Source organism: Sorangium sp. So ce836 (assembly GCF_028553905.1).
GTDB lineage: Bacteria > Myxococcota_A > Polyangia > Polyangiales > Polyangiaceae > Sorangium > Sorangium cellulosum_D.
The window spans coordinates 7,013,187-7,070,857 of record NZ_CP102233.1 but is presented as its reverse complement, the minus strand read 5'-3'; the positions used below and the strand labels follow the sequence as shown (position 1 = coordinate 7,070,857).

Here is a 57,671-nt window from a genome sequence, read left to right as displayed (position 1 = left end):
AATACGCACGCCGACTGCTCGAGTTCCTGACGCGACGCGAGGAGTCCGGCGAGCAGCAGCCGTCGCTGGGAGACATCGCGTACACCTACCAGGTCGGTCGGGACTCGATGGAGTTCCGCTTGGCGCTGGCGGTGAGCTCTCGGCGCGAGCTCATCGACAAGCTGAGGCATCTGGTCGTGGATGCGCAGCGAGAGAGCGGCGTCTACCTCGGCGGTGGGCGTGGCGGCGACAAGCCGGCGAACCGTGGCTCGATGGACGGGTCGACGCTCCGGGAGCTGGTCGGGAGCGGCGAGCTGGCACGCGTGGCCGAGCTCTGGGCGCAGGGGCTGGACGTCGATTGGCGCCTGCTCTTCCCGGGCAGGCGCCGGACCCGGGTGCCCCTCCCAGGCAACCCGTTCATGGGACGGCGGCATTGGTACTCGGCGACGAGCGCGTCGACGGAAGCTGCTGGGGGAGGCCTGGAGCGTGGCTGGACGCGCGAGGAGGCCGCTCCTGGCACAGGCAAGGTCGTGCTCTCCAGACCATCGGAGGCGGCGCTCCAGCTCGCCGCGGGCCAGCTCCAGGCTCGGAGATCGCCGGCCGTCGATTCCATGGCGCTGCTCGGCGATGTCGCCTCGGCGTGGAGGGAGCTCGACGCGCGAGGCGAGCTCAAGCGGATACGCAACGTCACCTGGTGGACCCCGCGCGATGCCGCCGAGGTGGACAAGGAGCTGATCGAGATCGAGATGTCTGCGTCGGGCGCGATCTGCACCCTCTGTACGGAGCGCGGCGGGAAGTCCGCCGTCCATCTGACGGCCGAGCTGCTCCACGGGCACGGAGGCGAGGGCGACACACCCTACGTCGACGTCTCGCTCGCCGAGGCCCGCTGCGTTCGGCGGCTGAGCGGCGACGATATCTACGCTGGGCTGCGAGCCGCGCTGGAGCATGGAGCTCGGCCTCGCTTGCTGCAGCAGATCTTCGCGGGCGAGGACGAGGCTGTTGGAACGCTCGCCGTGCCGACGCAACAGGGATCTACCGCAGGCCTGAGCGCCCTGCAGGCGGTGCTCCATGCCGCCCAGGCGGCGTGGCTCGGCGAGGAGGGGACGTTCCTTCCTCGAGAGCTCGCCGAGCTGGAGATCTTGAGCGATGAGGGGCGAGCCTGCTACGTGTATCTGCTCCGGAAAGCGAGCGAGGGGGCCGATGACGCCGGGTACAACTTCGCCATCATGGACGAGTCCGGCGGCGTGATGCTGAAGGGGATCGGGCTGCGGGTCGGGCGGGCGCGCGGGGAGGCGTCGCTGGGACCGGAGCGCGGCGCGACGAGCGGCCCATGGACCTATCCCGTGACCGCGAGCCCAGCGGTGCGCGTCGCGTCGAAGGGCGGCGCCGCTGCGCGCGCTGCACGCGGGCCGCTCCAGGTCGAGCAGGACTGAGCGGAGAGCACGCCGCGATCGAGTTCACCGGGGATCAGCAGCACAGGGCCGAAGAGCAGCGAATGAGCATCCAGCGGACACTCATCACGTCGGTCTCAAGCGGCTCCGGCGCCTCGATGCTGGAGATTTTGACGCAGTCGCCCGAGCCGCCGGAGCGGAGGCCTCCGCTGCTCTTCGTACACGGGTCGTTTCACGGGGCGTGGTGCTGGTCCGAGCGCTTCATGCCGTATTTCGCGGAGCGGGGGTACAGGACGTTCGCCGTCAGCCTGCGCGGCCATGGCGGGAGCGAAGGGAGCGGCGACCTCGACGCCTATGCCCTCGAGGACTATGTCGACGATGTCGGTGCAGCGGCAGCGAGCCTCGAGGAGCCCCCCGTCCTCGTGGGGCACTCGCTGGGGGGCGCGATCGTGCAGAAGTACATGACCAGATCGGATCGGCGCTGTCGGGGCGCTGTCCTCATGGCCTCCCCGCCGCCGCAGGGCGCCTCGACCGCCGCCGTGCTCTGCGCGCTGGCCCATCCGCTCGTCTACGGCAGGCTGGTCGCCTTCAATGCAGGGTGGAGCGCCCGCGCTCCGAGGGATCTCTTCTTCTCGAAGCGCATGGATCGCGCGAAGGCAGACGCCTGCATCGGGCGCTTCCGGCGCCAGTCACGCCGCGTCTTTGCAGATTTCAAATATTTTCATATCGACGCCCCCGGCGAGCCCAGCCTGCCCATGTTGGTCGTGTGCGCCAGAGGAGACAAGTTCCTGCGCCTGACGAGCGCGCACGAGACGGCTCGTTTCTACGGGGGAGCCATCAGGGTGATCTCCGGGCCCGCGCACGACATGATGCTCGATGACGGGTGGCAGCTTGCGGCGGGGGAGATAGCAAGCTGGTTGAGCGCCGTCGAGGAGCGCGGAGGCTTCGACCCCGGGCCGCGGCGCGCGGACGGGGGACAGCCGGGCTAGACGGCAGGCGAGAGGGGGCATGCCTGTAGACCGCTGTGAGAAACGAGAGAGCACTTACCTATGACACTGTCGGGTTCATACCAGGTCAACCAGGTTTCGGTCCATGTCGACGTGGAGCTTCAGCGCTTGCGCGCGCAGGTCGACCTATTCTGGGCGAAGGAGCTTCAGCGTTACATCGCGCACGGGCTCCGGGATGGAATGTCCATCGTCGATGCCGGGAGCGGCCCCGGCTATTTCACCTCGAAGCTGCTGCACCGGTTCCCGGGATCTCACGTGACGGCGATCGAGCAGGACCCGGTGATGACCGAGCGGGCGACGGCGTACTGGAAGGAGCAGGGCCTGGCGCGCGCCGTGATGGTCGAGCGATCGATCCTGGACACCGGGCTCCCGGAGAGCTCGTTCGATTTCTCGATTGCGCGGTTGCTCCTCGAGCACCTGGAGAGCCCGGCGATGGGCGCCAGGGAAGTCCTTAGAATACTAAAGCCTGGTGGGAAGGCGATATTTGTCGATAATGACTTCGATCTATACACAAGGACCTACCCGCCGGTGAAGTCGCTGAAGACGCTCTTTGAGGCCTACTGTGCGTGCCGCGAGTCGCAGGGCGGACATCCGAGGCTGGGTCGCAGGCTGCCGGTCGTCTTGAAGGAGGCTGGGTACCGTAACGTGGATCTGGATGTCGTGGTGGCCCACAACACGCTGATGGGCGACAAGGCATTCCTGGAATCCGAAGGGATGAGCATCCCGCTGAGGCTGGTCAAAGAGGGATTCCTGTCGAGCAACGACCTGGCCGAGCTGGTGAAGGAGTGGCGAAGCTTTCTGCAGAACGAGGAGCACGTGATCGTCCGGCAGCTGTTCGTGTGCGCGGGCGAGAAGTAGCCCGTTCGAGTCTCTTGCCGCAGTCCAGGTCGTCATGACGAAGACCGCCGAGTGAGGGCCGCCTGGCACTGCCCGTCGAGCTCGCACCGGAGGGCCGCGCCCTGCGGGAAGTCAGGGATGCGGGTCGGTGCATGGGCGTGTCTACTCGTAGCGGGAGGCCGGAGAATTTAACGCCAAGGCGCCAAGGTGCAAAATAACAAGAGAGAGGAAGGTCATTCTTGCAGTCCATTGACGACGCGATGGATGCCCTGCCTCACCTTCACTTCGCCGAAGTTGATAACAATCGCGAGCTTGAGATCGGACAGCCGCAGCTAGGTGAGGGACTGCGCCTCGAACACTCTGTTGTACGCGGCCGCCGCCTTGCGCTCAAAGCGTATGGGTTTCGGACCTACGAACACGCGGAGATCGCCCTCTACCACGCGCTCGGGAACCTGCCGGAGCCCGAATGGCTCACCCACAAATTTTTTCTGAGGAGGCTGCTTTTTCTCCGGTTCTCCGGTTCTCCGGCAACTTCACCGGAGAGACCGTGGCCTATCCGGACGAGAGCGATAGCTGCACCACGCTGCCGTTTACGGCCCACGCTGTCTTCAACGCCACCGACAAGGGGATCGACCTTTACACAGACGCGGACTGCAACGACTTCATCCTGCACGAGCCGGCGAACAACTTCCACAGCTTTTTGACGCGGGACGTTCGTAGCTACCGCGCGTCGACCGGCGACTGACCCCTCGCGCGGCGCCCAGCCCGACGGGGGGCGCGTGACGACGCCCCGGGCCAGAGGACGATAGAGAGGAACGGCCGAGGCCTCCGAGCGGGAGCCTCACCGACGCTGTCCGGCAGGCCGGGGCGGGAGCCGGCGGCCTCCCGCCCCGGCGTTCTGCCCGCGAAAGCTCGCGGCCGCCGCGACCGGCGCGCGAAGCTCCGGCTGCTCGTGTCTGCGCGCCGGGAAGCAGAGACAGAAGCAAACTACCTTCATGATGAACGCCGCGAGCGCGCCCTGACCGCCCCGCGGAGAGGTCGCGCCCGATCGTCTGGTCGGAGATGCACGCGAGGCCCCGCGCACGCGAGCGCGCCGAGCTCTCGCCGCGAGAGGGGCCGATGCGCGTCGGCCGGGGGATCTCGACGCTGGACGAGAACGTTGCGCCGCTGTTCCGGTCTCGTCTCCGCCGGGTAGGTCAGGGAACGAGGTTGGGCGCACTTGTTGGCAGTCAGAAGGATAGGTAGTATGGGTCTCGTCATCATCCGGTCCCGCTGGAAAGTTCTTGGTGTGCTGAAGTCTCTCTGCGCGGACCATCCTCTCGGGAGATCCAAATGAGTACCAACATGACAAGTGGCGTAGTCCAAGGCGACGCCGACGCAGCCATCGAGGATGCCGGGACGATCCGTCGCGTGATCACCGCGTCGTCGCTCGGAACGCTGTTCGAGTGGTACGATTTCTACCTTTACGGTAGCCTCGCCGTGTTCTTTGGCGGGCTGTTCTTTCCTTCGGGCAACGAGACTGCGCAGCTGCTCGCGAGCCTCGCGACCTTCGGAGCAGGGTTCGGCGTGCGCCCGCTCGGCGCCATCGTGTTCGGGCACATCGGCGACCTGATCGGCCGCAAATACACGTTCCTCGTCACCATGGCCACCATGGGCATCTCCACCGCGCTGACGGGCCTCCTGCCCACGTACGAGCAGATCGGCATCGCCTCGACCGTCCTGCTCGTGCTCTTGCGCCTCTTGCAGGGCCTCGCGCTCGGCGGTGAGTACGGCGGCGCCGCCACCTACGTGGCCGAGCACGTCCCGGACCAGAAGCGCGGCTATTATACGAGCTACATCCAGACCACGGCCACGCTCGGCTTCTTCGTGAGCATGGCGGTCATCGGGTCCACCCGCTCGCTGTTCGGCGAGGCGGACTTCAAGTCGTTCGGCTGGCGCGTGCCGTTCCTGCTCTCCTTCCTGCTCCTCGCCATCTCGCTCTACATCCGCGTGAAGATGAAGGAGTCGCCGCTCTTCTCGAAGCTCAAGTCGACCGGCAAGGTCTCGAAGAACCCGATCAAGGAGACCTTCTCTCACCCGCTCAACCGCAAGTACGTGCTCCTCGCCCTCTTCGGGGTGACCGCGGGCCAGGGCGTCGTCTGGTACACGGGCCAGTTCTATGCGCTCACGTTCATGCAGAGCGTGCTGAAGATCCAGTGGCAGACGGCCTACACCATCATGTCGGTCGCGCTCGCGCTCACCACGCCGCTGTTCCTGGTGTTCGGCGGCCTGTCCGACCGCATCGGCCGCAAGAAGGTCATGATGGCCGGCTGCGCGCTCGGCGCGATCTCCTACGTCCCGATCTACATGGCCATGAAGCACTTCTCGAACCCGAGCGGCCTGCCCGTGGCGAACCCGGACGAGGTCAACGTGCCCATGATGATCCTGCTCATCGGCCTCCAGATGGTCTACGTGACCATGGTGTACGGGCCGATCGCGGCGTTCCTCGTGGAGCTCTTCCCCACGAAGATCCGCTACACCTCGATGTCCATCCCTTACCACCTGGGCAACGGCTGGTTCGGCGGCTTCTTGCCCCTGATCGCCACGGCCGTCACCGCGTCGGCCTGGGCCAAGGAGACGTTCGGGGCCGGCGCCATCTACACGGGCCTGATTTATCCCATCGCTGTCTGCGCGGTGACGTTGATCGTGGGCGGTCTCTTCATCCACGAGACCAAGGATCACCGCATCGACGCCGACGTCCACGGGGCTTGACCAGCGCCGAACCCGCGCACCCGATTCAGAGGAGAACTCATGATCATTTGGAAGACGCCTAGCGCAGCGCTCGCCGCCTCTCTCGCGCTGGCCGGAGTCGCCGCGCCCGCCACGGGCAGAGCGCAAACGGCGGAGCCGCAGCAGCCCGCGCCGGCCGAGGCCGCGGTGGAGCCTCGCCCCGCTCCTCCGCCGCCGGTCGAGCCGAAGAAGCCCGAAGACAAGCCTCTCGTGCGCGTCTACGGCATCGTCAAGCCCACCGTCGTCGTCGGGAACGGCCTCGAGTCCTTCGGAAACCCGAACTACTCCGCGCCCACGGCCGCGGCGAACCCGGTGTTCCTCGCCGATCCGGACGCCGTCGGCCTGAGCTTCCAGGCGGCGCAGACGCGCTTCGGCGTGACCGCCGGGGAGGGCACGCCCGTGAAGGGGCAGTTCGAGGTCGACTTCATCGATTTCGGCAAGTCGTCGCCGGCTCAGGCGATGAGCCTCCGCGTGCGGCAGGCGTTCGTGGAGTGGTCTCCCGCCGAAGGACACAAGCTCACGCTCGGTCAGCTCTGGGACCTGTTCTCGCCGCTGAACACGCACACGTACAACCTCGTCGGCGCGCTCTTCCAGTCCGGCAACTCGGGCTTCGTGCGTCACCAGCTCAGCTACGTCGCCACCCTCGGCAGCGTCGAGGTGGGCGCCGCGCTCGGTCTGGTCAGCCAGAACGTCACGGCCATCCTCAACAACGTCGAGTACTCGCGCACGCCCACCTTCGCGCTGCGCGCGGGCTACCGCGCCGAGAAGGCCGCATGGGTCGGCGCGTCGGTGATCGCCACGTCGCTCGCCTTCGACGCCAACCTGCCGACGGAAGAGAGGAAGCTGGCGATCGGCGGCAACCTGTTCGCCGAGGTCACGTCCGGTCCGCTGAACCTGCGGGCCGAGGCTTACGGCGGCCAGAACCTCGCCAACCTGGGGCTCCTGACGCTCGGGCAAGGCAACCGCGCGACGGATGTCGCCGAGGTGGGCGGCTGGGTGTCGGGGAAGCTGACGTTCGACAAGCACGCCCTGCATCTCATCGCGGGGGCCGCGGTGGTGCCGAGCGCCGACGACATGCTGCTCGGCTACACGCCCGGAACACCGGCGACAGAGGGCGCGCCGGCCACGCCTGCCGCGCGCGTGGGCGGCAATGGCCCCGGCATCGAGCGCAACGTGACGGTGCGCGCGGGCTACGCCTTCTCGCCCATGAAGGGGCTCTCGCTCGTGCTCGAGCCCTCTCTGATGCTCACGCGCCACAAGCTCGATCCGGCCGCCGAGGTGGATAAAGGGGCCGACCGCGTGGGCTGGGCCGTCGAGGCGGGCGGCCTCTACCAGTTCTGACGGCCCGCGCGCCGGAGCGCGCTGGCGCTGACCGCGACGGCCCCGCCGCCGCCCGCCAGCGCGCAAGGCGCGCTCCCTCCGCCCGCGCCGGCTAGCCGCTCACCGCGCGCTCGCCGGCCCCCGCTTGCGGGTCGCCGGCCGCCCCCCCGCGCCGCCGGCGGCTGACCACCATGAAGAACAGCGGCGCGAAGAAGATGCTGAACAGCGTCGCGGTGAGCATGCCGCCGAACACGCCCGTCCCGATGGCGTGCTGCGTGGCCGAGCCCGCGTTCCGCGCGAACACGAGCGGCACCACGCCCAGGATGAACGCCAGCGACGTCATCAGGATCGGCCGGAAGCGCAGGCGCGCCGCCTCGATCGCCGCGTCCCGCACGCTCTTGCCCTGCTCGCGCAGGCTCTTCGCGAACTCGATGATCAGGATCGCGTTCTTCGCCGAAAGCCCCATGATGGTGATGAGCCCGACCTTGAAGAACACGTCGTTCGGCAGGCCGCGCACCGTCATGGCCAGCACCGCGCCCAGCACCCCGAGCGGCACCACGAGGATCACCGAGAGCGGGATCGCGAAGCTCTCGTAGAGCGCCGCCAGCACCAGGAACACAACGACCAGCGACAGCGCGAGCAGCGCCGGCGCCTCGGCCCCCGACAGCCGCTCCTGGTACGACTGCCCCGTCCACTCCACCCCGAACCCCGGCGGCAGCTGCGCGGCCAGGCGCTCGATCTCCGACATCGCCTCGCCGCTGCTCCGCCCGGGCGCCGGCGCGCCGCTGATCCCGGTCGCCGGAAACCCGTTGAAGCGCGCGAGCTGGAGCGGGCCGCGCTCCCACGCCGCCGTCGCGAACGCGGAGAGCGGCACCATCTGACCGGCGCCGTTGGGCACGGACAGCCGCAGCACGTCCTCGACCTGCATCCGGCTCGCCTCGTTCGCCTGCACGATGACCTGCTGCAGCCGACCCTGGTTGGGGAAATCGTTCACGTAGGTCGGGCTCAGCGCGGTCGACAGCACCCCGGCCGCGCGCTCGAAGCTCACGCCGAGCGCGCTTGCCTTCTGGCGGTCGATCCGCAGCCGGATCTGCGCGGCGTCGGGCTGCGCCTCGGCGCGCACCTGCGCGAGGACGGGGCTCCCCGCGGCGAGCTCGATCAGCCGCTGCTGCGCCGCCAGGAGCGCCGCGTTCCCGCGCCCGCCCCGGTCCTGCAGCTTCAGGCTGAAGCCCGAGGTGCTGCTGAGCTCCATGATCGGCGGCGGCACCAGGCTGTACACCACGCCGTCGCGGATGTGGCCGAGCTTCTCGTTCGCCAGCGCGGCCTCGGACTGGGCCGTCGCGCCGTCCGGGCGCTCGCTCCAGTCCTTCATCGTCAGGAAGATCATCGCCACGTTCTGTCCCGAGCCCGAGAAGCCGAAGCCCGGGAAGGCCGCGACGCTGCGGATGGCGGGGCGGCCGAGGTAGTGCGCCTCCACCTGCTCGACCGCCTTCAGCGTGCGGTGCTGCGTGGCCTCCGGCGGGAGCTGCACGTCGACGATCACGAGCCCCTGATCCTCCTCCGGCAAGAAGGCGGTCGGCAGCCGGACGTAGAGCAGGCCGAGCGTCGCGACGAGGATCGTGAACCCGAGGAGCATCCGGCGGCGCCTGTCGAGCGAGCCCGCGACCCAGCGCCGGTACCCGGAGGTGAGCCGCTCGAAGCCGGCGTTGAACCAGCCGAGCGGGCCGCGGCGCCGCGCGTGGCCGGCGGGGACGGGCCTCAGCAAGACCACGCAGAGCGCCGGCGTGAGCGTCAGCGCCAGGAACGCCGAGAACAGGATCGAGACCGCCATCGACATCGAGAACTGCCGGTAGATCGCGCCCACCGAGCCCGACGCGAACGCCATCGGCACGAACACCGCCGAGAGCACGAGCGTGATGCCGACGACGGCGCCCGAGATCTCCGCCATGGCCTTCCGCGTCGCCTCCCGCGGGGACAGCCCCTCCTCGGCCATCAGCCGCTCGACGTTCTCGACCACGACGATCGCGTCGTCGACGATGATGCCGATCGCGAGCACCATGCCGAACAGGCTCAGCATGTTGATCGACGCGCCGGCGAGGAGCATCACCGCGCACGTGCCGAGCAGCGCGAGCGGCACCACGATCGCCGGGATGAGGGTGTAGCGGATGTTCTGCAGGAACAGGAACATCACGACGAACACGAGCACCATGGCCTCCACCAGGGTCTCGAGCACCTTGTGCACCGAGGTCCTGACGAAGGGCGCCGTGTCGTAAGGCACGCTGTAGGTCACGTTGGGCGGCAGGCCCCGCGAGAGCTCCTCCATGCGGGCGCGCACGAGATCGGAGGTCTTCATCGCGTTCGCGCCGTTCGCGAGCTGGATGCCGATCGCGGCGTCGGGCTTGCCGTTGCTCCGCGACGACGACGCCACGTTCTGCGCGCCGATCTCGATCGTCGCGACGTCGCGGAGGAGCACGCGCGACCCGTCGGGCTTCGCGCGGAGGACGATCGCGCCGAAATCCTCGGGCGTCGTGAGCTGCCCCTCGGCGATGAGCGTGGCGCTGATCTGCTGCGTCGGCGGGCTCGGCAGATCGCCGATGCGGCCCGACGCGAACTGGACGTTCTGCGCGGCGATGGCGGCCGACACGTCGGCGGGCGAGAGCGCGAGCGCCGCGAGCTTGGTCGGATCGATCCAGATCCGCATCGCGCGCTCGCTGGTCCAGAGCTGCACGCGGCCGACGCCCGGGACGCGCTTGACCTCGTCGATGATGGAGCGGGCGAGGATGTCGCCGAGCGCGGTGGGGCTCAGGCTGCCGTCGCGCGACGACAGGCTGACGATCATCAGAAAGCTCGACGTCGAGGCCTCGACGAAGAGGCCGGATTGCCTCACGGCCGCGGGCAGGCGGGGCTCGACCGCCTTGAGCCGGTTCTGGACGTCGATCTGCGCGAGATCCGGGTCGGTGCCGGGCAGGAAGGTCGCGGTGATCTGGGCCCCCCCGGAGGCGTCGCTCGACGACTGGAAGTAGAGCAGGCGCTTGGTGCTGCTCAGCTCGCGCTCGATGAGGCTGACGACGCTCTGGTCGAGCGTCTCCGGCGTCGCGCCAGGGTAGCTCGCATAGATGGAGACGGTCGGCGGCGCGACCGACGGGTACTGCGTCACGGGGAGCCGCGGCAGCGCGATCGCCCCGAGGAGCGCGATGAACATCGCGATGACGACCGCGAAGACGGGCCGGTCGATGAAGAAGCGCGACATGCTGGCCTCGATCTGCTCCGCGCGCGTCAGCGCGCCGCCGACGCCGCGGGCGCGGGCGCGGGCGCGGCGGCCGAGCCCGCGGGCGTCGGCGTGAAGGGGACGGCGCGGACCTCGGCGCCCGGGGCGACCTTCTGGTGGCCCTCGACCACGACCTTGTCGCCGGCGTTCAGGCCGGAGGTGACGATGTAGCGGTCGTGATCGACGCCGCCCGTCTGGACCTGGCGCACGGCCGTCTTGCCGTCGGGCTGGACGACGAGCACCGTCGCGTTGCCGCCGCCGTCGCGCCCGACCGCCTGCTGCGGCACGGTGAGGGCCGCCTGGTCGACGCGCTTGGCGAGCTTCACGCGCACGAACATGCCGGGCAGGAGCAGGCGGCTCGGGTTCGGGAAGCGCGCGCGCAGCGTCACCTCGCCGGTGCCGGGATCGACGCTGATGCCCGAGAAGAGCAGCTCGCCCTTCTCGGGGTGCTCGACCCCATCGTCGAGCACCAGGATCGCGGCGTGCTGGCCCGCCTCGCCCCCGGGCGCGCCGTCCAGCGCGGCGCGGCGCAGGCGCGTGAGCTGCGAGGCGGGCTGCTTGATGTCGACGTAGACCGTGTCGATCTGCTGGATGACGGCGAGCGGCGTCGCCTCGGCCTGGCCGACGAGCGCGCCTTCGGTGACGAGCGCGCCGCCGATCCTGCCGCTGATCGGGGCCGTCACGGTCGCGTAGCCGAGGTTCAGGCGGGCGAGCGAGAGCGCCGAGCGCGCCTGGGCGATCTCGGCGTGGGCCATGGCCTGGGCGGCCAGCGCGTCGTCGTACGCCTCGCGGCTGACCAGCCCCTCCTGCACGAGCGCGGTGGCGCGCTTCGCGCGCGCCTCGGCCTGGCCGAGGTTGGCCTGCCCCTTGGCGAGGGCGGCGGCGGCGCTGTCGACGGCGGCCTTGAGGGGCGCGGGGTCGATCACGAAGAGCGTCTGCCCCTCCTTGACCTCGCTCCCTTCGGTGAAGCTGCGCTTCAGGACGACGCCCGCGACGCGCGCGCGCACCTCCGCCAGGCGGAGGGGGGCGACGCGGCCGGGGAGCTCGTCGCGGAGGGTGACGGGCTCCATCTGGACCTCGATGACGCTGACCTCGGGCGGGGGCGGCGCCGGCGGGGCGTCGGCCGCGGCGCGGCACGCGCCGAGGCCGAGGAGGAGGAGGGCGGCTGGGAGGAGCCCGCCGAGCTTGCGGAGGTGGGTCATACGTCGATGCAGCCTGGCGCGAGGAGAGAGATCGTCCCCTGGGTTCGCCTTGGCGTAGTGCATGGCGGGGGGGCTTTCAACCTGCGGGGCCGCGGGCGCCGCAGGCGGAGGGCCCGGCCCTTCTGGCGGAGGAGGCCGCGCTCGAGGCGCGGATCGACGCTCGGACGGCGGAGGGGGAGGTCCTCGAGGCGGAGATCGCCTCGGTGGAGGAGGCGCGGGGGGCGTCGGTCTGGGCTTCGGCGCGGCCCTGTCTTCGATCCTCTTCTCGCCGCTTCACTTGGCCACTGGGCTCGCCGACGTCGCCATGAACACGCAGGGCCGTACGCAGCTCGTTCGTTCTCTCTCGCAACCTGCTGTGCAGTCTTGGACGTCGACGCGACCCCGGATCTGCCCGCGTCCACGGCTCACGAACGCGCGGGTGAAGTATCCGCCCCGGCGCCGGCAGCGCGGCGCGCGTCGTCGCCCTCGCCGGGCCGGGCGGCGCGGCGGCCCGCAGCGCCCGCTCCCGGTCGAACCAGCCGCGCGCGCCCGCGTAGCGCGCGCTCCTGCGGAGGCGGACGAGGATCCAGGCGCCGTCGGCGAGCTCCCGCCCGTCGTGCAGCGGGTAGGTGAGCGCGCCGGACGCGCCCACCGCGAGCCGCGCGGGGTCGAGCGGGATCCCTCGATGGAACAGCACATACGTCATCGGGCCGCGCACCTGCTCGGGGGAGAGCGTCACCTCGAGGCCGCCCTGGCAGAGCAGGTGCTCGGCGCCGCCGGGCGCGCTCGTGAGCAGCTGCGACACCCCGCCGACGAGCGAGGCCCCCGCCGCGCCGAGCACGAGCTGCGGTCCGGCCAGGCTCGCCGTCTCCACCATGCCGGCCACGATCCCGAGGCTCGCCGACGCGGCGCCCTTGAGCAGGCCCGCGAGCGCGGTGTCGCGGCGGAGCGCGAACAGCGAGACGCACAGGGTGATCGGGCCGCCGCGGTAGTTGCGATCGGGCAGCACGGGGCGATCGAACACGGGCGCCGTCCTCGCGCTGCCTTGCAGCTCGAACGCGCCGAGCGCCGCCTGGTAGCGCTCGAGGCCCCCGACCAGGGAGATCTCGAGCGTGCCCGAGGCGGTCCATTTGGAGAACCAACCATCCTCCCGGTTCAGGAACCACGCCACCGCGTCGACCCCGAGATAATGCCGATTGGGCAGGAGCGGCCCATCGTCGCCGCCTGGCAGGATCGTGTAGTACCGGTATTCTCCCTCGCCCGCCTTCGCCACCATCCTGGTCTCCTCTCGACCTGATCAGCCCCTGACCGCGCCGAGCCTCGCGTCGAGCGCCTTCAAGGTGATTTGCCCCGCGACCCCGTCCACGAGGAGCCCGCGCTCGGCCTGGAACGCCTTTACGGCTTCCTCCACGCGATCGCCGAAGACGCCGTCGACGCCGCCTCGGACCTGGATCCCGCGCTCGAACGAGGTGGAGCAGCAATCGGGCATCGAGCGTCTGTTCGTTGTCCGTGCGCGCCGCGCGCGGGGGCGACGGAGACGAGTACCGTCATCGGCTCCCGAGCTGCGAGAGCGACCGGCGGCGCGCGAGCTTTTGGGTGGATGTAAGTTTCTGTCCCGGCCGGCGCCGCCGCCAGTCGCCACGAGCTCCGCCGCGGCGCCGTGGTCGACGTGAGCGGGCGCGCTGGGCGAAACCAGGGCTAAAATCCACTGCGCAGCAGCGCCCCGCCGCCGCCTGGCAGGACCGCGGGCGTGAGGGCGACGGTCGCGCCCTGCTGAGGTGACGTCAGGAGGAGCACCAGGCCAGCGCCGATGCCGGCGAGGCCAATGGCGCCGAGCACGGTGCCCGTGGCGGTGAGCGTCTGACCTTGAGACATGAGCGTTTATGTCGTCCGCGTTACAATGCGATGGATTCGGGCATTCTTCCTCGAGATCCAACTTCGCTTTGAGCGCGAGCCCGCCCGCGGCGCGGCGACCGCCGGAGTCGGCGCGGCTTCGATTGGAGGCGGCGCGAGACGCAAGATTTTGCGCGCGCCCTCCGTGATGATCACTGGCGCTTCGGTCTGCCTGCCGTCGGTCCATTGCGCGACGACGGCGTGGGTTCCGGGGTCGAGCGGGAGCTCGCTGCCAAGGCTGGCTTGCGGAAGCGCGGCTCCGTCGAGGAGTACCTCCGAGGGTGCTGGCGCGCCCTGGGCGAGCTCGATCACGAGCTTAGGAACGGCACCGACGTCCTCCTGATCGACGGTGCCACGATGGACAGCCCACGCGGGCAGCCGCGCGTCTCGGCCGCGACGCCGAGGTGTTGGCGACGGTGGTGTTGCGAGGCAGGACGCTTGGCGGCCAGGAGGTCGAGACCGCCGAGTGGACCTACCCTGTCCGGGTCTGCTTCGCCTGCAGCCGGTGCGAAGACACGTACCCGCCGACCTGCTGCGCCAGGGCCGCGAGCGAGGAGTGCCGGGACCTCGACGAGATCAAGAGCTTCTGCTCCGGCCAGCGGGCCGCGCAGGACTGCCGCAACTTCGGTCAAACCTGCGCCGAGTACATCGCGGGCTTCGGGTTGTAGGACGCACGAGGAGCTCGGTGCCCATCCGTGCAACTGGGCGGATGATCGAGTCCGATACTGACCCGGATCGTCCAGTCCACCGGCGTGGGAGCGACGTCTCGCAGCGAGGCATAGGCCAGTTTGCCTATGCCTCGCTGGAGAGGTCTCGGCTATGAGCTCGTTGCAGGCACCTGCATCGGGTGACGCGGCGACGGACGACGATCTGGGAGCAGGGAAGCTTGGACACGTTTCACACCCTCGGCAAGACCGATCCCAGAGGTCATCGCGTTCGCGGCTCCGCGGCGCTGGTCTGCTCCAGCCAGGGAGATGTGACGACCGACGCACGGCCGCCGAGCACCCCCGACCCCTCAAGCCGGAGCTTCCTTCGGCAGCTCCGGTGCCCAGCCGCCTGGGCGCGCCCCGCCGGTCGCCTGCGACGACCCATGGGCAGCGATCCCTATCGACCTGGGCCGGTGCCTCAAACCTTCAAGGACGCGACCCGAACACCGGATACCGTCCCCGTATCCACCGCAAACGAAGGTGCTGATCAATGATGAACCGGCGAATGAATTCACCACGGCTGATTCTGCTATCAGGAGCGCTCGGCATCGCCCTCTTGGGCTGCGGCAGCGACGGCGACGGGACCACCACCGGCGGCGGCGACGGCGGCGGCACCAGCGGCTCGACCAGCTCGGGCGTCACCTCCGGTAGCGGCGGCAGCGCCGCGTCCGGGGACACGACGACCACGTCGTCTGCGGGCACGACGGGCTCCGCCGGCGGCACCGGCACCGGCGGGGGCGGCGCCGGGGACGCGGGCACCGGCGGCGCAGGCACCGGCGGCGCGGGCGCCGGGGACGCGGTCACCAGCAGCGGCACGGGCGGCGGCGGAACCATCACCTGCCCGTCGCCCGCGTTGAGCGCTGGCGACACGAACAAGACGGTGATGGTGGGCTCCCAGAGCCGCAGCTACGTCTTGCATGTCCCTGCCACGTACGACGGCAGCAAGCCGGTGCCTCTCGTGGTCGACTTCCACCCGCTCGGCGGCTCTGGTCCGTCGGAGCGATCGGGCTCGCCCTATCCGGCGCAGACCGACCCGGAAGGCGTGATCATGGCCTTCCCGAGCGGGCTGTCCGGCCCCTCGGGCGGCGCCTGGAACGTGGGGCCCTGCTGCGTGGCCGACACCGACGACGTGGCGTTCGCCAGGGCGCTGGTGGCCCAGATCCAGGAGAGCGCCTGCATCGACCCCAAGCGCATCTACGCGGTCGGCTTCTCCATGGGCGGCGGGATGTCCCACTACCTCGCTTGCCACGCCGCCGACGTGTTCGCGGCCGTGGCGCCCGCCGCCTTCGATCTCCTGCAGGAGAACGTCGGCGGCTGCGAGCCGTCGCGTCCCATCAGCGTGATCTCGTTCCGAGGCACGTCGGATCCCGTCGTGCCCTACGCCGGTGGAGGCTCCTCGGTGGTGCGCGGCATGCCCGTCACGTTCCTCGGCGCGAAGTCGACCTTCGCGAAGTGGGCCGACATCAATGGGTGCACCGGCTCGCCGTCGGCCGAGAATGGCCAGGGCTGCTCGACCTACTCCAATTGTCAGGACGGCGTCGAGGTGACGCTCTGCACCAAGCAGGGAGGCAGCCACGAGCCCGGCAACGCCACGGTCGGCTGGCCCGCGCTGAAGCGGCACGTCATGCCGTAGCCCACCCCAGCCGTTCTATGTTCCTCGGGACATCGTGCGGCCTCTGCAGCACAGGCTGGGAGAGCGAGCGGAAGAACTTCGAATAGGGCGACGGCGCGTCGCCCGACGCGCGGAGCGTTTGGTGTGCATCGCCATTGAAATAATCTTCTGCTGATATATCCGTCGCACCGTGAGAGCGCCGCCACATGGCGAGCGAGCTCGCGTGTTGACCGCTGACACCCCGATCGGCCATACTGGCAGGCGATCCTTTGCCTTCCTGCGTCCTGCGCGACCTCGTCGCTCAGGGACAGGAGCCGATCGGCTGTTCCATGAAGGTCAGCGGAACCACAATCCTGACGCGGAAGACCTTGGTGAGCCGGAGGTTCGGCTCGGAGGCGTGGCGCGGCTTCTTTCGTGAAGTGGCGGTGGCCAACCCCTGGTTCAAGCGGCCGATCACCGCCAGCAGCTTCGTCCCGCTGCCCGAGTTCCTCGCGTTCCACGACGAGCTCGTCCGGCGGTTCTACGCGGACGGCAAGGACGCGCTCTTCGAGCTCGGGGCCGAATCGGCGCGCTGGGCGCTCGTCGACGGTCCGCTGCAGCGCTTCGTCCAGGATCCCGACATCTCGTCGCTGGTCGCGACCACCCAGAACATCTGGCACCGGTACTTCGCCGAGACGGACAGCCGCTCCGAGGCGACGCTGAGGGACTCCGGCATCGAATTTCGAGTGCGTGACCTCCCCGCATGGCACCCGTATTTCGAGTACTTTGTGGTCGGGTACACGAAGGAAATGCTGGAGATCTATTGCGCCAACCCGATCTGGACGCATCGCCTCACGGGGGGACACGGCACGACGTACGGCTACCTGCTCGCCACAGATCCTGTGCCGTCCGCTCCTCCGAGCAGCGAGCGCGGCGCCCGGTGCGGTCGGCTCCTCCGGCCGCGAAAAGCGCTCACGGGGCGCGAGCTGGAGGTCCTGCGGCTCGTCGGTGCCGGCAAGACCAACCGCGAGATCGCCCTCGTCCTTGCCATCTCGGAGAAGACCGTGCAGCACCACGTCGCCCACGCCTACGACAAGCTCGGCATCTACAGCCGCGCCGGCGCGACGCTGTGGCTGGCCGAGCGGGGGCTCCTGGGCTGACCGGCGTCGACGGGCTCCGGTTCGTGCTCAGCGCCGGCATCGCCGGCGAGGGCCTCTCGCAAGCGCCGGGCTGAGCCCGGACATCCCGCCCGGCCGGCGCGCGGCCGCGGCGGATGCATCCCCACCGTCCCGCGCGCGCCCTGTCCCGAATACGACCCGACGCCGCGGCGCGAGCAAGGTTCGGACGCGATGCGCTGGAATCGACCCGGAAGGTGGGGAAGGGGACCAAGGCAGGGTGCGTCGGCAGCTGGCTTGGTGTATCCGCCCACAAGGGCATGAGTCGAGGCTGTGATCTCGAGCTCGGATACGCGTCGTCCAATCGCCGGTGGTCGGGCTGGTTCAAATACAGGCTGGCATCGCGGTGTCCCTACTGCATACTGCGCAGCGTCCGCTTCGCGCCACGCCGCGATGCGGCCGACAGCGCGACTTATGAGCTTGAGGTCCGCTTGGCGCCGGCTTCTTCTGGCCAGAAGCTGACCAGCGGCCGTGATGCCTGACGAGCGTACGACAGATCAGCAAGCACGGTGTGCGTGGAGGTGCGTGCGCGTCAAACGTATCGACGCGGCGTAACGTAGGTCCACGCGCGCCGATGCTACCGACCCCTACCAGCAACAGGGAGGTCATCCGCGATGAACGAAATGGGTTATTTGCCGCTCTCTCTGGAGCAAGAATGCGCCTTTCGGCTCGACCGGGGCCGCGGCGCCGCGCCGGGCCCGGTGGAGCGGGGCGCGGCGTGGCTGGACGGCGAGCTGGACGTGCCCAGGCTGGTCCACGCTATCGAGGGGCTGGCGGCGCGCCAGTCGATCCTGAGGACGTCCTTCGCAGAGCGCGATGGACAGCCGATGCAGGTCGTCTCGCCGCGGGCGGAGATCGCCTTTCGCGAGGTGGATCTCGGCGCCGAGGGGCAGCCGGCCTCGGATGCGTCGGCGCTCGCGACGGCTCGCCGGGAGACGTCGCTGCCGCTCGATCTGGAGCGCGGTCCCCTCTGGCGCGTGAGCCTCATCCGCGTCCATTCGCAACGTCACCTCCTCGCGCTGGCCATGCACCCGATCCTCTCGGACGGCGAGCCGAGCGCAGCGCTGTTTTTCGCGGAGCTGTTCGACGGCTACCACGGAATCGAGCGGCCGGCGCCGCCGATAGGTTATCAGGACCACGCGCGTCGACAGCGGGAGCACAGGACCGCGGAGCGCCTCGACGCGCAGCTCGCGCACGTTCGTCGCGAGCTCGCGGGGGCGCCGGAAGCGCTGGAGATCCGGACGGATCGGCCGCGGCCCGCGACGCGGACATTCGACGGAGGCTCGGTGGCGTGCGCGCTCGATCCTGAGCTCGTGGGCGCGCTCCGCGCCCTGGCGCGGGAGGAAGACGTGGCGCTGTCCACGGTCTTGCTCGCGGGAATGCACGCCGTGCTCCACCGTTATACAGGCCAGGACGACGTCCTCATCGGCGTGGCGCTGTCCGGGCGAGACGAGGAGACCCAGGGCCTCATCGGTCCGTTCGGCAACCTCGTGGTCGTGCGGGGCAGGCTGGGCGCGGATCCGAGCTTTCGAGCGCTCCTGCGCCAGGTGCGCCGCTCCCTGGAGGAGGCGAAGGAGAACGGCGATCTCCCCTTCGCTTCCCTGGTCGAGCGGCTCGCGCTGCCGCACGATCCGAGCCGCGCCCCGCTCGTCCAGGCCACCTTCTCCAGCGCGCGCGGCGCGATCGAGCCGAGGAGAGGCGCTCTGCTCACGCTGACGCCGGCGGCGATGGAGGCGACCGAGGTGGCGTTCGAGCTCGCCGTCCGCGTCGAGGAGTCCGGCGCGGGCGTGAGCGCGCGCATCGATTATAACCGCGATTCATTCGAGCACGCGACGGTGGAGCGGCTGCTCGGGCACTGGGCGGCGCTGCTGGGCGGCGCCGCGAGCGACCCCGCGCAGCCCGTCTCGGAGCTGCCGATCCTGACCGAGGAGGAGCGGCGCACGCTCCTGTTCGGGTGGAACAGCGGCGGGGAGTTCGATCCGCCGCGCGATCGGCTGCACGAGCGGGTCGAGGCGCACGCCCGGCGCGCCCCGTCCGCCGTGGCGGCGGCCTTCGAGGGGCGCCGCCTCACCTACGCCGAGCTGGATCGACGGAGCAACCAGATCGCCCACCTCCTCCGGGCGAGCGGCGCGGGGCCCGACGTCCCGATCGGCGTCTGCCTGGAACGCTCGCTCGAGATGATCGTCGCGCTGCTCGGCGTCCTCAAGTCCGGCGCCGCCTACGTCCCGCTCGACCCGTCGTACCCCGAGGAGCGACTCGCCTTCTTGCTGGAGGATACCCGCGTCCCCGTGATCCTCACCGAGGGGCGCTTCGCCGCCCGGCTGAGGAGCGGGAGCGCCAGGGTCGTGTGCCTCGACGCGGATCGGGCCGTGATCGAGCGACAGCCCGAGGACGCGGTGGCGCCCGCGCCGGGCGAGGGCCCGGAGAACCTCGCGTACATCATCTATACCTCGGGGTCGACCGGGAAGCCCAAGGGGGTGATGGTCACCCACGCCAACGTGGTCCGCCTCTTCGACCACACCGCCGGTGAGGTGGGTTATGGCGATCGCGACGTCTGGACCCTATTCCATTCCTATGCCTTCGATTTCTCCGTCCTGGAGATCTGGGGCGCGCTCTGCCACGGCGGGCGGCTGGTCGTGGTGCCGTTCCTCACGAGCCGCACGCCGGACGCGTTCTACAGGCTCCTCGGCGACGAGGGGGTGACCGTCGTCTGCCAGACGCCCTCGGCGCTCCGCCAGCTCATCGACGCCGACACCGCGGGCGATCCATCGCTCCGCGACCGCCTGCAGCTGCGCCTCGTGATCTGCGGCGGCGAGGCGCTCGACGTGGCCGCGCTCAAGCCGTGGTGGGACCGCCGAGGGGACGAGCGGCCCGCGATCCTCAACATCTATGGGCCCACCGAGACGACCGTGTTCGCCACCCGCCGCCAGATGGGCATCCCGGACCTCGAGCGCCCGTGGTCGAGCTCGATCGGCCGCGCGTGCGGCGACGTCCAGGTGCTGCTGCTCGATCGCCGCCGCGCGCCGGTCCCCGTCGGCGTCGCCGGCGAGATCTACATCGGCGGCCCCGGCGTGGCCCGCGGCTACCTGAACCGCCCCGAGCTCACGCGGGAGCGGTTCGTCGAGAACCCCTTCCGGCCCGGGCCGGGCGCACGGCTGTACCGGACAGGCGATCTCGCGCGGTGCCTCCCGTCGGGCGAGATCGAGTTTCTCGGCCGGATCGACGATCAGGTGAAGATCCACGGCCACCGCATCGAGCTCGGTGAGATCGCGGCGGCGCTGGGCCAGCACCCCGGCGTGCGCGAGGTCGCGGTCGTGGCGCGCGAGGACGCGCCGGGCGACCGGCGGCTCGTGGCGTATGTCGTCCCGCGCCCGGTCGAGGGCGCCTCCGCCGAGGGCGAGCAGGCGCTCGTCCCCGCGCTGCGCGCCCTCGCGCAGCGCCATTTGCCGAGCTACATGGTCCCCTCCGTCTTCGTGTCGCTCGACGCGCTCCCCACCTCGCTGAACGGCAAGGTCGACCGCAGGGCGCTCCCTGCGCCCGGCGGCGCCCGGACGGGGCTCGGGACCGCCTTCGTGGCGCCGCGCTCCGAGCTGGAGGAGGCGCTCGCCGGCCTCTGGAAGGAGCTCCTGCGCGTCGAGCGCGTGGGCGTCCACGACAGCTTCTTCGAGCTGGGCGGCAGCTCGCTGCACGCCGTCCAGCTGTTCTCGCGCCTCCGCGGCGCCTTCGGGCTCGACATCGGTTTTCAGGAGCTCTTCGCGCACCCGACCGTCGCCGGGCTCGCCGCGCTGGCGAAGGGGGGCGGCCGCGCGGCCCCCCGGGCGGAGCATGCCATTCCGAGGGGCGCCCGGACGGGGCCCGTCCCCCTCTCGTTCGCCCAGGAGCGCATGTGGTTCCTCCACCGGCTCGCGCCGGAGAGCAGGGCCTACAACTGCCTTTGTCCCTTCCGCCTCACCGGAGAGCTCCACGCCCCGGCGCTCGACCGGAGCCTCCGTGAGCTCCTCCGCCGCCACGAGATCCTGCGCACGGTCTATACCGAGATCGACGGCATGCCCGTCCAGATCGTCGCCGAGGACGCCGCGTTTCGGCTCGAGGTCGCGGACCTCCAGCACCTCCCCGAGGGGGAGCGCGAGGCCCAGGCGGCGCGGCTCCTCGACGCGGAAGCCCAGCGGATCTTCGATCTGAAGCGCGGGCCCGTCTTCCGGGCGGGGCTGCTGCGGCTCGGGCCGCGGGATCACGTCCTCTGGCTGCACATCCACCACATCGCCGTCGACGGCTGGTCGCTCGAGGTGGCCTACCGCGAGCTCGCGGCGCTCTACGACGCCTTCCGTCGGGGCGCTCCCCCGCCGCTGCCGGAGGCGCCGCTCCAGTACGCCGATTTCGCCGCGTGGCAGCGAGAGCAGCTGACCGAAGAGAGCCTGTCGGCGCTGGTCGCCGGCTGGAAGCAGCGGCTCCTCGGCGCGCCGCCCCTGCTCGATCTGCCGAGCGATCGCGTCCGGCCGCCGGTCCAGACGTTCCGCGGCGCGACGATCCCGTTCCAGCTCGACCCGGAGGTCGCGAGGGCCATCCGCGACCTCGGCGCGCGAGAGGGCGTGACCGTCAACATGGTCCTCCTGGCCGCGTTCGCCGTCCTGCTCCACCGCGTCACGCAGCGCGACGACCTCCTGGTCGGGCTGCCGAGCGCGGGCCGCGATCACGCCGAGATCGAGGCGGCGATCGGCTTCTTCGTCAACGTGGTCCCCATCCGGATCGACGTCTCCGGCGCGCCGTCGTTCGAGCAGCTGCTCCGCCGGGTGAGGGCGGTGTGCCTGGACGCGTATGCGCACGACAGGCTCCCGTTCGAGCGGCTCGTCCAGGAGCTCCAGCCGGAGCGCGACCCGAGCTACAGCCCGCTCGTGCAGATCGTGTTCGCGCCGCAGCCGCCCGCGGAGCGCGAGCTCCACCTCGCCGGGGTCGAGGCGCGCGCCATCGACACGGACACGAAGAAGACGATCTTCGACGCATCGCTCTATGCCTGGGAGACCGCCGGCGGCGTCGCCGGGATGCTGGAGTACAGCACCGATCTCTTCGAGCGGTCGACGATGGAGCGGACGCTCACGCACCTCTTCACGCTGCTCGCCGCCGCGACCTCGGATCCCGCGCGGTCCGTCGCGTCGATGCCGCTGCTCCCGGAGCGCGAGCGGCGCCGGCTGCTCGTCGATTGGAACGACACCGGCGCCGATTTCCCGCGCGATCAGGGCGTCCTCGAGCTGTTCGAGGAGCAGGCGGCGGCCGCGCCGCGCGCCCCCGCGGTCGTGTCCGACGGCGGCTCGCTCACCTATGGAGAGCTCGATCGCCGGGCGAACCAGCTCGCGCGCCGCCTGATCGAGCTGGGCGTCGCGCCCGACACGCGGGTCGCGATCTGCGCGGAGCGCTCGCCGGAGATGGTGGTCGGGATCCTCGGCGCCCTCAAGGCGGGCGCGGCGTACCTCCCCGTGGACGCCGCGATCGCGGGCGAGCGGCTCTCGTTCATCCTCGAGGACTCCGGCGCGCCGGTGCTCCTCACGCAGGCGCACCTCGCCGAGCGCCTCCCGCCGTTCGCGGGCGCGGTGATCCGCCTCGACGCGGACGCGCCGGCCCTGGCGGCGCGGGACGGCTCGCGCCCGCCGGCGTGCGCAGGCCCCCGGGACCTGGCGTATGCCATCTACACCTCGGGCTCGACCGGCCGCCCGAAGGGCGTGCTCGTGGAGCACCGGAGCCTCATGAACCTGGTGGCGTGGCACGTGCGGCGCTTCGCCGTCTCCCGCGACGATCGCGCGACCCTCGTCGCGAGCCCCGGCTTCGACGCGTCGGTCTGGGAGCTCTGGCCTTACCTGTGCTCGGGAGCGTGCCTGTTCATCCCCGGGGAGCCGCTCCGCCGCTCCCCGGACGAGCTCAAGGCGTGGCTCCTCGCGCGCGGGATCACCGTCTCGTTCCTGCCGACGCCGATGGCGGAGGAGCTCCTGCGCCTCGACTGGCCTGCTTCCGCCGCGCTCCGGTACCTGCTCACGGGAGGGGACAAGCTCCGCGTCTGGCCCGACGCGCGGCTCCCCTTCGAGGTCGTGAACAACTACGGTCCGACCGAGGGGACCGTCGTCGCCACCTCGTGCGTCGTGCCGAGGGCGCGGCCGGGCGGCGGGGCCGCGGCGGCCGACCCCTCGATCGGCCGCCCGATCGACAACATGCGGGTGTACCTGCTCGATCCGCGCGGGGAGCTCGTCCCGGTGGGCGTCCCCGGCGAGCTGTACCTCGGGGGCGTCGGCATCGCCCGCGGGTACCTGAACCGGCCCGAGCTCGACGCAGCGCGGTTCCTCCCCGATCGGTTCTCGGACGAGCCGGGCGCGCGCATGTACCGCACCGGCGATCGCGCCCGGTGGCTCCCCGACGGGAACATCGAGTTTCTGGGGCGGGTCGACAACCAGGTGAAGATCCGCGGCTATCGCATCGAGCTCGGCGAGATCGAGGCCGTGCTGCGCGAGCACCCCGACGTGGAAGAGGCCGTCGTTGTGGCGCGCGAAGAGCCGCCGGGCAACAAGCGGCTCGTCGCTTACGTCATCCCGCGCCTCGATGACGGCGGCGCCTCGGATCAGGCCCCGTCGCTCCAGGCGGAGCACGTCTCGGCGTGGCAGGCGCTGTACGACGGCACCTACGGGCAGGGCGGCGCCGGCGTGGATCCGGCCTTCAACATCACGGGCTGGAACAGCAGCTATACCGGAGAGCCCATCGACGCCGCCGCAATGCGCGCATGGCGGGACCACACGGTCGAGCGGATCCTCTCGTTCCAGCCGCGCCGGGCGTGGGAGATCGGCTGTGGGACGGGGCTCCTGCTTTTGCAGCTGGCCCCGCAGTGCGCCGCCTACCTCGGCACGGATTTCTCGGAGAAGGCGATCGCGCTCCTCCGCCCCGAGCTCGAGCGCGGCACGCTCTCGCACGTGTCGCTGCAGCGCCGGGAGGCGAACGACTTCCGCGGCATCGAGCCGGGCAGCTTCGACGTGGTGGTCTTGAACTCGATCGTCCAGTACTTCCCCAGCGCCGATTACCTGCGCGCGGTGATCGAGGGCGCCGTGCGCGCGACCGCGCCCGGAGGCGTCGTGTTCCTGGGCGACATCCGGAGCCTGCCCTTGCTGGAGGCGTTCCACACGTCGGTGCAGCTCCACCGCGCGCCCGCGGGCGCCGCCGCGGCCGAGCTGCGGGCCCGGGTGGAGCGGGCGGTCTCCGGCGAGGAGGAGCTCGTCCTCGCGCCCGAGCTCTTTCACGCGCTGCGCGACCGGATCCCGGGCGTGGAGCACGTCGAGACCTGGCTCAAGCGAGGCCCCGGCGCCGACGAGATGACGCGCTTCCGCTACGACGTGGTCCTGCACGTCGGCGCGGCGCCCGAGCCGGCCGCGGTCGGCCGATCGCTGGACTGGGCTGCCGCGGAGGGCCTCGCCGGCGTGGAGCGGGCGCTGCGCGACGCGGGCTCCCTCGGGATCGAGGTCCTGGGGATCCCGAACGCGCGCGTGCACGCCGACGTGATCGCGGCGCGCCGGCTGCGGGAGGCGGCCGGCGACGAGCCGGCCGGCGCCGCCGCGGCCGCCGGGACAGCGGTGGCCGCGGTCGATCCGGAGGCGCTGTGGGCGCTCGCCGCGCGCCTCGGCCGTTCGGTCCGGGTCACCGGGTCGAGCACCGCGGGCCCGGGCTGCATGGACGCGCTCTTCGAGCCCGCCGAGGGCGCGCCGCGGCCGCGCGCCTGGGTCCAGTCGCGGCCCGGGGCGGCCTTGCCGGCGCGGTCGCTCGCGAACAGCCCGCTCCGGCGGCCCAAGGCGCGCGCGATGCCTCGAGGCCTGCGCGAGCTCGCCGCGGCGAAGCTCCCGGACTACATGGTTCCGGCCGCGTTCGTGAAGCTCGACGCGCTGCCGCTCACCGCCAACGGGAAGGTCGACATGGCGGCCCTCCCGGCCGACGATCGCGCGAAGCCCGCGCCGCGGGCGGCGGCGCCGGCGCCCGCCTCGAACATCGAGGTGGTCCTCGGCGAGATCTGGCGCGAGGTGCTCGGCCTCGACGAGGTCGGCCTCGACGTTCCGTTCTTCGATCTCGGCGGTCACTCGCTGCTCCTCGCCCGGGTCCGCGCGGGCATCCGGGCGCGGCTCGGCGAGGACGTGCCCATCATGGACCTGTTCCAGTTCCCGACGATCCGCAGCCTCGCCGTCCACCTGAAGCGGGGGCCTCGGGCGGCGGCCCCGGGCGACGGCGCCGTCTCCAAGCGCGCGCCCGGCGCTGCGGCGCCCGCGGCCGAGGCCACGGCGCGGGAGGCGCTGCCCGAGAACGCCATCGCCATCATCGGAATGGCGGGTCGCTTCCCGAAGGCGCGCAGCGTCGACGCGCTGTGGTCGATGCTCAAGGACGGCATCGAGGGGATCGCCTTCTATTCGCCCGAGGAGCTGCGGGCGCTCGGCGTCGACTCGGAGCTTCATCGAACACCCGGGTTCATCCCGGCCGCCGGCCTGCTCGATGACGTCATGTGCTTCGACGCGGCGTTCTTCGGGTACAGCCCGAGGGAGGCCGCGCTCATGGACCCGCAGCAGCGGGTGTTCCTCGAGTGCGCCTGGGAAGCGATGGAGAGCGCCGGGTACGACCCGCTCGCCACCTCGAAGCCGATCGGCGTGTTCGCCGGGAGCGACGCCCCGAGCTACTGGATCGAGCGCGTCGGGCCGCCGCCGGCCGCGCCGAACTCGGAGCACGCCCGGATCTATACCGGGAACGTGACCGACTCGCTGACCACGCGCGTGGCCTACAAGCTGGGGCTCCGGGGGCCCGCGGTGAGCGTCATGACGGCGTGCTCGACGTCGCTCGTCGCGGTGCACCTCGGCTGCCAGAGCCTCCTCACCGGGGAGAGCGACATGGTGCTCGCGGGAGGCGTCGGCGTCCTCTCGCCGAAGCGGATCGGCTATCTCCACGAGGACGGCGCGGTCACCTCGCCCGACGGCCATTGCCGGCCCTTCGACGCCGAGGCGAGCGGCATCGTGGCCAGCAACGGCGTCGCCCTCGTCGTCCTCAAGCGCCTGAAGGACGCCCTCGACGACGGCGACACGATCCACGCCGTGATCCGCGGCTCCGCCGTCACCAACGACGGCGCGCTCAAGGTGGGGTACACCGCGCCGAGCCTGGAGGGGCAGCTCGAGACGCTCGCCCGGGCCCACGCCGCCGCCGGCGTGAGCCCGGAGGGCATCGCGTACGTGGAGGCGCACGGCGCGGGCACGCGGCTCGGCGACTCGATCGAGGTGGCGGCGCTGTCGCGCGCGTTCCGGAGGGCGACCGACAGGGTCGGGTTCTGCGCGCTCGGCTCGGTGAAGAGCAACCTCGGCCACCTCCGCGCGGCCGCCGGGGTGACCGGCCTCATCAAGGCGGCGCTGGCGCTGGAGCACGAGCTCATCCCCCCGACGCTCCACTTCCGCCGCCCCAGCCCCGAGATCGACCTCGCGCGCAGCCCGTTCTTCGTCAACGCCGCGCCGATCGCCTGGAAGCGCGGCGGAGCCCCGCGCCGCGCCGGGGTGAGCGCCTTCGGCATCGGCGGCACGAACGCGCACGCCGTGCTCGAGGAGGCGCCGGCGCCGGCGCCGTCCGGCCCGTCGCGGCGCTGTCAGCTGCTCGTCGTCTCGGCGAAGACGCCCGCCGCGCTGGAGCGGAGCACCGATCGTCTGGTCGAGCACCTGCGGCGCGCGCCGGAGGGCTCGCTCCCCGACGTCGCCTTCACCCTGCAGCGGGGCCGGGCGCCCTTCGCGCACCGCCGCGCGGTGGTGTGCGCGGATCCGGCCTCGGCGGCGGCCTCCCTGGGCCGGCGCGACCCGGACCGCGTCGTCACGGAGGTGGCCGGCAGGCGGCCGCCGGAGGTCGTCTTCCTGTTCCCCGGCGTCGGCGCGGAGCGCGTCGGCATGGGGCGCGAGCTCTACCTGCACGAGCGCGCCTACCGCGAGGGCATCGACCGGTGCGCCGACCTCTTCCGTCGCGAGCTGCCGGTCGACCTCCGCGACCGGCTCTTCCCCGAGGCGCCGGGGCGCGCCTCCGGCGACGGGGAGATCGGCGCGCCGCGCCTCCGCGCGGCCGCGCTCTTCTCGACCGAGGTCGCCCTGGCGCAGCTCCTGATGTCGTGGGGGATCCGCCCAGCGGCGCTGTTCGGCCACGGCGTGGGCGAGGTCGTCGCCGCGTGCGTCGCCGGCGTGCTCTCGCTCGAGGATGCGGTCGCGCTGGCCGCGCTGCTCGGGCGCTCGGAAGAGGAGGCCGAGGGGCCGCTCCTCGCGCGCATCGCCCGGCGGGCCGCGTCGATGGCGAGGCGGGCGCCGAGCATTCCCCTCGTCGGGAGCCTCGCCGGCGACTGGGTGACGGAGGCCGACGTCGACGATCCGTCGACCTGGGCCCGGCTCCTCGCGGGCTCGGCGCGCGCCGACGATCGCATCGCCGCGCTGCTCGCCTCGGCCGATCGCGCCCTCGTCGAGGTCGGGCCCGGCGCCTCGCTGGCCGCCCTGGCGGCGCGCCACCCGGGCGCGGGGCGACCGGTCGCGACCACCCTGGCGGGCGCGGGCGAGGGCGCCGGCGATATCGAGGCGTTGCTCGGCGCGGTGGGCCGGCTCTGGTGCGCCGGCGTCGACGTCGACTGGGCCGCGTTCTCCCGGGACGAGCGCCGGCGGCGCGTGCCGCTCCCGACGTACCCGTTCGAGCGCGTCCCCCACGTGCTCGACACCACCTGCACCGTGGGCCCGGCCACGGTGCGGTCCGTGTCGCCGAAGATCTGGAGTCCGCCGGAGTCGTCCGGCCCTCCCTCGGGCTCGCCGGCGAGCGGGCGGGTGGTGGAGGCGCTGCCGCCGGACTCGCCCGCGCCCGTGAGCGCGGCGCTGACGCAGCGGAGCGGGAGCGCCGCGCTCCTCCCCGACAGGCGCGGGACCGGACAGCTCCTCGTCACGCTGCAGGCGGGGGCGCCGGACGCGGCGCCGCTGTTCCTGATCCCGCCGCTCGGCGGCACGGTGCACGCCTATCGCCCCCTGGTGCAGCGCCTGAGCGGCGAGCTGCCCGTCCACGGGATTCAGCCCACCGGCGCCGCGCCGGGCGAGCCGGGCTTCGCGTCGATTCCTGCGATCGCGGCCCGGTGCGTGGACGAGATCCTGCGCGTGCGGCCCGAGGGGCCGGTTCTCCTGGGGGGGCATTCGGCTGGCGGCGTCGTCGCGTACGAGGTGGCGCAGCAGCTGCTCGCGCGAGCGCGCAAGGTGCCTTTGCTGCTGCTCCTGGACACCGGCTTCGACCCGCGCGCGCGCGAGCGCTCACCGGCGAGCGGCCTCGCCCACGAGATGGCGAAGCTCGAGGCGGTCGCGTCGCGGAGATACCGCGGCTTCGTGGCGGCCATGGAGGACGACGCGCGGCTCCGCGCCGAGGTCACGAGCACGTGGCAGGCGCTCGCGAGCTACGAGCCGCGGCCGACGGACGCCAGCGTCCTGTTCCTGCGCGCGCGGGAGCAGGTCAGCCCGGAGGACGCGGCGGCCGTCAACGCCTGGATGGAGCTTTCGCGGGCGGCGTTTGCCCTCCAGGTGGTGCCCGGCAACCATTTCACCATGATGGAGCCGCCCCACGTCGCGCACGTCGCCCGCGCGATCCAGCAGCACCTCGCGGCGGCGGTGAGGCCAGCGCTCGCCGACGCGCTGGAGGGGCGGGCGCTCCGGAGGTCGAGGGCCAGGTCGCTCGGCGCGGAGAGCGGGCCTGAGAGCGGGCCGCCGTCGCACTGAGCAGTTTGGCGTCCTCGACCCTCACCGTTTCGGCGAGGGGGTCCTCGAGGTGGGGCGTGGTGTCATAGGCACTCGTAAGCGCTCTTTGTGACCCGCATGCCGCGACCACGCCAGTACGGCGCTCTGCGCGCCGCCGGCCAGCAGGCATGAGGCGCTCGTCCGGGCTCCTGATCGGCGCGTGCGCGTGGGGGCTCGACACATGAGCTCAGCTGTCGCACCAACGATGACAACACCGCTCCAGGGCGGCGATGGGCTCTTCCCCGTGGCGGCCCATCGGTAGTAGGCTCGCGGCGATGTCTCGGACCGGACCGTCTGGATCTACCCAAGGAAGCCCCGTGGATTGTCATGATTCGGCGCACCGCGCGCAGGAGAGCGAGCTTGCCGCCCTCCGCGCTCGCCTGTCCGAGCTCGAGCAGATCGAGCGGGAGCTGCGCGCCGAGCTGCGTCGGGTCTACCGCATGCATGAGGCGGCTCCATACCTGATCTCCGTCGACGAGCCCGTCGAGCAGCGCAGGCTGTACGAGAACCGTTCGCTCGCAGGCGAGCTCGGCTATGCGGCGGACGACGCGGCGTTTTCTGGCCTCGACGCGTTCGTGGAGCTGGCTCATCCGGATGATCGGCCCCGGGCCTGCGAGCAGCAGCGCCGGGCCCAGGAGGGCCCGGCGAGCGACACCACCGAGCTCGCTTACCGCCTGCGCAGGGCCGACGGCTCCTGGGGCTGGTTCACGCGGCGTGACATCCGTCTCGACGCCGACGCCGCCGGAGGGGCGCGTCAGGTGATGAGCGTGGTCCAGGACGTCACAGCGCAGATGGAGAGCGAGGCCGAGCTGCGCCGCCAGGCCGAGGACGGCGCTGTCTCGAAGAGGCTCGTCGAGAATGCCCTGGATGGCATCACCATGACGACCCTGACCGGCGTGGTTACTTACGCAAACCTCGCCTTCAAGGCGATGAGCGGCTTCGCCGACGGGGGGGTCGGTCGCCCGCTGGCGGACTTCTATGCACCGGAGGACTTCGCCCAGCTCTCCAACGTGGCCATGCCCGCCCTCGCCAATCAGGGCGCCTGGCGCGGCGTCCTCAGGATCCTGCGCCCGGACGGGAGCTCGTGGATGGGGCAGCTCAGCGCCTTCGCGCTCGTGGGCCCGACCGGCGAGCAGACGGGCTTCGCGGCTTTCTTCAGGGACATCACGGAGCAGCTCCGTTACGAGCAGGAGACGCTCGCGCAGGTGCAGCTGATCCAGTCGCAGCAGGCGGCGCTCCGGGAGCTCGGCACGCCGCTCATCCCGATCGCCGACGGGGTGATCGCCATGCCGCTCGTCGGGACGATCGACCGGGAGCGCGCGCAGCAGATCCTGGAGATCCTCCTGAACGCGCTCGGCGAGAAGCAAGCGGAGGTGGCGATCCTCGACATCACCGGCGTGAAGAACGTCGACGCGGAGGTCGCCGCCGCGCTGGTCCGCGTCGCTCAGGCGGCGAGGCTGCTCGGCGCCGAGGTGGTGTTGACGGGCATACGCCCCGTCGTCGCGCAGTCGCTGGTCGATCTGGGGACCGAGATGAGGGGGCTCGTCACCTGCGGCACCCTGCAGAGCGGCATCGCCTACGCGCTGTCGCGCAAGGCGCGCCGGATGCCTGCCTGAAGCTCTTCCCCAGACGGCGGGACCGCTTCACAAGAGATCGTTGCAGGAGTACACGACACCGTTGTCGCAGGTCTTCGCGCACGAGCCGTTCGCTACCGCGATCGTGCAGGCGGCGTAAACGACGTCCTCGTACCCGCTCTCCTCGTCGTAGAAGGGCACGCAGATCCTCGCGGAGCCCGACCCCGTGCCATCGGCCTGGACCGTGAGGTCGTCCCAGGGCACGCACCACTCATAGACATGACGGATGTAGCGGTGGAGCGAGCCGTCGCGAGCGCGCGCATCCGTGCCCCAGACGTACTCGTCGCCCCAGTTCCTCTCCCAGTAGACCAGCGTGTTCCCGTCCGCATCGCCGCTCCAGCTCTCAGAGACATCGGACCAGCCGTACCGCCCCCCGTAGGATTCGGTCCACGACCCGTCCGCCTGCAGCTGCCCGTCGAGCTGGATCCGCCCGCCGTGCGTGCGCGAGATCCGCTCCTGCGTGTAAGAGAGTGACGTGCCGTCCCACTCTCCCTGCTGCGTCAGCCAGTCGAGATCGCCGCCGCCCGCAGGGCGCGTCCTCCGCGTGAGCAGACAGCGCTGGAACGTCTCGTCGCCCTCGGTGCGCTCCACGCGTTGAAACGTCTCCTCGACCTCCGTGACGTGCACCGCGCCGCTGTCCTCGATCGTCTCCCGGTCGTACGTCGCCACGGCCCCGTTCGCGGTCCGGGTGACGCTCCCCTGCGCCTTGGTCTTGCGGAGATAGCTGTCCGCGGCGGGCGTCTCCTTCCAGCTGATCGCGCCCCGGCGCGGCGTGTAGCGGCCGTGGATGCGATCCACCGCGAGCCCCGGCGGATCATAGTCGAAACGTGCTCGCTCCATGTGCGGCAGGTGCTGGCCCACCGTCCCCGGGATCGCGCAGAGCGCGAGCAAGGCGGGCGTGGCGCCCTCCTTCACGGAGCACTGGAGAGCCGCCGACGCCACGCCGTCGTCTTGCGCCGGCGCGTCGTCGCCGCAGCCCACGAGCATCCCCGCCGCCGTGATCGCGATGAGGCACATCCATCCCCGAAAACGTCCGCTACTCGCCACGCGCTTCCTCGCTTTCGCCACAAGAGGGTAATTCAGCATACGCTGGCTCGTGCGGAGAGGGCGCGCGAAATGGCGGCGCACATCATCGGATATGGCGACGCACATCACTGGATATGTCGGCTGCCGGAGGAGATGAGGGGCGCGCCGCTACCTCACGCGCGGGGCTCCGAGGCGCGCTTCAGGCCGGTCAGCACCTTGTAGCGGGCGGCGATCGCCTCCAGCTCTCCGGGGGCGAAGACGTCCTCGATCCGGTCGAAGCCGTCGGGCGCGCGGTCCTGGGCGATCTGCATGCACTGCTCCGGACCGTTGCCGCGGTTGGCCGCGACGATGGCGGCGGTGGCCGGCAGGCGCTCGGCCTCGTAGGCGGCCAGCGCCTCCACCGGATCGGCGTGGGCGGCGAGCGCGCGGACCAGGGCGCGGGCGTCCAAGATGGCCTGGCTCGCCCCGTTGGAGCCGATCGGATACATGGGATGGGCCGCGTCGCCCAGCAGCGTCATGCGCCCATGGCTCCAGCGCGGCAGCGGGTCGCGGTCGACCAGCGGGAACTCGTAGATCGCCTCGGCGCCCCGGATCAGGCCGGGCACATCCAGCCAGTCGAAGCGCCAGGCCTCGAACCTGGGCAGGAAGTCGGCGGGATCGCCCCGCCGGTTCCAGTCCTCCCGCCGCAGGCTCTCGGCGACGGCGAGCTCGGCGATCCAGTTGATCCGCTGGCGGCCGTCCGGCCCCGGCGGAGAGATGGGATAGGCGACGAACTTCTGGTCCTGATGCCCGGCCATGATCATGCTGGCGCCGGTGAGGAACGGCGCCGCCAGCGTGGTCGCCCGCCACAGGATGCGGCCGCCGTAGACCGGCGGCCCCTCGTCCGGATAGAGGCGGGCGCGCGCCGCCGAATGGATGCCGTCGGCGCAGATCAGGAGATCGCCGGGAACCTCCCAGGCCGCGCCCTCGCGGTCGACGAAGCGCGCCACGATGCGGCCTGCGGCCTCTTCGTGGTCCACGAGGCGCCGGTCGCAGATCACCCGGCCCGGGCCGAGCTGCTCGACGGCGGCGTCGAACAGCACGCCCTGCAGCGCGCCGCGGTGCAGGGAGATCTGCGGCGCGGCGTGGCCGGCGAAGCGGCCGCGCGGCTCGCCCCAGATGCGCTGGCCGAAGCGGTTGAAATAGACAAGCTCGCGGGTCGCCACCCCCTGGGCCAAGAGGGGCTCGACCAGGCCCAGCTCGTTCAGCACCTCGCCGGCGTGGGGCAGGAGGTTGATGCCGACCCCGAGCGGCAGGAGGGTGGGCGCGGCCTCGAACACCGTCACCTCATGGCCCGAGGCGTGGAGCGAAAGAGCCGCGGCCAGGCCGCCGATCCCGGCGCCCACGACGATCACCTGCATGATATTCTCCCGCAGACATGCGGCTTGACGCCGCCCCTTGTTGAAGCCGCCGCCGTGCCTCAATCACCGGCACGGCGGCCGCGGATGGTCATCACCGCCGCCGCCACCCCCGCCGACAGCACGACCGGCACCATGGCCATGGCCACGCCGGCGGGGCCCCAGCCCTGGCCGAGCAGGTGGCCCGCCACCAGCGGTCCGCCGATGGAACCCATCCGGCCGACGGCGATGGAGGCGCCGGTGGCCAGCCCGCGCGCCGGCGCCGGGTAATAGAGCGGGATGACGCCATAGAGCGAATACTGCGCGCCCAGCAGGAAGAACCCGGCCAGGCCGGCCAGCACCAGCACGGGCAGCAGGCTGTCGGCCCCGGCCAGCCCGAATAGCGACAGCCCAAGGGCAGGATAGGCCGCGATGATGGGCAGGCGCGGCCCGAGCCGGTCCACCAGCAAGCCGATGATCCAGCAGCCGAGGACGCTGCCGACATTGAAGGCGAACGCGGCGCCGGCCCCTCCCACCCCGCCAAGGCCCTTGGCCGCCACCAGCGACGGCAGCCAGTTCAGCAGCAGGTACAGCACGAGCAGCGTCAGGCCGAAGGTGAACCACGCCAGCACTGTGATCAGCAGCCGGCCATGACCGAAGAGCGCCTGCACGGCGCCCGGCCGCTCTGCGTCGCTGGCCGCCGCCGCGCGGCTGTCAGGCATCAGCCGCGCCATGACGGGCAGCAGCACGAGCGGCAGCACGCCGCCGGCCACGAAGATGCTTTTCCACCCGAACCGGTCCAGGAAACCGGCCGCGAACAACGCCGCCAGCGCGCCGCCGGCCGGCATGCCGCTGAACATCAGGGTGGTGGTGCGGGTCCGCCGGTCGGGCGGGGCGATCTCCAGGGCGACGGCCACTAGGGTGGGCATCGCCGCCCCCAGGCCGACCCCGGCCAGGAACCGGTAGAGGCCCAGCGACAGCGGCCCGCCCGCCACCACGGTGGCCAGCGTGCACAGGCCGAAGACGCCGACGGCGATCATCAGCAGCGGCTTGCGGCCCATGCGGTCGGCCATCCAGCCGCCGCCCAGCGCGCCGCAGACGAGCCCCGCCATGCCGGCCCCGAACACGACGCCCGCCTGCCCGGGCGAGAGGCCCAGGGCGGGGATCAGCCGGGGGGCGGCCACGCCGATGGCCTGGATGTCGAACCCTTCCAGCAGGGTGATCAGGAAGCAGAGCGACAGCGTGACGGCGCCGCGCGGCGCGTGAGAGGGCGATGCGCCCATGGGTAGACCTTCCGTTTCCGTCCCATTGCCCGGGATTGTTGCAGCTGCCCGCAGCCTGTACGGATGCGGCGACTCCGGTCCAGAAGATCCTGCTCTCGTCGACACGGCGCTCGGCGCAGCTCGACGATCGCCGTCCTTCCTCGCATCACCCGGTGCAGGTGACTGCAACGACTTCGTATCGAAGTCCTCTGGATCGAGGCATAGGCATACTCGCCTATGCCTCGATGCGAGGCGTCACGCGCCTGCGGGCGGACTGGACGATTCGGGTAAGAGCCGAATTGGGTGGCGCTGCAATTGTGCCGTCCGGCGACATGGAGGCGCTGCTTCGGGCCCTGCGCCTTCTATGAGGTCGAGCCCCTCCTGGACGCGGGGCCGCGAGGCGGGGCGGATCGAGCGAGGTGGCGGGAGATCGGTCACGCAAGGCGAGACGCCGGCGTCTCCGCGCCGGCGTCCTGCTCACGAGAGCGCGACGCGGATCAGTTCTCGAACCGGATGTCGTCCATGTAGTAGGGGCCGGAGTTCGCGGTCACGTTGAAGTTGAACTGCAGCTTCACGTCGCTCGGCGCCGCGTTGAGCGCCGTGACGGTGGCCGCCGGGAGCTGCGAGAACGTGACCTCGTTGAACACGCCCCGGGTGAGGCCGTTGAGCACGACGTTGCCGACCCACTGGTTGTTGATGCCGGCGGACGGGATCGAGATCAGCACCTCCAGGTTGCCAACCCAGCTCGGGTTCGGCTGCTGCTTCGACACGAAGAGAGAGAGCTTGATCTTGTTGCCCACCGGCGTGAGGCCCGAGGTGCTGAAGTTCGGGCTGACGATCGCGTTGAACGAGCTCGGGGTCCTGACCTCCAGCGACGCGATGCCCTCCTTCACCCGGCCCGTGTGGGTCGCGAGCAGGGCCTGCGTCGAGGTCCACGCGCCCGGCTTCTCGAACCCGAGGGTCGCGTTGTTGAGGAGGAAATGCGTCATCACCTTCTCGCGATACGGGAGGAACGTGTTGAGGACGGCGTTTGAGAGGATGAAGCGCTGCGGACCGTTCACGTTGCTCGGGTCGACCGGCGCTGTCTTCTCGGAGGTGTGGGTGAAGACCAGCGTCTTGGGGAACGCGCTCGACAGGCCCACGTCGAGGCTGCTGCTCGGGCTGTTGGTGGCGTCCACGGGCTCATGGCACCCCGCGCAGGCGAGGGACTGAGCGCGCCCGATGATCTGATCCACGGACAGGTTGGTGGGCGTGCCGGACAGGTCGCTGCCCATGGCGGTCAGCTTGTTCGCGATGTTGGTCCTCAGGGTCGACGTCCCGGTGCCGATCGCGTTCAGGTAGTTGTTCTGGAGGGGGATCATCAGGCTCTCGCCCGCGTTCATCGAGTCGGGCAGCGCCGACGGGTACGCGAAGCGGTTGACGTCGTCGGCCGCGGCGAGCCTCTCCACCATGTTCGGGAGGACGGTGCTCTGGAAGCTGGTGACCCGCGAATCGCCCGAGATGCCGGGCGCGAAGAGCTTCGCGGACGGGTTGTCCTTCACGAACGACGGGATGACGTTGAGCGAGGGGCTGCTGCTGGTGCCGTGCGTGAGCCTGAACTCCCGGAGCGACCAGGCGTCGAACGGCTCCTGGAACAGGAGGAACTCATTGGTCCGGATCTGGCCGTTGTTCGGGCCCGGCGTGTGGCCGTAGTTGTCGATGTGGATGACGGGCCCGACGCCGGACGCGGGCAGGCCGTTGAAATAGAAGGACTTCAGCTCAGTCGCCCGGGTCGCCACGGTCTTGGAGGGGTTCGACTGGTTCAGCCAGAACTCGACGATGGGGCGGCAGCCTTGCCGGCCGAGGCTGGGGCTCGGGTTGGGCAGCCGGCCCTCGAAGATGATGAAGCTGCGCCGAAAGGTCTGGTCGGGCCTGGCAGAGTCGAAGTCGGGGTGGCCCGACTTCCGCGCGAACACGATCCGGTACTCCCCGCAGTGGGCGCCGTCCGGAGGGGCGAGATCGAAGCGGTTCGCCAGCGTCGTCGCCATGTAAGCGTTGTCGCCGGCCGTCGTGGAGAACGGATCGATGGCGGAATCCTGTCCGATGGTCCGCGGGCAGCGGACCGGCCATCCGTTGATGGACCCCGTCGTGGGCGTGTCGCCGGGCTGCGGGGCAGGAAACACATCGTTCGGGTTGGCGGCCACGTCATTGCAATGCGGGACCGAGGAGAAGAGGCCGGGGGCTTCTCGGTGCGTGTCCATGAACCGCCGGAACAGCGTGAGGGGCGTGAGGCCCGGGACGCCCGACTGGGTGACCAGCTGCTGCAGGACGTCCTTCAGCGAGAACTGGGACACGATGTCGACTTCGGTGACGGTGAGCGACTTCAGGCGCTCGATCGGAAACGGCAGCGTGAGCGCCTCGGCGGCCTCGCCGAGGTCGGCCTCCGCCGCGTCGAGCAGCGCGCTGGAGTCGTCCAGATCGCCGTCCCCCGGCTCGAAGTCCGAGCACGCGGCGGGCAGGAGGGCGAGCGCGGCGAGCGCGGCGTGCCGCGCCCTCCGCCATGCCCCGGCGGAGCCAGGGACAGACCACGAGCGCACCGAAATGCTCGAACTCGAACGCTTGGAAAGCATGAGACCTCCTGAAAACGACCATGATGACGAGCCGCGCCCGCGGTGGGCGCGCGCTCGAAGACGAAGAGGGACGGAGTCCAGGCGAGCGCGGGAGAACACCGCACGTCGGCCTGATGAGCGGGCACGCACGCTCGCCCTTGGCTTGTCGCGTGCTGCCGTCGTCCGCGCTGTGTGCAGCACGGCCTTCGGGATCCTCGGAGTCGACGCTCCTGCGATGCCCTGCTCGCGCGCTGGTCGCGCACGCGGTGAGCCACGACCGAGCGCGACGGGAATATGAATGCTGTTCGCGCTCGGGGCAAGCATTACATTCTGTCGCGAGCTGATCTGTTCCTGGCTCGCGCGCTGCCGCGAGGTGCTTTGCTCGGCGCACAAAATAGGCGACGCCGGCGCGCATCGCCGCGCCGGCCCGGGCCGTGGATTCACCAGGCCGGACACGCCGCGCGCTCGCCGGGGCAGGGCGGGGCGCTGGCCGCGCAGAGCGGAGATCGGGTTACCTGGAGCTCATCATCCGTTCGCGAGGGCCGCCCGGGTTCCATGACCTCGCCTGGGTCGCGCCAAGCTGGGTCGGGTCGGGGGCCGGTCGATGCATCGAAGAAGCCGCGTCCACGCCACAGCCTGTGGCCTGTGGCGGGAAGATGCGCCTCTAGGTGCCAGAACCGAGCCAGCCATGGCGAGGGCGATCCTCGCGGACCTCGACCCGACCCAGGTCGAGGTCGCCGCAGCGACGCTGGCGACGCCTGCTGGCAAAGTTTGCCGCTCTGGCAATTTTTGCCATGGTGCGACGGCAGAGATTGCCATGTCGCCGCCGCGCCCGTCCGCCGCCGAGCAGCGCGGACGAGACGACATCGCGGCCCTACGACCCCCTCGAGCCCGGGCTCGCGGCCAGGAGCGGACGTCCGGGGGAGGGGCCGCTGGGCATGCGGTCGCGCGGCGGATCCAGGCCCTACGTTTGCTGGACGAGGGCACGCCTGGATTGCGTGTCTCGCTCGCAGAGCGATACGCTAGGAGATGGTGATGAAAAGTAGTATTCGGATCGGTTGGCTCCTGTCGATGATGGCCCTATCCACGTTGGTGGCGTGCGGCGACGGCGACGACGAGCCGACCAGCAGCGGCAGCACCGGCACCATCATGGGCGACGGCGGAAGCGGCGGGGGCGGCGGAAGCGGCGGAAGCGGCGGGGGCGGCGGGGGCGGCGGGGGCGGCGGCGGCGAAGCGGGAATTCCGAGCGGTGTGCAGGCGTGCTTGGATATCTGTGAGCAGCACAAGATGTACGGCTGCGATCCGCCGGACCTGGACTGCGATGGGTCCTGTCGCCTCACCATCGCGTTGACCGGCTCCGAGTGCGATGACGAGATGGCCGCGATGTATTCGTGCGAGCTGCCCGGCGCGCCCTCGTGCAGGCGGCCCGACGAGTGCAGCGACGAGCACGACGCGGCGTTCGCGTGCATCGCGGCCAGCGGGTGCTGGGGGCTGGAGTGCACCTACCCGAACGACCTGGAGGGTAACGAGTGCGCGTGTGCGTCCACGTGCCTCGGCAAGAAGCACGAGGTCGAGTGCGGCCCGTCCGCCGACGGCACGACGAGGTGCGCGTGCCTCGTCGATGGAGTGCAGGTCGGGACGTGCGAAGGCGCGGTGAAGGAGGTGTGCCACCTGAAGCAGGGCTGTTGCAACGAGTTCTTCAACATCCCTCTATGACCCGCCTCCGCCCGCCGGCGCGCCTCCCCGCCGCGCTCTCGCCGCCGCGTCCGCCCTCGAGCGACGCGGCGCCACGCGCCCCGGCCGCGCCTCACCGCGCGCGCGCGCCGAGGGGCGCGCCGCGGCTCCCCACCCGCTGCAGGGCGTAGGCGATGCCGCTCTGGAGCGTCCCCTGCGTGACCACCGAGCCGAGGTCGATCTGCAGAGCGGTGAGCGTCTGGGCGACGTCGGGGCGGATGCCCGTGATCACCGCCTGCGCCCCGAGCAATCGGAGGGCGACGGCGGCGTTGATCAGCGTGCTCGCGACGTCGGTGTCGACCGTCCTCACGCCGGTGATGTCGATGATCACGACCTCGGCGCCGGTCGACTCGACCCCCTGGAGCGCCGTGCTCAGGACCTGCTGCGCCCGCTGGCTGTCCATCATCCCGATGAGCGGCATGACCATGATCCGGTCGGTGATCGGGATGATGGGCGTGGAGAGCTCCGCCAGGCGGGCGCTCTGCACGCGGATGATCTCCTCCTGGAGCTCGGCGCGGGCGTGCTCGCTCCGCTCCCGCTCCGAGAACTCGACCCGGACCCGCTCCTCGGCGCGGTGCAGCGCCTCCGTGCGCTTGTGCAGGTGCGCGTACAGCACCGCGTTCTCCACCGCGGTCGCCGCCTGCGCCAGGAGGAGCTTCGAGAGCTCCAGCCGGGCCGACGTGAACACGTTGGTGGCCGTGCTGTTCTCCAGGTAGAGCACGCCGGTCGTGCGCCCCTGGTGCACCATCGCCAGGCAGAGGATCGATTTCGGGTCGTTCGCGGCCACGTAGGCGTCGGCGGCGAAGCGAGGCTCCTGGCTCGCGTCCGCGAGGACCACCGGCAGCCGTGTCCGCGCGACGTACTGCACGATCGACGACGGGACCTCGGCGCTGCCCTCGACCGGGACCGGGTGACCCACCCGCGCCGTGTTCGGATCCACCGTGATGGTCGCCTCGATCACCAGCTGTTGATCCCGCTCCAGGACGAGCACCCCCTTCTTGGCCCCGGCGTTCTGGATCGCGATGTCGAGCAGCCGGTGGACCACGCTGTCGAGGACGACCTCGCCGGCGATGGCCTGGGCGGCCCGGATGACCGCCTCGACGTCGAGCACGCTGGTGCTGAGCCGCGTCGTCGAGGTGGTCTGGACCGTGGTCCGGGCGAGCTCCAGCATGCCGGGCGGCGCCGACGTGAGATCGACCCTCGTCACGAGGTGCGGCGCCTCGGCCGCCAGGCGGCCCGCCTTGGCGGTGGCCCCCCACTGCATGTAGCCGTGGTGGGCGTCGGTCATGTAGGCGCGGGCGCACCGCGTGAGGCCGCTCCCCCGGTAGAACCTCGCGGCGAGCTCGCTCGCGATCGCCTGGTCGCGCGTGAACCCGGCCTCCTCGGCGCCCTCGATCGCCCGGTCGTAGAGCAGCGCCGCGGCGTGCCGGTCGTCGCCCGAGATGCGCGCGAGCTCCGCCGAGACGAGGAGGTGCTTGTGCCCGTAGGTGCTGGGGCAGCGCTCGGCCCAGCGGGCGAGCTTCTCCCGCTGCGCCGCGACCGCCGCGACGATCCGCCCCTTCTCCGAGGCCGGCGCCCCGTCGCACGACGCGGCGAGGCTCAGGCACGAATAGAAGACGAGCTCGGTCGCCCAGAAGTTGTTCGCGCTGCCGGCGGTCATCTTCTCCACGGCGGCCATCAGCGAGCGCGCGGCCCCGTGGTCGCCGTAGAGATACGCCAGCTGGATCTTCTGCACATGATACCAGGCGGCCACGTACGTGAGCTCCGGGACCGAGATGGCGCTGGCGAACGCGGCCTCGTCGAAGGCGCCGTCGCCCAGCGTGTGCGCCCCGTCGGTGCGCCCCGCGAGGTTCGCGACGACCTGCTTGGCGCACGTGAGGATGAGCGTCGTGAGCTTGTCGTTGGTCCGCCGCATCAGCGCGAGATCTTGCTCGATCTCCTCGGCCACCGCGCCGAGATCGTCGCCGAGGCCCAGGCTCGCCGAGACCATGTGAATGCAGCAATAGGACGAGTACGCCAGATCCCCGGACTCCAGGCCGGCCTGCCGGGAGCGGGCGAGGAGCTTGATCGTGTCCCGGAGCGGCTCGAAGAAGTGGAGGATGGACGCGTAGGTCGTGAGCAGCATGCACGCGATGCGCGGGCTCGGGATCCGCTCGTTCAGCTCGATACCGACCTTGGCGAACTCGTACGCTTCCTTGAACCTGTCCTCCGTGGTCCTCGGCGCGAAGACGCCGTCGATCAGGAGCACCGCGTAGAGCACGTACGCGTACGCCGAGGTGCTCGCGTGGCCGTGCTCCATCGCGAGGTTGATCTGCATGATGAGCGTGAGCGGGCCGAGGACCGGCAGGCCGAGCGCGGAGGCGGGCTGCGTCAGGTCGGCGAGGAGGCGGAGGACGGCCTGCTTCTCCGGATCGGCGGCGGTGGGCAGCCCCAGGAGATCGGCGATCTGGCGGCCTGCGAGGTGGGCCTGCATCGCCTCGAGCTCCCTCGCGAGCCGCGCGCCCTGCTCCTCGGCCGCCCTGGGGACGTCGACCCCGAGCAGCGCGAGGGCCTCGAGGCCGCGCGCCACGACGTCGGAGAGCTCGCCGCGCATCAGGTGGAACGACATGCGCAGGTTGAGGACCTGCGCGCTGTCGAGCCGCGTCCTCGCGCGCTCGAGGAGGTCGCCGAACAGCCGCTCGCCGGCGTCGAATTTGCCGGTCAGGCACAGGCACTCCGCGAGCCCGAGGGTCAGCGCGAAGGTGAGCTCGTGCTGCTCGTCCCAGCGCCGCGGGCCGAGCGCCGTGGTCCCGGCCTCGAAGTAGCTCGCGGCCGCCTCGTACGCCGCGCCCGCCTTGGCCTTCCTGCCCGCCTCGAGGTTCAGGCGAGCGAGCGCGACGCGCTCTTCCGGCGCGGCGATCCGCGCCATGCCGAGGTTCATGTGGGTCGCGATCTCGAAGACCTTGCCCTCGGCGCCTCCGGGGTCGCCCTGCGCGCGCAGGAGCCGACCGATCTGGAGGTGGACCTCCTGCTTGCGGTCGTCGTCGAGGAGCCGGTAGGCCGCCTGCTGCACGCGGTCGTGCAAGAACCGGTAGGCGGCGTCGACCGAGAGCTCCGGCTCGTCCGCCTCGCCGGCCATCGCGTCGCTCACGGCCGCGTCGAAGAACCTCGAGTCCGCGCCGACGGCGAGGATTAGTCCCTCGCGGAGCGCCGCCGAGAGCTCGTCGGCCACCGCGCCGCGCGGCTTGCCGGCCACGGTCGCGAGCGTCTTCAGGTCGAATCGGTAGCCGATGCACGCGGCCAGCGTCAGGACGCGCTGCGCGCGCGCGTCGAGCTCCCGGAGCCTGCCCGCCATGAAGTCGACGACGTTGTCCGTGACCTTCCTCTCTTGGACGCGCGGCAGATCCCACGCCCACGCGCGCCGGGCCGGGTCGAAGGCGATGAGCCCCTCGGCGTGGAGCGCCCTCATGAACTGGTTCATGAAGAACGGGTTGCCGTGGGTCTTGCTCATGACATGGCGCGCGAGCGGCTCGGCCCGCTCCGGATCGCAGGAGAGGGCGTCGGCGAGGAGCCGCGTCACCACCGGCAGATCGAGCGGTCCGAGGTCGATCCCCCCGACGCTCGCCCCGGCCTTGCGCAGCGCCGAGAGGGTGATCGAAAAGAGGTGGCTCTCGTCGACCTCGTTCTGCCGGTACGCGCCGATCACGAGCAGGTGCTTGATCTCCGGCGCGGTCAGGATCTGCTCGAGGAGCTTCAGCGACGCCGGATCCGCCCATTGCAGGTCGTCGAGGAAGACGACGAGGGGGTGCTCCTGGGCGGGGATGGCGCCGCAGAACTTCTGGAAGGCGAGGTGGAAGCGCGCCTGCGCCTCGGTCGGGCCGAGCGGCTCGACGCCGGGCTGGGGGCCGAGGATGAGCTCGAGCTCGGGGATGAGGTCGACGAGGAGCGGCGCGTTCTGCCCGACGGCGGTCGCGATCTTCTCCGTCCAGAGCCCGAGCGCCTCCGTCGGCTCGGTCAAGAGGGCGCGGACGAGCTCCCGGAAGACGTGCGCCACGGCGGCGTAGGGCACGGTCCGGTTGATCTGGTCGAACTTGCCGGCGACGACGTATCCCTTGCCCTGCGCGACGGATTTCTGGATCTCGCCGACGAGGAGCGACTTGCCGATGCCGGCGTGGCCGGACACGAGCAGGAGCTCGCGCGCGCCCTGGTGGATGCGCCGCCACGCGCCTTCGAGGACGGCGAGCTCCGCGTCGCGGCCGTAGATCTTCTGCGGGATCCGCAGCTCGTCCACGTAATCGTGGCGCCCCAGCTCGAACGGCTCGATCCGCGGCCCCGCCTCGAGCTGCGCGAGGCACGCCGCGAGATCCATCCTGAGCCCGTAGGCGCTCTGGTACCGATCATCGGGGCTCTTCGCCAGGAGCTTCATGATGATGTCGGACACCGGGCGCGGTACGTCGGGCGAGATCTGCGCCGGCGGCGGCGGGAGCCTGGCGATGTGGCAGTGCACGAGCTCCAGGAGATCCTTCGTCGGGAAGGGGAGCCTGCCTGTGATCATCTCGTACAGGGTGACCCCCAGGGAGTAGAGGTCCGTGCGCAGGTCGATGACGCGGTTCATCCGCCCGGTCTGCTCCGGCGACATGTACGCCAGGGTGCCCTCGAAGGCGGCGGGGCTCTTCGAGCGCTGCGCCTCCTGGGAGAGGCGCGTGGCGCTGCCGAAGTCCATGATCTTGGCGTTCCACGTGGACGCGTCGACCATGATGTTCTGCGGTTTGATGTCCATGTGGACGACGCCGCCGCGATGGATGGATTCCAGCGTGCTCGCGACGGAGATCGCGATCCGGAGCGCGTCTCCTAGGGTCAGGGAGCGCGCGCCGATGAGCTCATGGAGCGTGCAGCCGCCCGCGTCTTCCATGATGAGCGCGAGGCTCGCCCCTATCTTGACGACGCCGAGGGCCTTCACGACGCCGGGCAGGGCGAGCTCCCTGGCGATGGCGTACTCGTAGCGGAGCCTCGCGACGTCGGCCGGGGCGGGGCGATCGTTCCTGAGGCGCTTGACCGCGACGGGGGCCCGGTCGTCGTTTCGATATCCCCGGTACACGGTCGATGCGGCGGATTCGTGGATGAGACCCGTGAGCGTGTAGCCGGGGATACCTATCATGAACTACTTGTAGAGCGCTTCTCTGCGCTGCATCAAGCGGCACCGCGCGACCTTCCGAGGTAACACGTGGTGGATAAACGTGGCACCGATGGGCGGGTGTCGTGAGGGCGGCTGGGCGCGCGTGTCATCAGCTGTCGAGTGGGATGACGCGGGGAGCGGCCGTCCGGGGCGCCGCGCAACCCGGACGCCGCAGCGCGATCGCTGCCTCCAGCGCCGACCGTCGCGGCGTCCCGGGATACATGACACAAGGTGTCAGGATTTCCGTGCGAAGGTCGCTCGCCTCGGCAAGCGAGGAAGGAGACGACGGATCATGAGCGGAGCACTTCATGGCAAGGTGGCGCTCGTCGCGGGCGCGACGCGCGGGGCGGGCAGGGGGATCGCGGTCGCGCTGGGCGCGGCGGGGGCGACCGTGTACGCCACGGGCCGGACCACGCGCGCGCGGCGCTCGGAGATGGATCGACCCGAGACGATCGAGGAGACCGCCGAGCTGGTCACCCGGGCCGGGGGCAAGGGGATCGCGGCGCAGGTGGATCACCTGGAGCGCGAGCAGGTCCGCGAGCTCGTCGCGCGCATCGAGCGGGAGCACGGCCGGCTCGACGTGCTGGTCAACGACATCTGGGGCGGCGAGCTCCTGTTCGCGTGGAACACGCCGCTCTGGGAGCAGTCCCTGGACAACGGGTTGCGGCTGCTGCGGCTGGCCATCGACACCCACATCATCACGAGCCACTGCGCCCTTCCGCTGCTCATCAAGAGGCCCGGCGGGTTGGTCGTCGAGATCACGGACGGCACGGCCGACTACAATGCAGGGCACTACCGCGTCGCCTTCTTCTACGACCTGGCCAAGGCCGCGGTCCTCCGCATGGCGTTCGCCCAGGCCGAGGAGCTGCGGGCCCACGGCTGCTCGGCCGTCGCGCTGACGCCGGGGTGGCTGCGCTCGGAGGTCATGCTGGAGCATTACGGGGTCACCGAGGAGAACTGGCGAGACGCGCTCGCGAAGCAGCCCCATTTCGCGATCTCGGAGACCCCCGCGTACGCCGGCCGGGCGGTGGCGGCGCTCGCGGCCGATCCGGCGGTGGCCCGGTGGTCAGGGCAGTCGCTGTCGAGCGGTCAGCTCGCGCGGGTCTATGGCTTCACGGATCTGGACGGCAGCCAGCCCGACGCGTGGCGGTACCTCGTCGAGGTCCAGGACGCCGGCAAGCCGGCCGACGTCACCGGGTATCGCTAGCTCCACCCACCAGGAGTCCGGCAGGGATCCGGAGAGGGAGAGAGCTCAAGGCAAAGGCGCAAAAAGACAAGTGCGGGCCGGCGGTTTGTTCCGGATACCCCTCCTCGGCATCTTCCACCCGCCGCCCGCGCCGAGCGTTCGAATCCCTTCTCCTCCGCCGAGATCCGTGCGGCTTACTGCGCGGCCTTCGGATCCATCCACACCACCTCCCAGTGGTGCCCGTCGAGGTCCTCGAAGCTCCGGCTGTACATGAACCCGTGGTCCTCCGGCGGCCCCGCCTCCTTGCCGCCGCCGGCGAGCGCCTTCGCCACCATCGCGTCCACCTCGGCGCGGCTCTCGCACGAGAGCCCGAAGGCCCCCTCCACGTGCGTCGCGGTGTCGCAGATCTCCTTCTTGGTGAACGTCTTGAAGAACGGCTCGACGAGCAGCATCGCGTAGGCGTGCTCGCCGATGAGCATGCAGGCGGCCTCCTCGCCGGTGACCTTCGGGTTGAACGTGAAGCCGAGGGCCTTGAAGAACGCCTTGGTGCGCTCGAGGTTCTTGATGGGCAGGCTGACGAAGAGCTTGTGGGACATGAGGTTGTGCTCCTTTTGCCCCATGGACCCCCCGCCCGCGGGGAAGTCATCGGTCGCTCGAAAAAATCTTCGCGCCCTGCTCCGGACGCGGAGCGCGCTCGAGGTGCTCGGCCGGACCGCGAGCCGAAGAGTCGCCAGCAGGGCGCCGACGCGCTGCCCGCGTCAGCGCGCCGCGCCGGCGCCGGCGCGCCGGCCCACGACGATGTACTGCTCGGGCAGGTCCTCCGCGACGATCTCGGGCGAGAGGCCCCCGGCGCGGAGCTCGGCGGCGACGGCCTCGGCGGGGATGCGGTGGTCCTTCGGGGGGCCGTGGCTTGCGGCCTCGGTGAAGTCGACGACGACCACGGCGCCGTCCGGGCGGAGCGCGGCCTTCAGCTTCGCCGCGTAGGCGGGGCGATCGGGGATGTGGTGCCAGGTGTCGACCACGAGGATGCGGTCGACCGAGCCGGGGTCGAGCCCGGGATCGTCGGGGCGGACCTGCCGCGCGGTGACGTTGGCGAGGCGCTCGCGCGCGGCGCGCTCCGTCATGTACCGGACCATGTCCTGCTCGATGTCGAGGCCGATGACCGCGCCGGCCGGCCCGACCGCGCGGGAGAGGTGGGGCAGGAAGTAGCCCGTGCCGGCCCCGAGATCCGCGACCCGCATGCCCGGGGCGATCCGCATGGCGGCGACGACCTCCGCCGGCTTTTGCCAGGCGTCGCGCTCGGGTCCCTCGAACGCGGGCACCCAGTCCTCGGCCCGCTCGAAGCGGTGCACGAGCGGCCCAGGGCCGTGGCCGTGTCCAGGGCCGTGGCCGGCGTGATCGCCGTGCCCAGGGCCGTGGCCGTCGTGCCCCGCGCCCTGCTGGCCCTGCGACGGGGCATGGCCCGCGTGCGCGGCCTGCGCGCCGCTCGCGGCGTCGCGCTGCCCGCCGCCCGCCGGCGCGGCGGCGTCGGGCGTGGCGCTGCAGCTGCTGAGGAGGGCGGCGAGGGCGGCGCAGGTGGCGGCGAGGCGAGGGCGGCGGTGCATCCGCGCTCCCTACCACGAACGCGGCGCGCCGGTCCCAGGGGCCCGCCGCTCGCGCGGCGCGCCGGTCTCAGCGGCCCGCCGCCCCCTCGCGAGGCAGGCCGAGCTACCGGGAGCCCGCGGCCGCCGCCGGCGCGGCGGCGCGGCCGGGGAGGAGCAAGGCGCAGCCGAGCGTCAGGAGCAGCGCCGCGCCGAAGATCGACGTGGCCATCGTGTGCTCGCGCATCACCACGTCGCCCGCCGGGCGGTCGGTGAGCACGAGGCCGAGCACGGTGAGGCCAGCGATGCCCCCGAGGTAGCGCATCGTCGCGGTGAGGCCCGCGGCCATGCCGCTCTTCTCCCGCGGGACATCGCTCATCGCCGCGGACTGCGACGGCGCGGACGTCAGGCCCAGCCCGGCGCCGAGCAGCACGAGCGCGGGGATCGCGTCCGAGAGCGCGCTCAAGGGCCGCGCCGCGAGCAGGAGCATGCCGACCAGGGCGAGCGAGCAGCCGGCGAGCGCCACCGCGCGCGGCCCGAAGCGGTCGGAGCCGCGCCCCGCGAAGGGCGAGACGACCACCATCGTCCCCATCATGGCCAGCAGCGTCGTGCCCACGTCGCGCGGGCCGACGTGGAACAGCCGCCCCGCCACCTGCGGCAGCTCGAAGATCGTCGCGTACAGGGCGAAGTTCTGGATCGCGATGAGCAGGCTGCCGCCGACGAACGCGCGCCGCCGGAACAGCGAGAAGTCGACGACGGGATCCGCGGCGCGCCGCTCCCAGAGCACGAAGGGCACGAGGCCGAGCGCGCCGAGCGCCGCGGCCCAGCGGAGGTCGGCGGCCTCGAGGCCGAGGGCGAGCCCGACGAGCGACCCGCCCAGCAGCGCCGAGCCCACCACGTCGAAGCGCGCTCGCGGCGCGGCGGGCGCCGCGGCCGCGGGGCGCGGCGGCGCGCCGGCGTGCGCGAGGGCGGCGGAGAGGAGCAGCACCGGGACGTTCGCGAGGAAGATCGACGTCCACCCGAACGACCCCACGAGCAGGGCCCCGATCGCCGGTCCGGTGCCCGCCGCCACCCCCATCACCGCCCCGAAGGTGCCGAAGGCGCGCCCGCGCACCTCGGGCGGCAGCTCCGTGCGGAGCAGGGCCGTCGCGCTCGGGACCACGATCGCGCCGCCCGCGGCCATCAGAACGCGCGCCACCGCGAGCGCCGGGAGCACCGGCCAGAGGTAGGCGAGCGCGGCCCCGACCGAGAGCAGGAGCTGGCCCAGCCCGAGCGCGCGCCGGTGGCCGAGGCGGTCGCCGAGCTTCCCGCCCGGGCTCTGCAGGACGATGTTCGTGAGCAGGTAGCTCGTCACGAGCGCCTGCCGGAGCGCGCCGGAGTCGGCGCGGAGCGTGCGCGCCATCTCCGGCAGCGCCACGGCGACCATCGTCGAGTTGAGCGGCGCGAGCGCCGCCGACAGCGCGATGGCGGCGAGCAGCCGCACCGGCAGGCGCGACGAGGCCTCAGCCACGGCCGCGCTCGTCCGCATCGCCCTGACGGCCGACCTGGCGGAGGAGCGCCACCCGGCCCTCCGTCCCGTCCACGACGATCTCCTGGCCGTCCGTGATGCGCTCGGTCGCCCCGGCGGCCCCCAGCACCGCCGGGATCCCGTACTCGCGCGCGACGATGGCCGCGTGGGAGACCGCGCCGCCGGTGTCGGTCACGACGCCCGCGGCGAGGGTGAAGAGCGGCGTCCACGCGGGGTTCGTGTAGCGGCAGACCAGGATCTCCCCCGCCTTCAGCCGCTCGAACTCGCGCGCGTCGCGCACGATGCGCGCCTTGCCGCGGACCACCCCGGACGACGCCCCGACGCCGCGGAGCTCGTCGCCCGGGGCGCCTCGCGCGCCCGCCTCGAACGCCGTCCTCTGCCACCGCGCGTTGACCACCCCGTACGTGGCGCGCCGCCGCTGCACGAGCCGCTTCACCTGCTCGAGCGGCGGCGCCTCCCCCGTGAGCCACGCCCGGACCTCGGCCTCCGTCAGGTAGAAGACATCGTCGGGGCTCGGCAGGTGCCCGCGCTCGACGAGGCGCCGCGCGATCTCGGCCACGATGGCCTGGAGCGCGGAGTACGAGCGCACGAGATCGAAGTGCGTGCGCTCCCGGAAGGCGATCGCGCTCCGCAGCCGCTCGACGTTGCGGCGGAACGCGTCGGCCAGTCCCGGCACGAAGCGGAGCGCGCGGGTGACCTCCTCGAGCGCCGCGTGGTAACGCGCGAGCCCGGCCTCCTCGGACGGCGGCTCGGCGGCGTCGAGCAGGCCGCGGAGGAGCCCCCACACGGGCGCGGGATCCTGGCGCCACGTCGGCGCCGAGAGGTAGAGCCCCGCGCTCTCCCGGTGCCCGTGCTCGTCCAGGAACGCCTCGACCTCGGCCAGCGTTGCCCGGCCGGCCTCCGAGGCGCGCAGCGCCTCCGGGCGCCCCTCGCGGATCGCGCCGGCGACCTCCGGACCGGCGCTCGCCGCCCGGCGCGCGAGGTGGAAGAGCGCGAGGTTCACGTCCGACGTCCGGGTGTGCACGCCCGAGACGAGGTCGCTCATGACGGTCGCCGCGCGCTTCGGCCCCACGGCGAGGGTGACCGGAACGCGGAGGGCGACCGCGGCCAGCTGGCTGGCGCTCCTCTCGAACCGCTCGCCCAGGACCGCGGTCGTGGTCTCCGCGATCCGGTCGGCGCGGCGGAGGAGCGCGGCGCCGTCCAGCGCGCGGAGATCGACCGGCGCGCAGGCCGGAAGGAGCCGCTTGAGCCCGTCAGCTTCCCACCACGCCATCGCGTCGTCGCGCAGGCTGGCCGCGACCTTCCGCGGCAGCCGGAGCAGCCGGAGGGTGGGCCGCATCCGCGGCGGGACGAAGATCGGGCGCCACAGCTGGTCGACCCACGCGCGCTCCTCGTCCTCGTCCACGTCGAGCCCGACGAAGCGCACCATGCGCACGAGCGCGGGGAGCGTCATCCGGAAGCCCCATTGATCGAGCGGCTTCGGCGCGACGGGGAACCGGTCGTTGTCGTTGGCCTCGAGCATCCTCCGCTGCATGCGGCTCAGCTGCGGGGGCGGCGGGAGGGGCTCGATCTCGGCCTCGCCGAGCGTGGTGATGGGGCGCGACTGGAGCAGGTGCAGGGAGCCCCCGGCGATGGCGAACTCCACGTCCTGCGGGCAGCCGAAGTGGGCCTCGAGGCGGAGCCCGAGGCGCCCGAGCTCGAGCACCAGGGCGTCGCTCGGCGCGGGGCGGCCGGCCTCCCGGCGGTCGCGGTCCTCGATCGCGAGGTCGTCCGCCCCGGGGTGCGCGGCCCCGTTCGTCTTGCCCGAGCCGTGCGCCGCGGCCCCATTCGTCTTGCCCGCGCCCTGCGCCGCGGCCCCGTTCGTCGTGTCCGCGCCGGTGGCCGCGGCCCCGTTCGCCCTGTCCGGGCCGTGCGCCGCGGATCCGGCGAACGGCGCGCGCCGCAGGCGGTACACATCGCCGGTCGTGTGCCCGGAGACCACGGCCTCGCCGAGGCCCGGGGCGACCTCCAGGAGCATGCGGTCGGCGCGCTGGGCCACCGGGTCGACGGTGAACAGGACGCCGGCGAACTCGGCCGGCACCATCCGCTGCACCACGACGGCGATGTGGACGCCCAGGTGATCGACGCCGCGCGCTGCCCGGTAGGCGAGGGCCCGCGGGCTCCAGAGGGACGCCCAGCACCGCCGCAGCGCGGCGAGCAGCGCGTCCTCCCCGGCCACGTCGAGGTACGTCTCGTGCTGGCCCGCGAACGAGGCGTCGGCGAGGTCCTCCGCCGTCGCCGAGGAGCGCACCGCGACCGGCGGCGCGCCGAGCTCGCGGTACGCGTCGCGGACCGCGCCCTCGATCCCGGGCAGCAGCGCGCCCTCCTCGAAGAGCTCCGCCGCCGCCGAGGCCGCGTCGTCCCAGCGCCTCGCGTCGAGGTGCGCCGCGAGGCGCTCGGCGAGCCCCCACGCGCGCGCCTGCTCGGCATAGGCGCCCGCGCTCACCACGAACCCGGGCGGTACGGCGAGCCCGAGCCGGAGCAGCTCACCCAGGTTGGCTCCCTTGCCGCCCGCGGTGGAAAGATCGGCTCGGGATAGCTGGCTCAAGCGATGAACAAGCATCAGGCGCCTCCTTTGGCCAAGAAAGGTCGCTTCCCCCTGCGCCCCGAGCTCCGCGGCGTCCGCCCGCCCTCCGGGCAGCGCCTCGCTCGAGCCGCCAGCGTCAGCGTTCTGTGAGAATCGTCACCAGGAAGTCATTGTCCTGTAACACGATAAGTATCAGGATACTTATAAATGGCAAGGCCGCGGAACATCACGGACGCACAGATCCTCGACGGGGCGCGCGCGTGCTTCCTGGAGCACGGCGCCGGCGTCTCGACGACCGTCATCGCGGAGCGGCTCGGCATCTCGCACGGCGTGCTGTTCCAGCGCTTCGGCACCAAGGAGCAGCTCCTGCGCGCGGCGTTGCAGCCGTCCATGGAGCCGCCGTGGATGGCGCGCGCCCGGTCGGGCCCGGACGACCGGGACGCGCGGATCCAGCTCCTCGAGCTCGGCGAGGAGATCTCCGCGTACCTCGAGCGGATCGTGCCGTGCCTGGCGGTGCTCCGATCGGCGGGCATGAGCGTCGAGTCGATGGCCGACCGGCGCGAGGATCTGCCGCCGGTCCGCGCGCGGCGCGAGGTGGCCGCGTGGTTCTCGCGCGCGATCGCCCGCGGGCTCCTGCGCCCGGTCTCCGCGGAGCACGCGGCCGATCTCTTCCTCGGCGCGCTGCACTTCCGGCCGTTCCACCAGCACCTCTCGAACCAGGGGTTCGACCGGGCCGAGAGCCGGGCCTACCTCGCGTTCGCGATCGACGCGATCCACCGGACGCTCGCGCCCGCCGCGGGGCGACCGTGACGCGCGCCCGCCGCGCCGCGCCGGTCGGGGCGCGGCGGCGACGGGGGGCGTGGGCTCAGCGCTTGGTGGCCTCGACCAGGTGGCCCCGCGGCGCGCCCGCGGGCGCGGGCGGGATGGGCCAGCGGCCCCAGCGCGTGCCCACCTCGCCCGGCTCGACCACGGCGGCGTCCCAGCCATGCACCGCGACGAGGCCTGCGGGATCGTCGGTGCCGAAGATCCACGGCGCGCCGAGCTCGGCCATCATGCGGAGCGCCGCCGCGAGCGCGGGAGACTCGAGCAGCGACTTGCCCACGACGTCATAAAGAAGGATGGAGCGCGGCGCGGAGAGCCTGTCGATCCGGGCCATGAGCGTCTCCACCGCTCGCCCGTCGAGGTACTGCAGCAGGCCCTCGACGGACCAGACGGTGCGCGCGGCGGGGTCGAACCGCGCGGCGAGGAGCGCGGCGGGCCAGTCGCCGGCGAGGTCGGCGGCGATGGTCACGCGCTCGCTCGCGGACTGCCGCGTTCCCAGGACGCCGGCTTTGTGCGCGATGACCTCCGGCTGGTCGATCTCGAAGACGCGCGTCCCTGCGGGAAACTCGAGGCGGTAGGCGCGCGCGTCCATGCCCGCGGCGAGGAGGACGACCTGCGCGACGCCCGCGGCGGCGGCGCGCGCGAGCGCCTCGTCGAACCAGCGAGTCCGCACCTCGATGATGGGCATCGAGGGGCCGACCGCATCTCGGTACGCGCGGAGCGCGGCGTACCCGGCGTCTCCGGCGAGCGCGTGCGCGAAGGGGTCGTCGAACAGCCGATCCCTCCGCTTCGACTCTTCCGCGCGCATCGCGGCGACGAGCAAGGCGGTGACAGCGACGGGGTTCATGAGCTCTTCCTTTCTCTCGTGTCGAGGAGAGCCGAAACCTGAGCGCGCCCGCCGCGAGCGTCTTGGATATTTTTACCCGCGCAGCGGCACGTGGTTGGGGCGCTCCACTTCCTGGGCGAGATACGCGGAGGGGCCGAGACCGGCGAACGCCCGGAACTCGCGGCTCAGGTGCGCTTGATCGAAGTAGCCCAGCTCCGCGGCGATCTCGGCGCCGCGGACGGCCCGGCGCGCCCGGCCGCGCGCGTCCCGCCGGCTGTCCATGAGGCGCAGCGCCGCCTGGAACCGGCGGACACGCCAGAACGCCTTGGGGCCGAGCCCGACCTCGTCGTGGAAGAGCGCGATGAGGCGCTTCGGCGAGAGCCCGGTCCGCGCGTTGACCTCGGCGACGGCCCGGAGCGTCGGATCGTCGAAGGCGCGCAGCGCGAGCGCGACGGCGCCGTGCCGGCGGAGGGGCCGCGCGGCCCTGGCGCGGAGGGAGCCCTCGAGCGCGGAGAAGCGCTCCGCCGCGCACCGGGCCTCGAGCAGGCGCTCGCGGAGCCGGGCCGCGCTCGCGCCCCAGAGCGCGTCGAGCGCCGCGTGCCTCCCTTCGAGATCTCCGGCCGGGATCCCCAGGAAGGGGAACGCGCCGCCTGGCTTGAAATGCACGCCCATCACCGACGCGCCCGGCGCCGTGTCGATGACGAAGTGCCCCGCGTGCGCGCCGGAGATCATGATCCCGGGGAACCGCTCGAACGACGCGAGATCGTCGCGATTGAAGATGCGGAGGCGATCCTCGCGCAGGTTGATGATGATATCGAGCGTGCCGGACGGGAGCGCGCGCTCCCTGGGCGCGGGCGCCGTGTAGCCGTCCCACAGCCAGAAGCAGTCGACGAAGTCGGCGAGCGGCGGTCCGGGACGATGGATGAGCGCGGGCATCGCGAAGGAGCTTAGCGCAGCCGCCGTGGCGGGGCCCCGCGCCGGCGGGCGGCCGCGCTGCGCGTCACAGGTGCCTGGCGCTGACGACCTGGGGCTGCCACGCCACCCCGGTCTTGTTGGCGCAGAACCCGAACGACGTCGACCCGCCGGTGTCGAGCTGGCCGCTCGACGGCGTGCTCGTGGCGGTCATCTCGCTCCCATCGAAGCCGAAGCTGGCGTTCCAGCTCGAGTTGACCGTCGATTGCCCGACGTCGATGACCGTCTCCCACCCCCAGATACCGAACCTGCGCCCGTTGGTCACGGTGACGTTGGCGCAGTAGCCGGTCGCCCAGTCGGCGTTCAGCTGGATGCTCGCCGTGACGGCGCCCGGGTTGGCCGGGGTGTCGGGGATGTCGGTGCGCCAGGTCGTGCCGTTTCCGAAATAACGCGTGATCGGCACCCAGTTGTTGCTGAGCATCGGGTCCGGCTGCCCCGCCGGGACCGGCCGGGTCGCGAACTCCGCCAGCGTGTTGAAGAAGGTGAGCTCGCTGTCGGTGAGATCGCGGCCGTGCGCCTCCACGACGAACGCGATGTGGAAGTCGCGCTGCGCCGTCGCCGGCCCCGGGGTCCGCACGCCGAGCTGCGCCTGGATCTGCGCGATCGTCACGGTGGCCTGGACCGAGGGGATCACCGTATCGCAGTAGTCGAAGAGGCCGCCGCCGTGCCTGCGGAGCGGGGGGACCATGCTCCCCGGGATGAGCCCCATCATGTAGAGATCGAGCGGCGAGGCGGTGCTCGCCCCGCCGCGACCGTTGCTGTCGCAGTCGAGGGTGAAGGTGCCGTTTCCGTTGTCGATCCACTCCATCCCGCCGAGCAGGCTGGCCGCGCTGGTGGTCGGCAGGTAATGGAAGCCGTCGGTCATGCCGAGATCGTAGGGGAGGTAAGCGCCCCACTGGTGGAGCAGCTCGTGCACGAAGTTGCTGCTCAGCCAGCCCCGGCGCAGGTTGTCGAGCACGGCGACGCCCTTCAGGCGGCGGCTGTAATACGACTGGGAGTAGTCGACCGGATCGCGCCCGATCCCCGTATAGTCGATCTTCACGGCGGAGTGGACGCCCGAGTTGCCGTTGCTCGCGCTGCCCGGCCGCTCGAGGTGCGACGTGGCCGAGAGCACCGCGAAGTCGAAGACGTCCGGCACCACCTCGTACATGTCCGAGAGCATGCCGGCGACGTCGCCGCCCGCGCCCCGCAGCAGCCGCTGGCTGTCGGCGCGCGCGTCCCGCACCTCGACGAGGTGCGACGCCGCGCGGTACTTCGGGCTCAGGACCCTCCGCGGCGCGACCGGCACGCTGGGCGCGAGCGCGCCGACCTGGGGGCGGATGAAGAACGTCACGGTCTCTCCCGTCGCCTTCGTCATCACCAGGTCGCCGACCTCCAGGGCATAGAGGCCAGCCGGGCTGTCCGGGCTCGACTCGTAATGAGCGGGGAGCGGAAACGGCGGCGTGGGGTCGAAGCGGAACGGCCCGACCGAGAAGATGCCGTCTCCGGCGACGCGATCGGCGCCCAGGCCGTCGTCGCGCAACGTCAGGTCGCTCGGGCCCTCGAGCTGGATCGCGAGCCCGGTGAGCTCGACGCTCACCACGTCGTCCACGGGGTCGACCTCCAGCACGAACTCCTCGGATCCGTCGCTGCGCACCACGCTCGGGACCGTCTCCCACGCGTGCTCCAGCCCCGTGAGGTCGCCGGCGACGAGCGCCTCCTGGCCCGACAGCACATCGCTGGATCCCATCGACTCGAGGGGCGCGGGCTCGCCGCCGCACCCGCCGAGCAGCGCGCCGAGCAGGCCGGCGCAGAGCGCCCCTCGCGGCGCCCTCGCCGGCCGTGTTGAAACAGCAAGATCTCGCCGTCCTGCGCCGCTGCAGGCGGGATTTCGATGGATGACGTCCAACCAAGCCATCTTCGTGATCTCCGGGTTGCGCCGTGTCGCGCTGCGCTCGTGCGCGGCGCCGTGGCGTGCCGAGCCATGTAGGTCGCGGGGCGCTGCCCTTCCAATGCGAAGGCGGCATGCGCGGGATGCACCGCGTGCATCTCGCCTCGATGGCCCTCGTCGACCCCAGATCGCCAAAGCGGCGTGCGTGCCGGTCGCGTCGGCCGGCGCGCGCGCTGCGCTGCTGTGCGCGAGCGACCGCGCCGCCGTCCTGCAACGCGAAACGCCCAGCTCACCCCATGTGGAAAATTCCACCTCGGCTCCTGCAGAAAGCTCCACCTCACCCTGCCTGGAAATATTCACTTCCACCGCACCTTGGCCGGCTCCCAGCGCCGTCGGCGGACACATTTGTCACGCGATAGAAGCACGATTGACATAATATCGCCTCGGACCGCCGAGCTGAGGAGCGATCGATGAACTTACGGAGTCTGCGTTATCTCTTGCCTTTCGCCGCGCTGGCCGCCGCTCCCCTCGTGGGCTGCGGCGGATCCGAGGATCCCGGCGCATCCGGGGCCGGCGCCGGCGGGAGCGGCGGTGGAAGCGGCACCACCGGCACGGGCGGGAACGGCATGGGCGGCGACGGCACGGGCGGCGGCGGCACGGGCGGGAACGGCACGGGCGGGAACGGGGCCGGCGGAGACGGCGGCGCGGGCGGCAGCCCCAAGGATGGGCCCGATTACGACCGCGCGTTCCCGCAGGATCGGGTCCCCCGCATCGACATCACCATCGCGCCCGAGAAGTGGCAGGAGATGATCGACGACATGGTGTCGATGATCGGCGAGTTCGGCGCGCAGGGGCCCGGCGTATTCCAGCCGCCGCAGGAGTGGGTCGACGCCTGCAACGAGCTCGTGGCCGGCGACGAGTGCACGATCGAGCTCTTCGGGTCCCCCGCCGAGGGGACGTGCTCGGTGCTCCCCGGCGGCCTGACCTGCCTGCCGAAGCCGCAGGATCCCGGCGAGTTCGAGCCGCCGCAGGACTGGATCGACGCCTGCAACGATCTCGCGGCGTCCGACCCCTGCACGATCGACATCTTCGGGACCGAGACCCCGGGGACGTGCACCGAGGAAGAGGCCGGCCTGGCCTGCATGCCGGCCGGGCCGGGAGGGCCAGGGGGCGATCCCGGGCTCAGCAGCAGCGTCGACCTCATCCCGCGCTCGCCGGTCTACGTCGAGTGCGAGGTCGCCACCGAGGATCGGAAATGGGAGCACGTCGGCATCCGCCTCCGGGGCAACGCCAGCCTGCTCCTGCCCTGGGGGGCGGGTAACTGGAAGCTGCCGCTGCGCCTCAACTTCGACCGGTTCGAGGACGAGTATCCCGAGACCAAGAATCAGCGGTTCTACGGGTTCGACGGGCTGGCGTTCACCAGCAGCTACCTGGATCCGTCGCTCCTGCGCGAGAAGCTCGGCACCGACATCTTCGCCAAGGCGGGGATCCCCGCGCCCGCGACCGCGTTCTACCGGGTCTTCATCGATCACGGGGACGGACCGATCTACTTCGGGCTGTACACCGGTATCGAGGTCCCGTCGGACGACTCGTTCCTGGACAGGCACTTCGGCGGCCACAAGGGCAATGTCTACAAGCCCGACGGCACCGGCGCGCGGTGGGAGACGTGGGACCCCGACACCCTCGTCAAGCAGAACCACGAGGAGGAGGCCGATTTCTCGGACGCGCGCGCGCTGTTCGACGCGCTGCACGAAGACCGGACCGACGCCGCCGCTTGGCGCGCGGGGCTCGAGGCGCGCCTCGACGTCGACGGCTTCCTCCACTGGCTGGCGCTGAACACGGTGATCGAGGACTGGGACGTGTACGGCCGCCTGCCGCACAACTACTACCTCTACTCGGACCCGAACAAGGGCGGGCAATTCACGTGGATCCCGTGGGACCACACCTTCGCGTGGACGGACCCCGACTCGGCGGGGGCGATCGTCGGGCTGAAGGCGCTGCCCCTCGACATGTCCGAGGTGAGCGAGCAATGGCCGCTCATCCGTTACCTGCTCGACGACCCGGTCTACCTCGAGATCTACCGCGACTACGTGAGGCAGGCCGCAGAGGTGGAGTACGAGCCGGCCGCCGCCGAGGCGTGGTTCAAGGCGGCGCACGACCTCATCGCGCCGTACGTCGTGGGGCCGGAGGGCGAGATCGAGGGGCACACGCACCTCGCGTCGCCCGCGGACTTCGACAACGGCCTCGCCACGCTGATCGCTCACGCCAAGGGGCGCGCCGCGGACGTGGAGGCGTACCTGGCGCAGTGACGCGCCGGGCCGGATCGCCACCAGAATACAGCGTGCGTCCACGCAGGTGGTGCGCGCGTGTGCGCGCGACCGCCCGATTGCGGGGACCGCGTGCGAGGCCGCGGTGACGCAAAGAGAGCTCAAAAACGTCAACGTCGTGGATTGAATTTGCAGGTCGCGACGGACATCGTATGCACAGGATCGGGGGGGTCGCACACTTCGTGTGCGACGAATTACCTGATCTTGCCAGGGGGTGTTCGATGCTGTTGTCCGGACATGACCAAAAGGACGCGTGTACCCCACACAACACCGGCATGGGAGGGCGTAGATGGAAGGGGCTGCTCTCGGCGGCGATAT

33 protein-coding genes (2 of these 33 cut by a window edge) are annotated in these 57,671 nt (G+C 71.5%); 16 read left to right on the top strand and 17 right to left on the bottom strand.

Going from position 1 to position 57,671, the window contains the following annotated elements; all coding sequences use genetic code 11:
• The 6 genes from NQZ70_RS25625 to NQZ70_RS25600 all read left to right on the top strand — a co-directional run.
• On the top strand, nt 1-1,412 hold the 3' portion of the coding sequence (locus NQZ70_RS25625) for an SDR family NAD(P)-dependent oxidoreductase (RefSeq protein ID WP_165374156.1). It extends 6,697 nt beyond the left edge of the window; only the last 1,412 of its 8,109 coding nucleotides appear in the window; its start codon lies off the left edge, out of view; it ends in the stop codon at nt 1,410-1,412.
• A gap of 62 nt (nt 1,413-1,474) precedes the next feature.
• Nucleotides 1,475-2,359: an alpha/beta hydrolase gene (locus NQZ70_RS25620; RefSeq protein WP_207217947.1), complete on the top strand. Its 885-nt coding sequence runs from the start codon at nt 1,475-1,477 to the stop codon at nt 2,357-2,359.
• A 60-nt stretch (nt 2,360-2,419) separates the two neighbouring features.
• Complete coding sequence (locus tag NQZ70_RS25615) at nt 2,420-3,235, top strand: class I SAM-dependent methyltransferase (RefSeq protein ID WP_129576540.1); 816 nt, start codon at nt 2,420-2,422, stop codon at nt 3,233-3,235.
• 445 nt (nt 3,236-3,680) lie between these two features.
• Entirely contained in the window at nt 3,681-3,959 is a 279-nt protein-coding gene (locus NQZ70_RS25610; RefSeq protein ID WP_129576539.1) for a hypothetical protein, read from the top strand.
• 599 nt (nt 3,960-4,558) lie between these two features.
• Nucleotides 4,559-5,965 carry an MFS transporter gene (locus NQZ70_RS25605; protein WP_129576538.1) on the top strand — a complete coding sequence of 469 codons (1,407 nt, stop codon included), beginning with the start codon at nt 4,559-4,561 and terminating at the stop codon, nt 5,963-5,965.
• Nucleotides 5,966-6,004: 39 nt separating this feature from the next.
• The gene (locus NQZ70_RS25600; protein WP_129576537.1) at nt 6,005-7,324 is read left to right on the top strand and encodes a hypothetical protein; all 1,320 of its coding nucleotides are present in this window, start codon (nt 6,005-6,007) and stop codon (nt 7,322-7,324) included.
• Nucleotides 7,325-7,415: 91 nt separating this feature from the next.
• Here the strand turns inward: NQZ70_RS25600 and NQZ70_RS25595 are convergent, their stop codons facing one another.
• From NQZ70_RS25595 to NQZ70_RS25575, 5 genes are all read right to left on the bottom strand, one after another.
• The gene (locus NQZ70_RS25595; protein ID WP_129576536.1) at nt 7,416-10,553 is read right to left on the bottom strand and encodes a multidrug efflux RND transporter permease subunit; all 3,138 of its coding nucleotides are present in this window, start codon (nt 10,551-10,553) and stop codon (nt 7,416-7,418) included.
• A 26-nt stretch (nt 10,554-10,579) separates the two neighbouring features.
• Nucleotides 10,580-11,773, bottom strand: coding sequence for an efflux RND transporter periplasmic adaptor subunit (locus tag NQZ70_RS25590; RefSeq protein ID WP_129576535.1), 1,194 nt, complete (start codon nt 11,771-11,773; stop codon nt 10,580-10,582).
• Nucleotides 11,774-11,849: 76 nt separating this feature from the next.
• Entirely contained in the window at nt 11,850-13,028 is a 1,179-nt protein-coding gene (locus NQZ70_RS25585; RefSeq protein WP_129576534.1) for a hypothetical protein, read from the bottom strand.
• Nucleotides 13,029-13,049: 21 nt separating this feature from the next.
• Nucleotides 13,050-13,241, bottom strand: coding sequence for a peptidoglycan-binding protein (locus NQZ70_RS25580; protein WP_129576533.1), 192 nt, complete (start codon nt 13,239-13,241; stop codon nt 13,050-13,052).
• A 209-nt stretch (nt 13,242-13,450) separates the two neighbouring features.
• Nucleotides 13,451-13,627 (bottom strand): hypothetical protein, encoded by a 177-nt coding sequence (locus NQZ70_RS25575; protein WP_207217946.1) that lies wholly within the window; start codon nt 13,625-13,627, stop codon nt 13,451-13,453.
• A 434-nt stretch (nt 13,628-14,061) separates the two neighbouring features.
• Here NQZ70_RS25575 and NQZ70_RS25570 point away from each other — a divergent pair, with 434 nt between their 5' ends.
• From NQZ70_RS25570 to NQZ70_RS25550, 5 genes are all read left to right on the top strand, one after another.
• The gene (locus NQZ70_RS25570) at nt 14,062-14,313 is read left to right on the top strand and encodes a hypothetical protein (protein ID WP_207217945.1); all 252 of its coding nucleotides are present in this window, start codon (nt 14,062-14,064) and stop codon (nt 14,311-14,313) included.
• 544 nt (nt 14,314-14,857) lie between these two features.
• A complete protein-coding gene (locus tag NQZ70_RS25565; RefSeq protein ID WP_261344359.1) occupies nt 14,858-15,985 on the top strand; it encodes a PHB depolymerase family esterase in 1,128 nt (375 codons plus the stop codon).
• A 308-nt stretch (nt 15,986-16,293) separates the two neighbouring features.
• Nucleotides 16,294-17,103, top strand: coding sequence for a response regulator transcription factor (locus NQZ70_RS25560; protein WP_129576530.1), 810 nt, complete (start codon nt 16,294-16,296; stop codon nt 17,101-17,103).
• A gap of 629 nt (nt 17,104-17,732) precedes the next feature.
• Complete coding sequence (locus tag NQZ70_RS25555; protein ID WP_129576529.1) at nt 17,733-28,883, top strand: non-ribosomal peptide synthetase/type I polyketide synthase; 11,151 nt, start codon at nt 17,733-17,735, stop codon at nt 28,881-28,883.
• Nucleotides 28,884-29,218: 335 nt separating this feature from the next.
• Nucleotides 29,219-30,517: a PAS domain S-box protein gene (locus tag NQZ70_RS25550; RefSeq protein WP_165374154.1), complete on the top strand. Its 1,299-nt coding sequence runs from the start codon at nt 29,219-29,221 to the stop codon at nt 30,515-30,517.
• Nucleotides 30,518-30,544: 27 nt separating this feature from the next.
• Here the strand turns inward: NQZ70_RS25550 and NQZ70_RS25545 are convergent, their stop codons facing one another.
• The 4 genes from NQZ70_RS25545 to NQZ70_RS25530 all read right to left on the bottom strand — a co-directional run bounded on the left by NQZ70_RS25545 (nt 30,545) and on the right by NQZ70_RS25530 (nt 36,775).
• Nucleotides 30,545-31,552 (bottom strand): hypothetical protein, encoded by a 1,008-nt coding sequence (locus NQZ70_RS25545; RefSeq protein WP_129576527.1) that lies wholly within the window; start codon nt 31,550-31,552, stop codon nt 30,545-30,547.
• 182 nt (nt 31,553-31,734) lie between these two features.
• Nucleotides 31,735-32,961: a flavin-dependent oxidoreductase gene (locus NQZ70_RS25540; protein WP_129576526.1), complete on the bottom strand. Its 1,227-nt coding sequence runs from the start codon at nt 32,959-32,961 to the stop codon at nt 31,735-31,737.
• Nucleotides 32,962-33,020: 59 nt separating this feature from the next.
• Entirely contained in the window at nt 33,021-34,220 is a 1,200-nt protein-coding gene (locus NQZ70_RS25535; RefSeq protein WP_129576525.1) for an MFS transporter, read from the bottom strand.
• Nucleotides 34,221-34,696: 476 nt separating this feature from the next.
• Nucleotides 34,697-36,775: a hypothetical protein gene (locus NQZ70_RS25530; RefSeq protein ID WP_237245602.1), complete on the bottom strand. Its 2,079-nt coding sequence runs from the start codon at nt 36,773-36,775 to the stop codon at nt 34,697-34,699.
• Between the two features lie 1,047 nt (nt 36,776-37,822).
• Here NQZ70_RS25530 and NQZ70_RS25525 point away from each other — a divergent pair.
• On the top strand, nt 37,823-38,503 hold the full coding sequence (locus tag NQZ70_RS25525) for a hypothetical protein (protein WP_207217943.1): 681 nt from the start codon (nt 37,823-37,825) through the stop codon (nt 38,501-38,503).
• A 91-nt stretch (nt 38,504-38,594) separates the two neighbouring features.
• On the opposite strand, the gene NQZ70_RS25520 is transcribed toward NQZ70_RS25525, so the two are convergent.
• Nucleotides 38,595-43,658 (bottom strand): protein kinase domain-containing protein, encoded by a 5,064-nt coding sequence (locus NQZ70_RS25520; RefSeq protein WP_129576522.1) that lies wholly within the window; start codon nt 43,656-43,658, stop codon nt 38,595-38,597.
• Between the two features lie 310 nt (nt 43,659-43,968).
• Here NQZ70_RS25520 and NQZ70_RS25515 point away from each other — a divergent pair, with 310 nt between their 5' ends.
• Nucleotides 43,969-44,883, top strand: a complete 915-nt coding sequence (locus NQZ70_RS25515; protein WP_129576521.1) for an SDR family oxidoreductase — start codon at nt 43,969-43,971, stop codon at nt 44,881-44,883.
• Between the two features lie 173 nt (nt 44,884-45,056).
• Here the strand turns inward: NQZ70_RS25515 and NQZ70_RS25510 are convergent, their stop codons facing one another.
• From NQZ70_RS25510 to NQZ70_RS25495, 4 genes are all read right to left on the bottom strand, one after another.
• The gene (locus NQZ70_RS25510; RefSeq protein WP_237245601.1) at nt 45,057-45,458 is read right to left on the bottom strand and encodes a VOC family protein; all 402 of its coding nucleotides are present in this window, start codon (nt 45,456-45,458) and stop codon (nt 45,057-45,059) included.
• 162 nt (nt 45,459-45,620) lie between these two features.
• A complete protein-coding gene (locus NQZ70_RS25505) occupies nt 45,621-46,466 on the bottom strand; it encodes a class I SAM-dependent methyltransferase (protein WP_165374153.1) in 846 nt (281 codons plus the stop codon).
• Between the two features lie 103 nt (nt 46,467-46,569).
• Nucleotides 46,570-47,952, bottom strand: a complete 1,383-nt coding sequence (locus NQZ70_RS25500; protein ID WP_129576518.1) for an MFS transporter — start codon at nt 47,950-47,952, stop codon at nt 46,570-46,572.
• Complete coding sequence (locus NQZ70_RS25495) at nt 47,945-50,572, bottom strand: PEP/pyruvate-binding domain-containing protein (protein ID WP_237245600.1); 2,628 nt, start codon at nt 50,570-50,572, stop codon at nt 47,945-47,947. Before NQZ70_RS25495 ends, NQZ70_RS25500 begins: the two co-directional genes overlap by 8 nt.
• A gap of 171 nt (nt 50,573-50,743) precedes the next feature.
• On the opposite strand from NQZ70_RS25495, the gene NQZ70_RS25490 reads away from it, so the two are divergent.
• Nucleotides 50,744-51,346, top strand: coding sequence for a TetR/AcrR family transcriptional regulator (locus NQZ70_RS25490; protein WP_129576517.1), 603 nt, complete (start codon nt 50,744-50,746; stop codon nt 51,344-51,346).
• Nucleotides 51,347-51,401: 55 nt separating this feature from the next.
• Here the strand turns inward: NQZ70_RS25490 and NQZ70_RS25485 are convergent, their stop codons facing one another.
• The 3 genes from NQZ70_RS25485 to NQZ70_RS25475 all read right to left on the bottom strand — a co-directional run bounded on the left by NQZ70_RS25485 (nt 51,402) and on the right by NQZ70_RS25475 (nt 54,885).
• Nucleotides 51,402-52,205, bottom strand: a complete 804-nt coding sequence (locus NQZ70_RS25485; protein ID WP_129576516.1) for an SAM-dependent methyltransferase — start codon at nt 52,203-52,205, stop codon at nt 51,402-51,404.
• A 72-nt stretch (nt 52,206-52,277) separates the two neighbouring features.
• Nucleotides 52,278-53,120, bottom strand: a complete 843-nt coding sequence (locus NQZ70_RS25480; protein ID WP_129576515.1) for a helix-turn-helix domain-containing protein — start codon at nt 53,118-53,120, stop codon at nt 52,278-52,280.
• 64 nt (nt 53,121-53,184) lie between these two features.
• On the bottom strand, nt 53,185-54,885 hold the full coding sequence (locus tag NQZ70_RS25475) for a cellulose binding domain-containing protein (protein WP_129576514.1): 1,701 nt from the start codon (nt 54,883-54,885) through the stop codon (nt 53,185-53,187).
• A gap of 611 nt (nt 54,886-55,496) precedes the next feature.
• On the opposite strand from NQZ70_RS25475, the gene NQZ70_RS25470 reads away from it, so the two are divergent.
• Entirely contained in the window at nt 55,497-57,335 is a 1,839-nt protein-coding gene (locus tag NQZ70_RS25470; protein WP_129576513.1) for a CotH kinase family protein, read from the top strand.
• A gap of 293 nt (nt 57,336-57,628) precedes the next feature.
• Nucleotides 57,629-57,671, top strand: partial view of a vanadium-dependent haloperoxidase gene (locus tag NQZ70_RS25465; protein WP_129576512.1) — the 5' end (the start) only. 1,286 nt of this gene lie beyond the right edge of the window; only the first 43 of its 1,329 coding nucleotides appear in the window; it begins with the start codon at nt 57,629-57,631; the stop codon falls past the right edge of the window.

Coding starts and splice junctions, on each gene's coding strand:
- NQZ70_RS25505 (WP_165374153.1), bottom strand. CDS start 46,466: ATGCACCGCCGCCCTCGCCTCGCCGCCACCTGCGCCGCCCTCGCCGCC.
- NQZ70_RS25595 (WP_129576536.1), bottom strand. CDS start 10,553: ATGTCGCGCTTCTTCATCGACCGGCCCGTCTTCGCGGTCGTCATCGCG.
- NQZ70_RS25555 (WP_129576529.1), top strand. CDS start 17,733: ATGAACGAAATGGGTTATTTGCCGCTCTCTCTGGAGCAAGAATGCGCC.
- NQZ70_RS25575 (WP_207217946.1), bottom strand. CDS start 13,627: ATGTCTCAAGGTCAGACGCTCACCGCCACGGGCACCGTGCTCGGCGCC.
- NQZ70_RS25560 (WP_129576530.1), top strand. CDS start 16,294: ATGAAGGTCAGCGGAACCACAATCCTGACGCGGAAGACCTTGGTGAGC.
- NQZ70_RS25490 (WP_129576517.1), top strand. CDS start 50,744: ATGGCAAGGCCGCGGAACATCACGGACGCACAGATCCTCGACGGGGCG.
- NQZ70_RS25585 (WP_129576534.1), bottom strand. CDS start 13,028: ATGGTGGCGAAGGCGGGCGAGGGAGAATACCGGTACTACACGATCCTG.
- NQZ70_RS25485 (WP_129576516.1), bottom strand. CDS start 52,205: ATGAACCCCGTCGCTGTCACCGCCTTGCTCGTCGCCGCGATGCGCGCG.
- NQZ70_RS25610 (WP_129576539.1), top strand. CDS start 3,681: ATGGCTCACCCACAAATTTTTTCTGAGGAGGCTGCTTTTTCTCCGGTT.
- NQZ70_RS25565 (WP_261344359.1), top strand. CDS start 14,858: ATGAATTCACCACGGCTGATTCTGCTATCAGGAGCGCTCGGCATCGCC.
- NQZ70_RS25495 (WP_237245600.1), bottom strand. CDS start 50,572: ATGCTTGTTCATCGCTTGAGCCAGCTATCCCGAGCCGATCTTTCCACC.
- NQZ70_RS25620 (WP_207217947.1), top strand. CDS start 1,475: ATGAGCATCCAGCGGACACTCATCACGTCGGTCTCAAGCGGCTCCGGC.
- NQZ70_RS25525 (WP_207217943.1), top strand. CDS start 37,823: ATGAAAAGTAGTATTCGGATCGGTTGGCTCCTGTCGATGATGGCCCTA.
- NQZ70_RS25515 (WP_129576521.1), top strand. CDS start 43,969: ATGAGCGGAGCACTTCATGGCAAGGTGGCGCTCGTCGCGGGCGCGACG.
- NQZ70_RS25480 (WP_129576515.1), bottom strand. CDS start 53,120: ATGCCCGCGCTCATCCATCGTCCCGGACCGCCGCTCGCCGACTTCGTC.
- NQZ70_RS25615 (WP_129576540.1), top strand. CDS start 2,420: ATGACACTGTCGGGTTCATACCAGGTCAACCAGGTTTCGGTCCATGTC.
- NQZ70_RS25510 (WP_237245601.1), bottom strand. CDS start 45,458: ATGTCCCACAAGCTCTTCGTCAGCCTGCCCATCAAGAACCTCGAGCGC.
- NQZ70_RS25520 (WP_129576522.1), bottom strand. CDS start 43,658: ATGATAGGTATCCCCGGCTACACGCTCACGGGTCTCATCCACGAATCC.
- NQZ70_RS25590 (WP_129576535.1), bottom strand. CDS start 11,773: ATGACCCACCTCCGCAAGCTCGGCGGGCTCCTCCCAGCCGCCCTCCTC.
- NQZ70_RS25580 (WP_129576533.1), bottom strand. CDS start 13,241: ATGCCCGATTGCTGCTCCACCTCGTTCGAGCGCGGGATCCAGGTCCGA.
- NQZ70_RS25540 (WP_129576526.1), bottom strand. CDS start 32,961: ATGCAGGTGATCGTCGTGGGCGCCGGGATCGGCGGCCTGGCCGCGGCT.
- NQZ70_RS25545 (WP_129576527.1), bottom strand. CDS start 31,552: ATGTGCCTCATCGCGATCACGGCGGCGGGGATGCTCGTGGGCTGCGGC.
- NQZ70_RS25605 (WP_129576538.1), top strand. CDS start 4,559: ATGACAAGTGGCGTAGTCCAAGGCGACGCCGACGCAGCCATCGAGGAT.
- NQZ70_RS25600 (WP_129576537.1), top strand. CDS start 6,005: ATGATCATTTGGAAGACGCCTAGCGCAGCGCTCGCCGCCTCTCTCGCG.
- NQZ70_RS25475 (WP_129576514.1), bottom strand. CDS start 54,885: ATGGGATCCAGCGATGTGCTGTCGGGCCAGGAGGCGCTCGTCGCCGGC.
- NQZ70_RS25470 (WP_129576513.1), top strand. CDS start 55,497: ATGAACTTACGGAGTCTGCGTTATCTCTTGCCTTTCGCCGCGCTGGCC.
- NQZ70_RS25535 (WP_129576525.1), bottom strand. CDS start 34,220: ATGGGCGCATCGCCCTCTCACGCGCCGCGCGGCGCCGTCACGCTGTCG.